This is a genomic window from Peribacillus butanolivorans (genome assembly GCF_001273755.1).
Classification (GTDB): domain Bacteria; phylum Bacillota; class Bacilli; order Bacillales; family DSM-1321; genus Peribacillus; species Peribacillus butanolivorans.
On sequence record NZ_LGYA01000001.1, the window covers coordinates 3,506,255 to 3,548,497 of the forward strand.

At 40.6% G+C, this 42,243-nt stretch carries 47 protein-coding genes, 1 pseudogene and 1 other annotated feature (1 of these 49 running past the window's edge); of the genes and pseudogenes, 6 read left to right on the forward strand and 42 right to left on the reverse strand.

Going from position 1 to position 42,243, the window contains the following annotated elements:
- The 3 genes from AKG34_RS16155 to AKG34_RS16165 form a co-directional block, all read right to left on the reverse strand.
- Positions 1–788: the 5' portion of a DNA internalization-related competence protein ComEC/Rec2 gene (locus tag AKG34_RS16155; RefSeq protein WP_053347021.1), read on the reverse strand. It extends 1,519 nt beyond the left edge of the window; the window shows 788 of its 2,307 coding nt (coding positions 1–788); it begins with the start codon at positions 786–788; its stop codon lies beyond the left edge, outside the window.
- A 17-nt stretch (positions 789–805) separates the two neighbouring features.
- Positions 806–1,366: a ComE operon protein 2 gene (locus AKG34_RS16160; RefSeq protein ID WP_053347022.1), complete on the reverse strand. Its 561-nt coding sequence runs from the start codon at positions 1,364–1,366 to the stop codon at positions 806–808.
- Between the two features lie 83 nt (positions 1,367–1,449).
- On the reverse strand, positions 1,450–2,091 hold the full coding sequence (locus AKG34_RS16165; protein WP_053347023.1) for a helix-hairpin-helix domain-containing protein: 642 nt from the start codon (positions 2,089–2,091) through the stop codon (positions 1,450–1,452).
- 105 nt (positions 2,092–2,196) lie between these two features.
- Here AKG34_RS16165 and comER point away from each other — a divergent pair, with 105 nt between their 5' ends.
- Positions 2,197–3,027, forward strand: a complete 831-nt coding sequence (gene comER, locus AKG34_RS16170) for a late competence protein ComER (protein ID WP_269083740.1) — start codon at positions 2,197–2,199, stop codon at positions 3,025–3,027.
- 102 nt (positions 3,028–3,129) lie between these two features.
- On the opposite strand, the pseudogene AKG34_RS16175 reads toward comER, so the two are convergent.
- From AKG34_RS16175 to AKG34_RS16210, 8 genes and pseudogenes are all read right to left on the reverse strand, one after another.
- Positions 3,130–3,873 (reverse strand): annotated as a pseudogene (locus AKG34_RS16175) (class I SAM-dependent DNA methyltransferase).
- The gene (gene rsfS / locus AKG34_RS16180) at positions 3,870–4,226 is read right to left on the reverse strand and encodes a ribosome silencing factor (RefSeq protein WP_053347024.1); all 357 of its coding nucleotides are present in this window, start codon (positions 4,224–4,226) and stop codon (positions 3,870–3,872) included. The pseudogene AKG34_RS16175 and the gene rsfS overlap by 4 nt, the downstream one beginning before the upstream one ends.
- Positions 4,226–4,798 carry a bis(5'-nucleosyl)-tetraphosphatase (symmetrical) YqeK gene (gene yqeK, locus AKG34_RS16185; RefSeq protein ID WP_053347025.1) on the reverse strand — a complete coding sequence of 191 codons (573 nt, stop codon included), beginning with the start codon at positions 4,796–4,798 and terminating at the stop codon, positions 4,226–4,228. The genes rsfS and yqeK overlap by 1 nt, the downstream gene beginning before the upstream one ends.
- Entirely contained in the window at positions 4,788–5,357 is a 570-nt protein-coding gene (locus AKG34_RS16190) for a nicotinate-nucleotide adenylyltransferase (RefSeq protein WP_053347026.1), read from the reverse strand. Before AKG34_RS16190 ends, yqeK begins: the two co-directional genes overlap by 11 nt.
- An 11-nt stretch (positions 5,358–5,368) precedes the next feature.
- On the reverse strand, positions 5,369–5,659 hold the full coding sequence (gene yhbY, locus AKG34_RS16195; protein WP_053347027.1) for a ribosome assembly RNA-binding protein YhbY: 291 nt from the start codon (positions 5,657–5,659) through the stop codon (positions 5,369–5,371).
- Positions 5,653–6,495: a shikimate dehydrogenase gene (gene aroE / locus AKG34_RS16200; RefSeq protein ID WP_053347028.1), complete on the reverse strand. Its 843-nt coding sequence runs from the start codon at positions 6,493–6,495 to the stop codon at positions 5,653–5,655. Before aroE ends, yhbY begins: the two co-directional genes overlap by 7 nt.
- Positions 6,496–6,514: 19 nt before the next feature.
- Positions 6,515–7,624, reverse strand: coding sequence for a ribosome biogenesis GTPase YqeH (yqeH, locus tag AKG34_RS16205; protein ID WP_376183085.1), 1,110 nt, complete (start codon positions 7,622–7,624; stop codon positions 6,515–6,517).
- The gene (locus AKG34_RS16210; protein ID WP_053347030.1) at positions 7,621–8,142 is read right to left on the reverse strand and encodes a YqeG family HAD IIIA-type phosphatase; all 522 of its coding nucleotides are present in this window, start codon (positions 8,140–8,142) and stop codon (positions 7,621–7,623) included. The genes yqeH and AKG34_RS16210 overlap by 4 nt, the downstream gene beginning before the upstream one ends.
- 464 nt (positions 8,143–8,606) lie before the next feature.
- Here AKG34_RS16210 and AKG34_RS27115 point away from each other — a divergent pair, with 464 nt between their 5' ends.
- Positions 8,607–8,747: a sporulation histidine kinase inhibitor Sda gene (locus AKG34_RS27115; RefSeq protein ID WP_082527682.1), complete on the forward strand. Its 141-nt coding sequence runs from the start codon at positions 8,607–8,609 to the stop codon at positions 8,745–8,747.
- A gap of 57 nt (positions 8,748–8,804) precedes the next feature.
- Here AKG34_RS27115 and AKG34_RS16215 read toward each other — a convergent pair whose 3' ends face one another.
- Complete coding sequence (locus AKG34_RS16215) at positions 8,805–9,590, reverse strand: phosphatidylserine decarboxylase (protein WP_053347031.1); 786 nt, start codon at positions 9,588–9,590, stop codon at positions 8,805–8,807.
- 135 nt (positions 9,591–9,725) lie between these two features.
- Here AKG34_RS16215 and pssA point away from each other — a divergent pair, with 135 nt between their 5' ends.
- Positions 9,726–10,265 (forward strand): CDP-diacylglycerol--serine O-phosphatidyltransferase, encoded by a 540-nt coding sequence (gene pssA, locus AKG34_RS16220; protein WP_053347032.1) that lies wholly within the window; start codon positions 9,726–9,728, stop codon positions 10,263–10,265.
- 64 nt (positions 10,266–10,329) lie between these two features.
- Here the strand turns inward: pssA and AKG34_RS16225 are convergent, their stop codons facing one another.
- Together AKG34_RS16225 and sigK are read right to left on the reverse strand one after the other, a co-directional pair.
- Positions 10,330–12,120 carry a M3 family oligoendopeptidase gene (locus AKG34_RS16225; protein ID WP_053347033.1) on the reverse strand — a complete coding sequence of 597 codons (1,791 nt, stop codon included), beginning with the start codon at positions 12,118–12,120 and terminating at the stop codon, positions 10,330–10,332.
- 661 nt (positions 12,121–12,781) lie between these two features.
- Positions 12,782–13,504, reverse strand: coding sequence for an RNA polymerase sporulation sigma factor SigK (sigK, locus tag AKG34_RS16235; RefSeq protein WP_053347035.1), 723 nt, complete (start codon positions 13,502–13,504; stop codon positions 12,782–12,784).
- Between the two features lie 192 nt (positions 13,505–13,696).
- Here sigK and AKG34_RS16240 point away from each other — a divergent pair, with 192 nt between their 5' ends.
- Positions 13,697–13,888: a hypothetical protein gene (locus AKG34_RS16240; protein ID WP_053347036.1), complete on the forward strand. Its 192-nt coding sequence runs from the start codon at positions 13,697–13,699 to the stop codon at positions 13,886–13,888.
- Positions 13,889–14,293: 405 nt separating this feature from the next.
- Here AKG34_RS16240 and AKG34_RS27120 read toward each other — a convergent pair whose 3' ends face one another.
- The 6 genes from AKG34_RS27120 to AKG34_RS16265 form a co-directional block, all read right to left on the reverse strand.
- Positions 14,294–14,434, reverse strand: coding sequence for a YrzI family small protein (locus AKG34_RS27120; protein ID WP_116820737.1), 141 nt, complete (start codon positions 14,432–14,434; stop codon positions 14,294–14,296).
- Positions 14,435–14,948: 514 nt separating this feature from the next.
- A complete protein-coding gene (locus AKG34_RS16245; RefSeq protein WP_053347037.1) occupies positions 14,949–15,215 on the reverse strand; it encodes a YrhC family protein in 267 nt (88 codons plus the stop codon).
- A gap of 114 nt (positions 15,216–15,329) precedes the next feature.
- A complete protein-coding gene (locus AKG34_RS16250) occupies positions 15,330–16,466 on the reverse strand; it encodes a bifunctional cystathionine gamma-lyase/homocysteine desulfhydrase (RefSeq protein WP_053347038.1) in 1,137 nt (378 codons plus the stop codon).
- 1 nt (position 16,467) lies between these two features.
- Positions 16,468–17,391, reverse strand: coding sequence for a PLP-dependent cysteine synthase family protein (locus AKG34_RS16255; RefSeq protein WP_053347039.1), 924 nt, complete (start codon positions 17,389–17,391; stop codon positions 16,468–16,470).
- 93 nt (positions 17,392–17,484) lie between these two features.
- Entirely contained in the window at positions 17,485–18,180 is a 696-nt protein-coding gene (mtnN, locus tag AKG34_RS16260) for a 5'-methylthioadenosine/S-adenosylhomocysteine nucleosidase (RefSeq protein WP_053347040.1), read from the reverse strand.
- A gap of 16 nt (positions 18,181–18,196) precedes the next feature.
- The gene (locus AKG34_RS16265; protein WP_053347041.1) at positions 18,197–18,835 is read right to left on the reverse strand and encodes a class I SAM-dependent methyltransferase; all 639 of its coding nucleotides are present in this window, start codon (positions 18,833–18,835) and stop codon (positions 18,197–18,199) included.
- Positions 18,836–18,994: 159 nt separating this feature from the next.
- On the opposite strand from AKG34_RS16265, the gene AKG34_RS16270 reads away from it, so the two are divergent.
- Complete coding sequence (locus AKG34_RS16270; RefSeq protein WP_053347042.1) at positions 18,995–19,207, forward strand: DUF2536 family protein; 213 nt, start codon at positions 18,995–18,997, stop codon at positions 19,205–19,207.
- 88 nt (positions 19,208–19,295) lie between these two features.
- Here AKG34_RS16270 and AKG34_RS16275 read toward each other — a convergent pair whose 3' ends face one another.
- From AKG34_RS16275 to mltG, 8 genes are all read right to left on the reverse strand, one after another.
- Positions 19,296–20,039, reverse strand: coding sequence for a YrrS family protein (locus AKG34_RS16275; RefSeq protein WP_053347043.1), 744 nt, complete (start codon positions 20,037–20,039; stop codon positions 19,296–19,298).
- Positions 20,040–20,138: 99 nt separating this feature from the next.
- Positions 20,139–21,878: a peptidoglycan D,D-transpeptidase FtsI family protein gene (locus tag AKG34_RS16280; protein ID WP_053347044.1), complete on the reverse strand. Its 1,740-nt coding sequence runs from the start codon at positions 21,876–21,878 to the stop codon at positions 20,139–20,141.
- A gap of 162 nt (positions 21,879–22,040) precedes the next feature.
- Positions 22,041–22,517, reverse strand: coding sequence for a transcription elongation factor GreA (gene greA / locus AKG34_RS16285; protein ID WP_053347045.1), 477 nt, complete (start codon positions 22,515–22,517; stop codon positions 22,041–22,043).
- 308 nt (positions 22,518–22,825) lie between these two features.
- Entirely contained in the window at positions 22,826–23,464 is a 639-nt protein-coding gene (udk, locus tag AKG34_RS16290; protein WP_053347046.1) for a uridine kinase, read from the reverse strand.
- Position 23,465: 1 nt separating this feature from the next.
- Complete coding sequence (locus tag AKG34_RS16295; protein ID WP_053347047.1) at positions 23,466–24,737, reverse strand: peptidase U32 family protein; 1,272 nt, start codon at positions 24,735–24,737, stop codon at positions 23,466–23,468.
- Positions 24,738–24,769: 32 nt separating this feature from the next.
- Positions 24,770–25,699 carry a peptidase U32 family protein gene (locus AKG34_RS16300; RefSeq protein WP_053347048.1) on the reverse strand — a complete coding sequence of 310 codons (930 nt, stop codon included), beginning with the start codon at positions 25,697–25,699 and terminating at the stop codon, positions 24,770–24,772.
- Positions 25,686–26,351, reverse strand: a complete 666-nt coding sequence (locus AKG34_RS16305; RefSeq protein WP_083450817.1) for an O-methyltransferase — start codon at positions 26,349–26,351, stop codon at positions 25,686–25,688. Before AKG34_RS16305 ends, AKG34_RS16300 begins: the two co-directional genes overlap by 14 nt.
- A gap of 290 nt (positions 26,352–26,641) precedes the next feature.
- Positions 26,642–27,784, reverse strand: coding sequence for an endolytic transglycosylase MltG (mltG, locus tag AKG34_RS16310; RefSeq protein WP_053347050.1), 1,143 nt, complete (start codon positions 27,782–27,784; stop codon positions 26,642–26,644).
- 339 nt (positions 27,785–28,123) lie between these two features.
- Here mltG and AKG34_RS28345 point away from each other — a divergent pair, with 339 nt between their 5' ends.
- A complete protein-coding gene (locus AKG34_RS28345; protein WP_169787520.1) occupies positions 28,124–28,279 on the forward strand; it encodes a hypothetical protein in 156 nt (51 codons plus the stop codon).
- Between the two features lie 60 nt (positions 28,280–28,339).
- Here the strand turns inward: AKG34_RS28345 and AKG34_RS16315 are convergent, their stop codons facing one another.
- From AKG34_RS16315 to cymR, 14 genes are all read right to left on the reverse strand, one after another.
- Positions 28,340–28,630, reverse strand: a complete 291-nt coding sequence (locus tag AKG34_RS16315; protein ID WP_053347051.1) for a DUF1292 domain-containing protein — start codon at positions 28,628–28,630, stop codon at positions 28,340–28,342.
- Positions 28,631–28,641: 11 nt separating this feature from the next.
- Entirely contained in the window at positions 28,642–29,067 is a 426-nt protein-coding gene (gene ruvX / locus AKG34_RS16320; protein WP_053347052.1) for a Holliday junction resolvase RuvX, read from the reverse strand.
- Complete coding sequence (locus AKG34_RS16325) at positions 29,067–29,336, reverse strand: IreB family regulatory phosphoprotein (RefSeq protein ID WP_034311358.1); 270 nt, start codon at positions 29,334–29,336, stop codon at positions 29,067–29,069. Before AKG34_RS16325 ends, ruvX begins: the two co-directional genes overlap by 1 nt.
- Before the next feature lie 66 nt (positions 29,337–29,402).
- On the reverse strand, positions 29,403–32,039 hold the full coding sequence (gene alaS, locus AKG34_RS16330) for an alanine--tRNA ligase (protein WP_053347053.1): 2,637 nt from the start codon (positions 32,037–32,039) through the stop codon (positions 29,403–29,405).
- A 59-nt stretch (positions 32,040–32,098) separates the two neighbouring features.
- Positions 32,099–32,317: a binding site (T-box leader), on the reverse strand.
- 29 nt (positions 32,318–32,346) lie between these two features.
- The gene (locus AKG34_RS16335; RefSeq protein WP_053347054.1) at positions 32,347–33,423 is read right to left on the reverse strand and encodes an AI-2E family transporter; all 1,077 of its coding nucleotides are present in this window, start codon (positions 33,421–33,423) and stop codon (positions 32,347–32,349) included.
- Positions 33,424–33,639: 216 nt separating this feature from the next.
- Positions 33,640–33,855 (reverse strand): YrzR-like zinc ribbon domain, encoded by a 216-nt coding sequence (locus tag AKG34_RS16340; protein ID WP_053348138.1) that lies wholly within the window; start codon positions 33,853–33,855, stop codon positions 33,640–33,642.
- A complete protein-coding gene (locus AKG34_RS16345) occupies positions 33,845–34,303 on the reverse strand; it encodes a PRC-barrel domain-containing protein (protein WP_053347055.1) in 459 nt (152 codons plus the stop codon). Before AKG34_RS16345 ends, AKG34_RS16340 begins: the two co-directional genes overlap by 11 nt.
- A gap of 143 nt (positions 34,304–34,446) precedes the next feature.
- Positions 34,447–35,214 carry a TPM domain-containing protein gene (locus AKG34_RS16350; protein ID WP_053347056.1) on the reverse strand — a complete coding sequence of 256 codons (768 nt, stop codon included), beginning with the start codon at positions 35,212–35,214 and terminating at the stop codon, positions 34,447–34,449.
- The gene (locus AKG34_RS16355) at positions 35,214–35,780 is read right to left on the reverse strand and encodes a LemA family protein (protein WP_053347057.1); all 567 of its coding nucleotides are present in this window, start codon (positions 35,778–35,780) and stop codon (positions 35,214–35,216) included. Before AKG34_RS16355 ends, AKG34_RS16350 begins: the two co-directional genes overlap by 1 nt.
- A 118-nt stretch (positions 35,781–35,898) precedes the next feature.
- Positions 35,899–38,307, reverse strand: coding sequence for an SF1B family DNA helicase RecD2 (gene recD2, locus AKG34_RS16360; RefSeq protein WP_053348139.1), 2,409 nt, complete (start codon positions 38,305–38,307; stop codon positions 35,899–35,901).
- 36 nt (positions 38,308–38,343) lie between these two features.
- Positions 38,344–39,009: a tetratricopeptide repeat protein gene (locus AKG34_RS16365; protein WP_053347058.1), complete on the reverse strand. Its 666-nt coding sequence runs from the start codon at positions 39,007–39,009 to the stop codon at positions 38,344–38,346.
- A gap of 123 nt (positions 39,010–39,132) precedes the next feature.
- Positions 39,133–40,248 carry a tRNA 2-thiouridine(34) synthase MnmA gene (gene mnmA / locus AKG34_RS16370; protein WP_053347059.1) on the reverse strand — a complete coding sequence of 372 codons (1,116 nt, stop codon included), beginning with the start codon at positions 40,246–40,248 and terminating at the stop codon, positions 39,133–39,135.
- A gap of 29 nt (positions 40,249–40,277) precedes the next feature.
- Positions 40,278–41,423, reverse strand: a complete 1,146-nt coding sequence (locus AKG34_RS16375; RefSeq protein ID WP_053347060.1) for a cysteine desulfurase family protein — start codon at positions 41,421–41,423, stop codon at positions 40,278–40,280.
- Between the two features lie 60 nt (positions 41,424–41,483).
- Positions 41,484–41,903 carry a cysteine metabolism transcriptional regulator CymR gene (gene cymR, locus AKG34_RS16380; RefSeq protein WP_053347061.1) on the reverse strand — a complete coding sequence of 140 codons (420 nt, stop codon included), beginning with the start codon at positions 41,901–41,903 and terminating at the stop codon, positions 41,484–41,486.
- Between the last annotated feature and the right edge of the window lie 340 nt (positions 41,904–42,243).

Here is a 42,243-nt window from a genome sequence, read left to right on the forward strand (position 1 = left end):
TCGCGAGTAACTCCTAAGCGGATACCAAGATAAAACAACATCCCTGTTAAAAAACTGACATGAAGTCCCGAAATCGCCAGTAAATGAACAAGACCTAGACGCTGATAGTTAGTAAGATCCCCTTCATCGATATCCGTCTGATCACCGAAAATAAGGGCTGTGACAAATCCGCTCGATTCTTCTGGAAAGTGTTTTTTTATATACGAAATTCCTTTCATCCGCAAATTTCGAATTGAAACGACAATCGAGTTTCCAACCTTTTTGCATTTCGAAAAAGAAATAGAACTCGCTTTAAATATCCAATGAGTGTTTTGCTGGAGGAGATAACGATGATAATCGAAGCTGTTTTCATTACGGTGTTTGTCAGGAACCTGCAGATCTCCCTCGGCCGGACAAGATAAACCGATGCGAAGATACTGATTCAGCTTTTCCTTTTCTTGTTCGGAGGCTACTTTATATCGAAGCATCAGCCGTTCACCTTGTTCACTGATGATGAAACCTTTTAATAGATTTCCATCTATTTTCGGTTGGTCTGTAAATGTAATAACAAAACGACTTTCTGTTCCCTTATAAGAAGAGATGTTTCGATGTTCGGAGGCAGTAGCGGACCCTAAAAAAATCCCCATAATCACCATATGAAGTATAAGGGTCTTCCCTTCACCCGCACTCGAATAATAAATAAAACAGAGGAAAATAAGGAAAACGATTAAAAGTCTTACACTAAAAAATGAATGGGCCGAAACGCCAAACGTGGCCGAAACGGCTAAAAAGAGAAGTTGTCTTGCCATGCCAACCCCCTGTCTAATTATTTGTTAAATAACAGTTTTGCCTCCTTTTCTAGCTCCAGCACAGCTTCTTTCTCTAAACCGGATTGTTCAAGTTGACCTAGCAACGAACGTACAAAGTCCTGTTTTTCTTTTCCGTATACATCGATGGCTCCTCTTGCTTCAACCTTTTCCGTTTTGACCCCAGCCTGCTCAAACAATTCAATTGCATATGGATGGTTTTTATAATCCTCTGCATAATAAACAGCTTTGATTCCAGCTTGAATGAGTGATTTACAGCATTGCAAGCATGGAAAATGTGTCACATATATTTCCGCCTCTGCAGTCGGCACACCGAATTTGGCACATTGTAAAAGTGCATTCATTTCAGCATGTATCGTTCTAATACAATGATTATCTATTACATAACAACCATCATCAATACAGTGCGTTCCCCCGGCAATCGAACCATTGTAGCCTCCCGCAATAATCCGGTTATCCCTAACGATTGTTGCGCCTACAGTTAGTCGTGTACATGTGCTTCTTAAAGCTAGTAAATGGCTTTGAGCCATGAAATATTGATCCCAGCTAATCCTGTTCATGTTGTGGTCCCCTTTTACTTAATAAAATTGATTTTCTTCAATTTTACCTTCTTCCTGTCCATTTGTGTAGAGAATTCAATCAATCATTTGACGGAAATAGAATCCTTTAATTTTTCAAACGTTTTATCACCGATCCCTGATACATTCTTCAATTCATCTATCTGCTTGAATTTCCCTATCGTATCTCTGTATTCAAGGATGGCCGTTGCTTTTGATGTGCCAATCCCAGACAGGGTTTCTAAATCCTCCTTTGTAGCTGTGTTCAAGTTAACCTGGCCCCTTGAACTCTCAGATGCCCCTCCAGTAGCCGCAGTTCCGCTCGAGGCGGCTGATGCATTCTCGGGAAGTTCTATGCCCTCTTCACCTATTTGGGGTACGTAAATGACCATTTGGTCCTCAACAATTTGGGCAAAATTCACTTTATCCTTATCGGCCTTGTCTGTGAAACTTCCCGCTTTCGAAATCAAATCAATCACCCTGTCACCTGCCTCCGCAGTAAATATACCAGGTGCCTGTACTGCTCCCTTAACATCGACTTTAATGATAAGAGGTTCTCCCTCCGTTTCAGTTGTCATTTCATCGATGCCATCGTTTGCTGATACTGTAAAGATATCTTCTGTTTCAACCAGTTCCTTCCCAGGTTGAAAGAAAAAGTAAACTCCTACCGCCCCAGTAGCTACTGCAGCGGCAATCATCGCCATTTTCTTTTTTAATATTTTATCCATTTCTTAGCCTCCTTCTTTGATTTCGAACATTACATTGTCATAGGACAGATTAAAAATACATAGTGTTTTTAGGAGATTCGCTTTTAGTGAGAGGAGTTGAAAGTATTGAAGAAAATCGGTGTAATTGGAACAGGCAATATGGGAACGATTTTAATCGAAGCGTGGCTGGAGGCTAAAATACTAAATCCGGCTGATCTACTCATTACAAATAGAACGCTCTCCAAAGCATTGGTGCTGAAAGAAAAGCATCCCGGTATCGAGGTAGCGAAAAGCGCCGCCGAGATCGTCCAACAGGCAGACTTTATTTTTCTCTGCGTAAAACCATTACAAATTCACAGCCTTTTACAGGGCATCAAACACCATATAAAAAGAGAACAACTACTTATCTCCATTACAAGCCCGCTTTCAGTGGCACAGCTTGAATCAGAAGTGAATGCTCCATGCGCCCGTTTTATCCCAAGCATAACGAACCGTGTGGGATCAGGGGTATCGTTACTGAGCTTCAGCAAAGGGTGCAGCAAAGAGACACAGCAATCCTTATTAAATCTGGCATCTGCCATATCGGCACCGGTCATCATTGAAAATGATATCACCCGGGTAGCTTCCGACATTGTAAGCTGCGGACCTGCCTTCTTTAGCTTTTTAGCACAAGCTTTTATTGAAGCAGCATGTCAAACAACGAAGATAGATAAAGAAACCGCAACGACTTTGACCGAGAACATGCTGATTGGGTTAGGTGAATTGCTTGGTAAGGGAGTTTACACATTACCGACCTTACAGGAAAAGGTTTGCGTAAAAGGTGGGATCACAGGGGAAGGAATTAAGGTTTTAGAAGCTGAAACCGGAGAAATGTTTCATCATCTGTTTCAAGCGACACACGAAAAATTCGCAGAAGATCTTCACGAGGTTGAAAAACAATTTGGCCATCCTTATTAATATTCGCATCCAAAATCTATTCTCCTTCTAAAAATATAAAAAAATAAAGGGTCAGGCCTCCTTTCGCACAGTGTTGTACGATAGGAGGTCTGACCCCTTGATTTATTTTCTGGCTACAAATAAGATTCTTTCGGTTTCTTTACCGACCGGTGCTTCTTCAAGGTCCGCCAGAAGTTCAGAAACTTCAAAACCTGCTTGTTGCAACCATTTTTTATATTGCTCTACCGGATAGGTACGCTGATAATGCAACTCATCAAAACGGTCGTACAAGCCACTATCATTGTCCCTCACGAAAAAACTTAAATCATGTTCAACACTGTATGCTTCTTCACCCGGGAAGCAATCCCAAATATAGGAGACCTCTTCATCATTGACGGCAAACGTATTATTGTGAAAGATTTCTTCCATCTTATAAATAGTATGAACATCAAACAAAAATAATCCGCCATCCTTCAGATGTTCATGCACCCTGGAGAACGTTTTTGCAATATCCGCTTCCTCACGTAGATAGTTCAACGAATCACAAAAAATCGTGACACAGTCATATAGACCAAGCCCTTCGAGTTCTGCCATATTCTGCTAAAAAAAGGGAATCGATAACCCTAGCTTCGCCGCTTTCTCATTGGCAACCATCAACATTTCATCAGACAAATCTACACCAGATACATCAAATCCATGCTGCGCCAGTTCTACTGTTATTTCCCCTGTGCCGCATGCTAAGTCCAGGACTTTCCTTCCACCAATTCCGTACTGTTCCAGCTTCGCCGTCAGGATCATCAGCCATTTTTCATAGGGAGCGTCCTTCATCAATTCATCGTATACATAGGCAAAGCGTTCGTAAGTCATGGAGTCAATTCACTCTCTAGATCTTCAAAAGGTGCATCTCCCCATAAACGTTCAAGGTTATAATAATTTCTTTCATCCTTATGGAAAATGTGGGCTACAACATCTCCAAGGTCTACAAGTACCCATTTCGCTTCCTCAAAACCTTCAAGGCGTTTTACATTGATCCCTGATTCGTCTGCTTTGCTCTTCATTTCTCGAGCTATAGCTTGTACTTGTTTTTCAGAATTACCATGACAGATTAAAAAGTAATCCGCCACCAAAGAAATACCTTGCATATTTAGAGCAACGATATCCTCCGCTCTTTTATCGTCCGCCGCTTTTGCTGCAATTACAAGAAGTTCACGTTCAGTCATTACATCTTCTCCTTCAAATTCATGATTAAATCATTATATGTCTTAAATGTATCAGGGTAAATTGCCTGATTTCTTTTCATTAAAAATACAACTGTATTCCTTAAAGCTTGAATGACAGCACGATCCAAGTTTTCCTTTGCTGTCTGCCTTACTTCGTCGACTCCAGGAAAAGAACGCCCAGGCTCAATATAGTCAGCAAGATATACGACCTTATCCAAAAGGCTCATACCGACCCTGCCTGATGTGTGATAGGCAATCGCATCCAATATTTCACGGTCAGTGATACCGGCTTCTTTTTCTACCAGATAAGCCCCTACAGGAGCATGCCACAGTTCCATATTGAATTCAAGTAAATCTGGCGCCATTTTTTCAGAGATTATTATTTGCTCCATTTCCTCTTTTGGACGAAATTTTGCATAATCGTGGAAAATAGCTGCCAGTTCCGCTTTTTTGACATCTGCACCATACTGTTCGGCAAGTTCTATTGCTGACTCGACCACGCCCAACGTATGAATATACCTGCGCTCGGTTATTTGTTCTTTGACGAGCGCTAATGCTTTCTCACGATTCATATAAACCATTCCCTTTAATATACTTCACCACTGGATCTGCTATTAAATATTTCACGGTTTTTCCTGTTCGCAATTTCCTTCGTATCATAGAGGAAGAAATGAACATTTGTGGAACCTTCACCATCGTGATTGGATATTCTGTCTTTTCATTATAGCCGGGACGTTTCACTCCGACAAAATTGACTAGGTGCATAAGCTCGTCGATCCGGTGCCAATTAGGTAAATACTCAATCATATCTGCACCTATTATAAAATAAAATTCATTGCTTGGTTCGCGTTCTTTCAGCAATTTAATCGTATCATACGTATAGGATGTGCCTTTTCTTTCTATTTCAATATCCTCAATATAAAAAGATGGGTGTCCAGCTATGGCATTTTCCAACATAGCCAACCTGTCCATATCGGTTACTTCCTCCGTTTTTTCCTTGTGAGGAGGAACATGATTTGGCATGAATCTAATTTCATCTAACTCTAGAGCATCCAGCACTTCATTAGCTATAATTAAATGACCGATATGAGGAGGATTGAATGTACCGCCAAGAATTCCAATTTTTTTCATAGATAGGTTCCTTAAGGTAGTTTAAGTTGTTTGTTTTCTTTTGATTCTTTATATAACACAATTGTGTTACCGATAATTTGAACCAATTCTGCTCTTGCCCCTTTTGATAATGCAAGACCCACATCATTACGGTCTTCTTCACAGTTTTGCAATATGCTAACCTTGATTAGTTCGCGTACTTCTAGCGCCTCACCAATTTGTTTAATGAGATTATCATTAACCCCGCCTTTTCCAACTTGAAAAATTGGATTTAGGTGATGGGCCTTTGATCGTAAAAATCTTTTCTGTTTACCTGTTAACATGTGTTACCTCCTAGTTTGTTCGAGACAATATCTGTCATTCTTGCTGTATTAGGCATGATGCCCGTCCATATCTCAAAAGCGAGCGCACCCTGGTAGACAAACATACCAACACCATTTTGCGTTTCCGCCCCTTTTTCCCTCGCTTCACGAAGCAATTTCGTTTGCAAAGGGTTATAGATGATGTCACTGACAAATGCATCAGCCTTCAATTGGTCCAACTTCAACGGAGAATGTTCAATGTGCGGACTCATTCCAGAAGAAGTTGTTTGGATGATTAAATCATATTGTGATAAGCTTTCTTCCGCTTCGGCAATCGTGAGCGCCTTTGATTCTTTATCATATGGGCAATCAGAAACAAGGTGGGCTGCTGTTTCCTTTGTCCGGTTTGCAATATCAACGTGCTTTACACCTTCTTTTACAAGTGTAAAATAAATCGCACGTGCAGCACCGCCCGCTCCGATCACTAACGTTTTTTTAGCCTTAATGTCACCTGATATTTCATCGCATAAAGATTTATAAAATCCTATTCCGTCTGTATTATACCCTATAAATCGTCCATTTTCGTTAATAACTGTATTAACCGCTCCAATTGCAAGGGCCAGCTCATCTACTTCATCAAGAAGTGGGATGACCGTAGTTTTATGAGGAATCGTGATGTTAAACCCTGCTACACCAAGGGCTTTCATACCCTGTACCGCTTCAATCAAGCTCTCTGGTTTTACATGAAAATGGTGATAAACCGCTTCTATATTTTCTTTTTCAAATGCATCATTATGAATGTCCGGAGACATCGAATGCGCAATTGGATCTCCTATTACCCCATATATCTTATTCATAGACAGACGACCCCTATATTTAGATTAATGATTTACGAACTATGACGTTCACACCTTTTGGAACGTGCGCAACGATCTTCGCACCTGGTTCATTGACAGTTACCCAGCCAAGGCCTGAAAACACAATATCCATTTTACCATCTTTTAAGGAGAATTCATGAGGAACAAGCTTCGGAAATTCTTCCATCTGTTCAGGACGCGGAGGCGTCAGTAATTCTCCTGCATGATTTTTATATAATTCATCCGCTTTTTCCAGTTTTGTCCGGTGGATATTTAATTCATTCGAAAGATAGCAAGTCAGCGAGCGTCTGCCACCCGAAACATAGTCCAACCGAGCCAAACCGCCGAAAAATAGCGTTTGCTCTTCATTCAGCTGATACACTCTCGGCTTGATTTCCTTCTTCGGCATAATCACCTTGAAATCACGTTTATCTACATAATGAGCCATTTGATGATGATTAATGATTCCTGGTGTATCGATCAAGGCATGTCCATCATCTAGAGGAATTTCAATCATATCCAAAGTTGTGCCTGGAAAATGAGAAGTCGTGATGATATCCCCTTCACCACTCACTTCTTTAATAAGACGGTTGATGAAAGTCGATTTACCAACATTCGTACAGCCAACAACATAGACATCTTTATCCTGACGATACCGTTCAATCGCATCAGCAGCTTCAAGAATATGCTTTCCTTTTTCGGCACTGACAAGGAGAACATCAACCGGATTCAATCCCAGTTCCTTCGAAGATTGTTTCATCCAATTAATCAATTTGTTCGGCTTTACTGATTTGGGCAGTAAGTCCACCTTATTCCCAATTAAAAGAACATCATTTCTGCCTACAAAGCGATGAAGGCCCGGCAGCCAGCTTCCATTGAAATCAAAAATATCGACGATTTTGACGATTAATGAATCGGTTTCGCCTACTTTATTCAAGATTTTCAAGAAGTCATCGTCTGTTAAGGAAACATCCTGAACTTCGTTATAATGTTTCAGTTTAAAGCAACGCTGACAAACAATGCTCTCTTTTTCAAGTGCTGATTTAGGCGCAAAGCCTAATTCCTTCGGATCTTCCGTCTGGACCTTAACGCCGCAGCCGATGCACACTAATTCTTGATGATTGTTCAATTGTGCTCCTCCCATTCTATCATTCCTTTTCGTTTAAAAAACGCCATAATCTTTCTTTCAAAATAACGATTGATTTTCGTTCTGAATTCGTCAGTCTGTGCGACAGGGACCACTAGGATGGTATGAAACCCACCTCTATTTCCGCCCAATACATCCGTCAATAACTGATCGCCGATTACCACTGTTTCCTCTACCTTCAATCCCATCGCCTTACGGGCTTTATGGAAAGCTTTCGCCATCGGCTTTCTAGCCTGAAAAATAAATGGAATATGAAGCGGATCGGAAAAAGCACGTACCCGTTTTTCATTATTATTGGACACAATCGTCACTAAAATCCCATGGTCCCGCATATTGTCAAACCATTTGATTAAATCAGGGGTAGCGGTCGGCCTGTCCCATTCAACGAGTGTATTGTCTAAATCAGTAATTACTCCCTTAATCCCTCTTTTTTTCAAATCTTGAGGATCTATATTAAAAATGCTTTTAACATGTTCACTCGGCAAAAATAATTTAAGCATATTGACACCTCTATAATTTTCATAAAATTTACCGTCTCCATCATATCGAATTTTTGGCTTACTTTCAAAAAAAATTAGGAACGAAGGGCTATCGGTAAAAAATCATCATAATGTAAGTTTTCTAATATGGAAAGGCATTTTTCAAAAAGACTAGAAAATCCAACTGTCTGAACAGACGAAAGAACTAATTATTACTAAAAGAATTCGACAAAAATTTCATTAACCTGACCTGTGGATAACTTTACTAACATTTTCCATACTGTTGTGTATCTATTCGTTCACCTTGTAAACAACTTAACCACAGGTTATCCACTTTCAACTGTGGATAACAGAACGATTGTTCTCTACGTTTATTTCTGATACAGTAGGGGTACATCATGGATGACCTACTAATATATGCAAGTAATTACAAAAATATTCCTCGCAATCCCTACTGGAGGTGAGCAGCCGTAAATGGCGTTCTGATGCAAAAACTATCTGATGATCTGTTGCTGGAATCCTATTTTAAAGCGCAATATTTAAAGTTAAGTACCGATTTCATCCGCCTCATAGAAACGGAAATTCATCGAAGATCTTTGACACATAAAATCCGATCAATATTATAAAATGAAATACATAGGCTGACAAAACATGTCAGCCTTCTTATTTTTATTTGATGATTATTAAACGACTCTCATGTACCCAATCTTTTCACCGACACGGACATCAGCGGGAATCGATAAGTTTTCATCGAGTTGATAACTGTTTTTCTCAAAAAGCATCACGACTGTTGACCCAAAACTGAAATAAGAAAATTCCTGTCCTTTTTCTAAGTGATTCGATTCATCAGTAATAACGATGGAATTAATATACATGGCACCGACTTTCACCATTGCTAAACATCCCGCCTCATTTTGAAGCTCTGTTATTGTACGATAATTTTTCGATAATGGCTCTTTTCCATATTTCATTCCCCATTTATTAACAGGGTAAGATTTCTTTCCAAGCGTCCAGCGTTTTACCACAGAACCCGAAATAGGCGCATGAATCCTATGATAATGACTCGGGCTTAAGTATAACACGAGATATTTACCACCTAGGTACTTTTCTAATAAAAGCGCATCCCCTAGCATTTCCTCTATCGAATATACTTTCCCTTTTACTACAATTTTTTTATCCGCTCGAATTTCCCCTGCATCCTCGAGCACACCATCTACAGGACATGCTACTGCAGAAGATTCCACCGTAATTGGCCTTGCCTCCCGCTTTAGGTGTCTTGTAAATAACTCATGCAGATTGTTGTAAGTTTTTAAGTCCTTACCAAATTCTTGTTGATTAAGGTTAAACGTTTTTACATAAAATAAAATCAACGGCTTACTCCAACGAGATTGGCTAAAATGCTTTAATATACCTGACGAATACCTTCCATTCGTCAGTTCAATAAGAATACGATAAAAAGATTGATACAAATAAAACCACTCCAAATTGTAAAATAATTCTAAAACCCCTTGCATAAATTGTGTTAAATAAAATATTATTATATAATAAATACTTATGTTTACTATATTTTGTTTTTATTTGTTTTATTTGAAAGGAGTGAAAAGATGTTTTTATTACACGCCCTAGATCAAACCATTAAAAAAGTGAAAGCCCAAACAGCAAATATACTTACTTTAATGAATTTATCCCTTGGTGGATTTGCAATAATTGCCGTAATGCACGGCGAATTGAATTTAAGCTTGCTTTTAATTTTCCTAGCTGCCCTTGCAGATCGCTTTGACGGTATGGTTGCCAGGAAGTTTAACATTGAATCGGAATTAGGTAAGCAACTTGATTCCATGTGCGATATTATTTCTTTTGGCGTTGCACCAGCTCTATTATTATACCAAGGAATTTTAATAGAATTCGGAGCTCCAGGCACACTATTTACGGTTTTTTACATCGGCTGTGGCGCATTTCGTCTAGCCCGTTTTAACATCAGTGAAAGCAATGGATATTTTACCGGCGTTCCGATTACCGTTGCAGGCTGTTTAGCCACCGTTAGTTATTTAGCCATTCCTTATCTTCACCCGGTCTTTTTCTTATCCCTCATGATTATATTATCATTACTTATGGTCAGTCCATTTAAACTGAAAAAAGTGTAAATGGGAAAGCGGATGTCCTAAACCGGACATCCGCTTTTTTGTTCTTATTTTAACTAGACCAAGTTTATGCTTTTTGAACGAGAGGATCGGTCAAACGCATGAACTCTTCGACATCCTCCAGACAGGCAGTAACCGCTTCTTCCCAAAAATCACGGGTAGTTAAATCCACGCCTAAATGTTTCTCTGCCAAGTCCTCGACCTTCATGGAACCGGTGTCCTTTAGTAAAGCAATATATTTTTCTTCAAACCCAGAAGGTTCTTTAAGCGCATTCGCGTAAATGCCTAATGAGAACAAGAATCCGAATGTGTATGGGAAATTATAAAACGGTACACCTGTAATATAGAAATGAAGCTTTGAAGCCCAAAACGTTGGATTATACTCACTTAGCGCATCACCATAGGCTTCTTTTTGCGCTTCAACCATTAGTTCATTTAAGCGTTCGGCACTGACATATCCCTGTTTTCTCTCATCGTAAAATCTTGTCTCAAATAAGAAACGAGCATGGATATTCATCAACAATGACACAGAGCGTTGAATTTTATCTTCTAAAAGAATCAGCTTTTCTTCCTCATTTGTCGCTTCTTTCACTGCTGCATCCGAAACGACCATCTCTGCAAACGTTGAGGCTGTTTCAGCCACGTTCATTGCATATGATCGATTCAATGGATGGATATCCCTCATCGCATATGAATGGAAAGCATGCCCCAATTCATGAGCCAATGTCGACACATTCGAAGGGGTGCCCGAATACGTCATAAAAATCCGGGATTGCTTATCCAAAGGGAAACTTGTGCAAAAACCGCCTGGCTTCTTTCCTGGTCTGTCTTCTGCTTCAATCCAGCTGTCTTCAAATGCTTTTTGAGTGAAGTTCGCTAACTGAGTTCCAAATTTAGAAAATTGCTGCACGATAAAATCTGCACCTTCTTGATAATCCATTACCTTTGACTCTGCTGTAACAGCGAGAGGAGCATCCAAATCAGCCCAACTTAATTTCTCCAAATCAAGTAATTCTGCCTTCCTATGTAAAAACTTCACTAGGGGCTCCTTATGTTCAGCAATTACGGTCCACATGCTCTCGAGGGTTTCTTTCTTCATCCTGCAGATTTCTAGCGGCTCCTTCAAAATATCATCCCAGCCTCTTTTTTCATTCACACTGAGACGAAAGCCTGCTAAATGATTCAAAGTCCGGGCAAAAAGATCACTTTTTTCATCCCAAGCCTGTTCCCAAGCAGTAAACAATTCATTCCGGACGTTTTTATCCGGATCAGAAAATTTATTAGCCGCCTGACCAACAGAAAGTGCTTCACCCTTAAAAGGGATGGTCATCGAGCCCACAATTGTATCATACATTTGGCTCCAGCCTTCAAACCCATCCATGGATAGCTGGGTGATTAGTGACTCTTCCTTAACAGAAAGCCTTTCCTTCGCTCTTTCTCTACGTTCATTCAATACATATTTCAGTTCATTCAACGGCTCTTTATTAAGGATACTCTGAAAAAACACCTCATCAAGCTCCAGTAGCATTTCATCCATTTTACTTACCACCGTTTTTAGTGACGCCACACTCTTCATTTGTTTTATTCGCAGTTGACCTGCCTTTTTATCCTGTGCATTTTGAGCTTCCAGGCATCCTATAAAGGCGCTAGCCTGTCTCGATTTCATATTTAAATTTTTATAAAGATCAAATGCCTGGATCAAACTGATTTCATCATTTTCTTCTGAATTTATCTTGCTTACAAGACGGTCAAATTCTTGAACCTCTTGATTGATTTCATCTAAAAAAAGCAGGAATTCCTTAGAAGAGCTTCCTCCTTTAAAAAAGATATCCAAATCCCATGTTAGAGAATATTCCATTTTCTGTTTGCCCCCTTTTATCAATATACCTATTATAGAGGTTTCACCTATATTTTTCTAACTAAAAAGAATTTTCAGTAATTTTTTAAAACATTTTTCTATATCCATAATTAAAAGCATGTTATTATGGTTATATCCTTAGGAAAGGGGAAGGTTTACATGAAACTATTTATCCAGCTGTCAGCCATTACCCTGCTTCTTTGGACAATGCATATACCTCTTCAACATCACACACAGCCATTAAACCTTGAAGAACACACTGATGTTCATCACTGGGATAAGGCCGAGAAAAAGCTCCCGTTCATACCTTTCTTAGGTTCCTGGCAGGACGTTATCCTTTTTCTTACTTTCGAATTTTGTATTTTTAATTTTCTTTATTTTCACTCAAATCTTCGACGGAGATTTCTCAGCCCAGTCTTTTTCCAGGCGAATTACGTATCCACAAACTCTAAGATTTTATAAAAAAATAAAATCGAGGAGTGATGAACATGTGGTTCCGCCTAATAATGATTGGTGTCTTTTCTTTAACTGCTTCACGTCTGTTCCTTTCCCAAGGTATTGAGATTTATCATGCCTTTGCAGAACTATTCAGAAATAAATATTAAAACAAAAAGAGTGCGGGAAGTTTGACCCGCACTCTTTTTGTTTTAAAAAATGATTTTTATCCTTTTGCTTTCTTTTCTTTCTCTTTTTCCGCTCGATAAAATTCATGGAACATCTTCATCAAGGCACGTTTTTCAATACGCGATACATAGCTACGGGAAATCCCAAGTTCTTTAGCAATTTCCCGCTGGGTTTTTTCCTTTTTTAAATCTAGTCCGAACCGGCCAACAATGACTTCCTTTTCCCGTTCATCCAAAATATCAATATACTTTTTCACCTTTTCAATTTCCATATTGAGCTGAATCGTATCAATGACATCTTCTGATTCTGATTTCAACACATCAATTAAACTGATTTCGTTTCCTTCTTTATCCTGACCAATCGGGTCATGTAATGAAATATCCTTTTTCGTTTTTTTTGTTGCTCGTAAATGCATCAGGATCTCGTTCTCGATACAACGTGCTGCATATGTGGCCAGCTTCGTACCCTTTCCATCGGAATAACTTTCAATGGCTTTTATCAAGCCTATTGTCCCAATCGAAATCAGATCCTCTGTATCTTCGCCTGTATTCTCGAATTTCTTGACGATATGGGCAACAAGCCTGAGGTTATGCTCGATAAGAATGTTACGGGCATCACCATCACCCTCACCCATGAGCTTCAGGTATTTCTTTTCGTCCTGGGATGACAAGGGCTGGGGAAAAGCGTTGTTTTTTACATAGGAAACTAATAAGTAAAATTCTTTGATAATATAGCCTACAGCTGTAAGTATTCCGGGCATTGGTCTCATCCTCCCGTTTCTTTGGTTTCCCTATTCATACCTATGCAACAGTGGGCTTGTTCGTGTCTGTACCACTAAAAGAAATCATGAAAGTAAAAAAATGTCTAAAACAAGAATGGTTGAAATCCCAATCGGACAAATACAAACATTCATATAATGATAGTGAATTTTTAGGGAGAGGGGGTTTTTACTATGGGATATAACTATGGACCATACGGGTATAACTATGGTTACCCGCTGGGTCCAGCACCTTGTTATGGAGGAGGGTGTTACGGGTTTGGGTATGGCCTATTTATTGTCCTCTTGATTTTATTGCTCATATTCGGCTTTTGGTGGCTGCCGGGATGTGGGTTTGGAGACGGCGGATTCGGTCCTTGCTGCTGATAAAAGCATATAAAAAACTCGGCTGAAATGCCGAGTTTTCTACTTTACATTATTAATTCAAACTGTGAAGCGGCTGATCGGCATCGACGGAAACATTTACAGCGATTACAGTTCCGATGACAGTAGTAAAAATAAGGATCATTACCATTGAGAACATCAAGAATCACTCCCCATATCTAACTTATCTTCAATTTATCATGTTTCCGCTGCTCTTAACCGTTGCTTATTTGAACAATATACATACAAACCATGGCAATACTGTGAAAGGTAAACAAATCCATTAGCCGGTATCCTTCTCATTCCAATAACAATACTTATCTCCTTTTAAATAAACCCATTTAATCATATTTACCTCCACCTTTCCTAAAATTTATAAATCCTAACGGATAACCATACATATCAGTCTTAGAAAAAAGGACGATGCTTCATTGCATTGTTTAAGTGCTCTTCACGAAGCTTGTGAATTCTCTCCTGTTGCAAACATTCTTCAGCAGTCATTTTTTTCATTTTAATTGTGATTGTAAAAAATAGCATATTCAGTGTCATAATATCACCTCCTTTAAGGGAGCGGCTTACCAAAAAAGGCATAAAAAGGCCGCAGAAAGTTACTTCCTCCTGCGGGATTTTTAAGAGAATATAAAAAGGCCGCAGGTAAAAGACTTCTCCCTGCGGCCGCTATGTTTGAATGATTAATAAAGCCAAAATTGCTTTAGAAATATTCCGCTTGGCACAGGTCGAATAGTATGTGATTGTTCTTTGAAACAGACAAGCCAATCTGATTAGTGATGGATCCTTGTAGATACAATTTCATTTTCCTCGACCTCCTTTGGAATATTTTTTATTACCTGGTAAGTATATCCACAAATGGCATTTTTGTAAACGGCTTTTGCCTATTTTTTCGAAAGTTCTTTCTTTTTTCCTATTTTCATTAGAAATTCACAGCTTAGGGAGGAAAATAGTATGAAAAAGCAGCCCTATCCTGTTATTGATTTTCTCTAGATGTTTGAAAAACAAAAAAGCCTGATTCTCCGTCAACATCTACGAAGAATCAGGCTTGCTTTTATTGTTTTAAAGAGTCATGGTCATCCATTTCTGCCAAAATCTTTTTATATTTATTAGATAATCTGAAAAATAGAATAGACATACCGAGGAACAAAATTGTGGCTCCCATATAGACATTCGTGGAAACCATCGTTTTTTCAACAGAAGGGAGTATGGTTCCTAAATAAAAGAACGAGCCCACACATAGCAAGGTAATCGCAAATTGTTTAAAATCCGTCTTTTTTGATCGTAGGACTGCAGCCGTTTGTTTTTTACGATTTTTCATGCCATTTCCACCTTCTTTCAAGCTAGTAAGTAATCGATATCTCATTCTACCATATTTATTCCAAATGATATGGTGTAAATAATGGCAGTAAGCCGAGAAGATGATACTGTCCGTTTAACCTCTTAGCGCCTGTTCCAAGTCTTCCACTAAGTCTTCCGCGTCTTCAAGACCTACGGAAATACGAATTAATCCATCGGTGATTCCAAGTTCAGCACGGCGATCTGCCGGAATAGAGGCATGCGTCATCAAAGCTGGAACCGAGATTAAGCTCTCCACTGCACCAAGGCTTTCAGCAAGGGTAAAGTATTTTACTTTCTCCAGCACACGTTCGGCCTTTTCTGCACTACCAACATCGAATGAAACCATACCGCCAAAGCCACGTGATTGTTTTTTGGCAATGTCATGGTTTGGATGGTTTTCAAGACCTGGATAATAGATTTTTGAAACGCCTTTATGCTCGCTTAAGAAACGAACGATTTGAGAAGTGTTTTTTTCATGCTCTTCCATCCGGATGCCAAGCGTTTTCATACCACGCATCAGCAGCCATGAATCTTGAGGCCCTAGCACGCCCCCTGTAGAGTTTTGGATGAAATGAAGGTCATTACCAAGTTTTTCATCATTCACCACGACAAGACCCGCTACAACATCGCTGTGCCCCCCAAGGTACTTCGTCGCGCTATGAAGTACGATATCTGCTCCAAGGTTAAGTGGATTTTGCCAGTATGGCGTACTGAACGTATTATCCACAATAGTAAGCAAGCCGTTTGCATTAGCTATTTTAGATACCGATTCAAGATCAGTAATTTTCAATAATGGATTCGTCGGTGATTCAATGAACAATGCTTTTGTATTAGACTTGATTTCTTTTTCGATAGTGTGAATATCACTCGTATTGACGAAGGTCGCTTCTATGCCGAACCGGTTCAGCACTTTTGTCATGATTCGAAAAGAACCTCCATATACGTCATCGGTCAGTAATACATGATCACCTTGATTGAGCAACATCATCACCGCCGTCATAGCTGCCATTCCTGAACCGAAGGCGAATCCTCTTTTCCCTTCTTCAAGCTCCTTGATTAATTCCTCCAGGGCATGGCGGGTTGGGTTACCGGTACGGGAATACTCATAGCCTCGATGATCTCCTGGACCATCCTGCTTGTAGGTGCTTACCTGATAGATCGGCACCGAAACCGCACCTGTTTTTTCATCACCAAAAATGCCACCATGAATTAATTGTGTTTTTTTTCTCATTTCACAAGCCTCCCTGATAAATTTTTTTGCTTAAGTAACGTTCACTAGAATCCGGAAAAATCACAACAATATTTGTCCTTTGAGCAGCCTCTTCCGCTTCTATCATTGCCGCGGCAAACGCCGAACCGGAAGAACTCCCAACAAGCAGGCCTTCTTTGATTGCCAATTCCTTCACCATCTGAAACGCATCACTATCGCTTATCGTATGAATCTGGTCAAAATACGTTTCATCCATATAGGGAGGTAAAAATTCCATGCCGATCCCTTCTGTTTTATGAGGCCCAGCTTTGCCTCCGCTTAAAATTGATCCCTCTGGTTCAACAATAACGGTTTTGACCGCTGGATTTTTTTCTTTTAAATAACGTGATGTCCCCATGAAGGTCCCTCCCGTCCCGGCACCGGCAACAAACACATCCACATTGCCATCCAGCTGCTCCCAAATTTCCGGTCCTAGCGTTTTATAATACGCATCCGGATTAGACGGGTTGGCAAACTGCTGAGGACAATAGGCATCCGGAATTTCGGCCAGCAATGCCTTTGCCTTAGCAATCGCTCCTGTCATTCCTTCCTCTGTCGGGGTCTGAATCACTTTTGCACCAAGGGCTCGCATCAATTCCTGTTTCTCGGTACTAAATTTCTCCGGTACACAAAATATTACATCCACGCCACGGTTGATCGCCGCCAGAGCCAATCCAATCCCAGTATTTCCAGCTGTCGGCTCGATGATGGTTCCGCCCTCCTTTACTCTTCCTGACAGAAACGCTTGCGTTAAAAGTTCCTGACCAAGCCGATCCTTCACACTGCCCCCAGGGTTAAAGAATTCCAGCTTCGCAAAAATCCGGACTTCATTTGGAAGGGGGAAATGGGTGATTTCCATAAGGGGCGTCTCGCCAATCAAATCATGAATGTTTTGAAAGACCTTCATATTTGGACATCCTTTCAGAGTTTACCTACCTATTTAGTATGTTATACATATAAAGAAATGATCAACGGAATGGCTTCCGCTGATCGCTAACATTTATTTCATTTTTTCAACCATTTTTAAAATCAGAGCGGATGAATGAAGCGCCGCCGTTTCTAAGAACTTATCAAAGGAAATATTCGACTCCTTGCCAGCGATATCTGAAAGGGAACGAATGATAACAAACGGTGTTTGGAATTGGTGTGCTACCTGAGCAATAGCTGCCGCTTCCATTTCCACCGCGTATAAATCTGTAAATTTCCCTCTGACGAATTCAACCCGAACAGGATCATTCATGAAAGAATCTCCCGTCACGATCAAACCTTTCGCCACTTGAATATCTTCAATTTCTTTCGCCGCTTCTTCTGCGATAGCAAAAAGCTTCTCGTCCGGGATAAATGCTGCTGGCAATTGCGGTACTTGACCGTATTCATAGCCAAAGATTGTCACGTCAACATCATGGTGGCGCACTTCTGTTGAAATGACCACATCCCCTACATTAAGCGCTGGATGATAACCTCCTGCAGATCCTGTATTAATAACCGCATCCGGTTTGAATTTTTCTAAAAGAATCGTTGTGGACATCGCAGCATTCACTTTACCGATTCCCGATTTAAGTAAAATGACCTCAATGCCGTTCAGTGTCCCTGTGTTGAATTCGGATCCGGCAATCGTAACCTGCTCCAAACCTTCCAATTTATCACGTAAAATCGTAACTTCTTCTTCCATTGCTCCGATTATGGCTACCTTCATTAGTAAAAACCTCTTCCTATAATTTTTCAGCCTCCATAATCCAGACAAATTGATTGCAGCGCTCAAAGGTCACTTTAAATCCATGTGTTTCAAGTGCTTTTTCTAAAAAAGGAATGGTCGTATAATATTCCGTTTGCAAATCGTTTGCCAAATTATGAAAGCCTGCATGCTTTGCATCTTGAATCGCTTGTTCATGCGCGTCTCTCGATTGATACATTGTATCCGCAAACACTATTTTACCACCTGTATTCAGTAACTTTCCATAGTTCGCTATAGCTTTTTCTTTTTCTTCATCGGTTAAATGATGAAAAGCATACGTACTCACAATCGAATCTACTTGTTTAGGCTCCGGAAAATCCATAAAATCACCATCGATAATTTCTGTTTTTCCCCTTAACTTGCTAACCGCAATTTCCCTCATTGCTGGTGACGGCTCAATTCCAGACACCATAAGACCTTTCTTCAGCAGCCTTGCTGTTAAATTCCCGGTCCCTACCCCAAACTCCAGCACATGACCGTGAGCCCGACTCGTGACGCTGTCTAATATGTTGTCATAATGTTTAAAAACCTCTTGATATTCAATATCGTGTCCACCGACGGTATCATCATACGATTTCGACCATTCCTCAAATAACTCTACAAATTCTCTGCCCATTTTAATCACCTTTTTATGATAAGATAATAAAACCTATAAGCATAATATGAAATGAATCTAAGAACAGTTCTTATTTTTTAGGCAAATCTATCATTCAAGTTCAGATTCAATTCATTTGGTGTTAAACTAACACTATTAAAACGTTGGAGGAATACAGAAATGAATTTTCAACTCGACTTAAACTTATTCGAAGATAAAATTGAATTTTTTGAAGCAGAAAGCATCAAGAACCTAGAAGAAAAAATCCAGTCACAAATCGAAATCAATAAAGCGATCATGCTTCAAGTCCACTCCGTATCGCACCAAATGTATGTCAGTGAAGAGGGAAGAAGATTTTACAGTGCAGTCGTTCACTTTAAAGCCAAAAAGTAATCTTTATTATCAATGAAAAACCCCCGAAAAGAGGCATTCTTTTCGGGGGTTTTTCATTTTGAAGATATATTCATATAAACTCTGACTTTTATTTCTTATCGTTCGTCTTCAATTCTTCAACCTTTACGGGCTTCCAACCTGATCCGTCTACCCATTCAATATAAACGCGGAAGGTTTTAGGGTTGTCCCCTTCTGATACGGTACCGATTGCAGTGTTAGGTGATCCGCCGTTTTGAAGCCACCACAGTCTCATGTTACCTTGGTCAATACCTGCTCCATGAGCAATCGCTTTACTCATTTCATTCCAATCAACAGAGTTCTTTTGAAAGCTTGTTGTGTGTTTACCGGATTGCTCTGTGCCAACTGGTTTCCAGCTCTCGCTCGTGTATGTAGTCGCGACATTGCCATCTCCGCTTCCTTCCACTTCGACAAGCTCAGCGTCCCCTGTTTTTTCTGTGTCTGTATCTGGATTTGTGTCTTTGTTTGTGTCTTTGTTTGTATCTTTGTTTGTGTCTGTGTTTGCGTCTGTATCTGTGCCATCTTCAGTATTTTCTTCTGTACCTTCTTCAGTTGCTTTGCTATCCTCGTCTTCATCTTCCTTAGTCAAATCAGTATCTTCTTCTTTGCCAGCAGGTTTATCCACTTTCTTCTTCTCATCTTTTTCAACGGTCTGCTTTGGTTCAGTTGTAGCTTTTTCTGTATCAGAGCCATCATCACTTAAGAAAATAGAGACGGCGACAATGACAATAAGAATCGAGACAACGGTGATTGCGATATTATATATTTTATTTACTTTTCTTTTTTGATCTCTCTGATTGAATCTTGAGCCCAAGGTCCATTCCTCCCTTACCATTTCGTACTGCCTCATTTTAACATGATTTGGCTAGAGATAGAAGGGAAGGCTTTCCTAGACTTTTCGTCAATTCTTGCACTAGTCCTGGTCCTTGGAGTACATAAGTTTTACAATATCTGAAAAAAGAGGCGTCATGCTGGTACTATTTTCATTCGTTTCAAAACTGACCGTAACCAATGCATATTTAGGATTTTTATAAGGGAAATAGCCTGCAAACCATTTATTGAGCTCCCCTTTTTCAGTTTCCATCTGTGCTGTTCCAGACTTGCCTGCGACCTCTACAGGCAAATCCTTCAAGGAAGCACCAGTCCCTTTCTCTTCGGTTACGACTTTCCGTAAGAGATGCTGCAGCTTCATTGTTGTATAGGGAGAAAGGGAATTTCCATCCATACTTTGATTTGGAAAGCTTACAACGGTCGTACTATTGTTAAATTCAACCTTTGACACGGCTTTAACCTGTTCTTTCTTACCGCCGCGGGCAATCGTCGCCATCATGTTGGCTATTGCAAGCGGTGTCGTTTGGACATCCTGCTGACCAATTGCTGTTTGGGCAATCATTTCAGGGTCCTTTTTTAAATCGTCATCATGCCAAACCTTTCCTTTTTGTTCATGATACAGTTGAGTAACTGCTGTATGATACACATCACCCTGCCATCCCGATTCGCCGATTAAGCCTAACATTTTTGCATATTTATCTAGATAGTCAGGGTCTTTCACAGCGATTTCCTGTGACAACTCGGCAAACGTCCTGTTACAACTTTGAGCAAAGCTGTTTTCAAAATTAAGCATGCCCAGCTCCCTCTGTTTATCTGTTTTTCCTTTAATCGTCAAATTACAATTGAATGTTCTTGTAGGACTAGCTGCTTCATAATCAATTGCTGCTGCAGCTGTGACCGTTTTGAAAACGGAGCCCGGCGATGTTTGAGTTAGCATCATATTGATGGCTCCTTCGCCATTCGGATCCTTTATATCAAGGGCTGGACGTGATACCATGGCTACGATCTCACTTTTTTCTATATCAATCAGTACGAGCCCCCCTTTTTTTATCCCGCGTTCATCGACAAGCTTCTCCGCTTTTTCTTGGATTTCTTTATCAATCGTTGTTATAACTTTCACTGGATAGAGCGGGTTTGCAGGTTCTACGTATTTTACATCCACACCGAACATTGGACCGCCAGTAGCATCTACATGAAAAACGAGCTTTGATTCTCCTGCTGAAAGCAAGAATTCGTCAAAGGTTCTTTGCAGTCCAGTATTGCCGATCTTCGTTTCGGCAGCTAGTTCCATATCCGGGTAACGCTTTTTCTTTTCGGCATCTGATATATTCGTCGTGCCAATCAATTGCGCTGCCGGAGTTTGATCGTGATATAGCTTTTCTTTCACAGCAAAAACCCCAGGGATCTTCATTTCATTGATAGCCTTCGATTGGCTGGCCGTTAACTCAATCGGTTTATCTCCGCCAAAAACAAATGGTTCATCCGATTCCGCAATTGCCCTTTTCAACTCCGATTCCGGTCTGCCGATAATCGAGGCAATTTCATCTATAGGCCATGTCATTTTGTTCAAAAATGGAAACAGCACAAGGGTTGGAATCTCTTCATGGGCAAGCGGCTCTCCATTTCTGTCATAAAACTTCCCCCGCCCATCATCAATCTTTAAAATCTGCGACCGCTGGTTTACACTTGCTTCTATTAAATTCACATCATGTTTAGAGAAAGATTCTGTCGATACAAGTTGGATGTAGGCAAGCCTGCCTATGAGCATTAGCATCAAAGTAGCCAATACAATAGCCAGCATCCTCATTCGTTTCTTTTTCATAAAAATACACCTCGTAACCATTGTTGACGAGGTGTGAATTTTTAAACAATTATGAACAAATTTAAAGTTGCTTGATTTTCTACTTTTCTTCAACTTATAAAGAGACTAACATTATTCCGACAAAAAGAGGATGCCCTCAAGGGGCACCCTCTTTAAATGTCATTAGCTAATTGACACAATTTTAACGCTCATTTCGCCGCCAGGTGTCATAATCGAAACCTTGTCGCCAACTCTTTTTCCAATTAAGCTTTTGGCAATTGGAGAATCATTTGAAATTTTCCCTTCGAATGGATCCGCTTCAACGCTACCAACGATCGAATAGGTTTCTTCGTCACCGTTTGGAAGTTCTACAAACGTTACAGACTTTCCAAGTGATACTGTATCTGTATTCGAATCATTGCCTTCAATGATTTTTGCATTACGAATCATGTTTTCGATTGTAGTAATACGCCCTTCAACAAATGCCTGCTCTTCTTTTGCGGAATCGTACTCTGAGTTCTCAGAAAGATCTCCAAAACTGCGGGCGATTTTAATTCTCTCTACAACTTCTTTTCGTTTAACTGTTTTTAATTGTTCCAGTTCCTGTTCAAGCTTTGCTTTACCTTCATTAGTCATTGGATATTCTTTTTCAATTGCCAAAACCCTTCACTCCTTCAAATTCTTTACAGCAAGCATTCGCTGTGACAAGTTTATGTACTATATAAGTTCTTAACCCTAAATACTTGAGTCAGATTTATATATGCGCGCCTTTAATAATGAGCACGCTTTGATACTAAGAAACAAACCGTTCCTTAGTATATAAACCGACTGCATTGAGCAGCCGGTTCGTTCTGTATCAAGAATAGAGTATTGCGTTTTCCAACATTTGTCCAGTCTTTCCCAATAAATAAATGGGATTTTTAAAAAAACGAAGGAAAATGGCACCTATCATTATTTATGCTATGTTATTACAAAAAAGACTTTTGTTCAAGGATTGTTTGTATTTTTGTTACCATAAGGTCAATCGCCACATGGTTTTGACCACCTTCAGGAATGATGATGTCGGCGTAACGTTTCGTCGGTTCGATGAACTGATTGTGCATCGGTCGAACGACGCTGATGTATTGATCGATGACAGAATCTAAGGAACGGCCACGTTCTTTAATATCGCGCGTCATTCGGCGAAGTATCCGCAAGTCTGCATCAGTATCTACATAGAGCTTCATATCCATCAAATTTCGAAGGCGCTCATCTTCCAGCACCAGAATCCCCTCAAGAATGATAACATCCTGTGGTTCAACGGTGATGACTTCATCTGAACGTGTATGAATCGAATAATCATAAACAGGCTTTTCTATCGTTTCATAGCTTAGCAACGCATTAAGATGCTCGATTAACAAATCATTATCAAATGCGAGCGGATGATCATAATTTGTTTTCAATCGTTCTTCAAATGGCAGATGGCTCTGATCTTTATAATAATAATCTTGTTCGATCATCAAGATTGAATGCCCTTGAAAGAATTCAAAAATTGAACGGGTAACACTTGTTTTACCTGACCCTGACCCGCCGGTAACTCCGATGACTACTGGTTTTTTCCCTGTCATGTTAATTCTCCTTCCGCATCATATTGTTCACATATACTTGCTTGTCTACTTGAATGCGGACAATTTGAAGCGGATGGCGTGCTGCGTCCAACTCATTACCTGACTCATCCCAGATAGTGCCTATTTTTTGAGTGAAGTTTTCGATTTCCGGTCCGAAAAATTCCACTTCATCACCAGGCTTGAAGAAGTTACGCTGCTGAAGGGTTACGATTTGAGTTTCCTCATTGTAATCAAGCACCAGTCCAGCGAAGTCGAAGCGAGTCTTTACGGTATGATTCCCGAACATTTGCTGTTTATACCCAGGAATTTCTCCCTCCATGAACGCCGATGCTGTCTCGCGGTTCGCACATTTGTCCAACTCTTCCAACCATTCTTGCTTAATCTTGAAATTATCCGGATCGGCACAATACGCATCAATCACTTTACGGTAGACACTGACTACTGTAGCGATATAATGAATGGACTTCATCCGGCCTTCGACTTTTAAGCTATCAATGCCGATTTCAATCATGCCAGGCAAAGATTCAATCAATTTCAAGTCTTTCGGACTCATTGCGAATGGAGCATCTTCTTTATCAAATAAAGCTTTTTCCCCGTCTTGATTTAATTCATATAAATCATAATCCCAACGGCAAGACTGGCAACAGCCGCCTCGGTTCGAATCACGTGCAGTCATATGGTTTGAAAGGGTACAGCGACCAGAATAGGCAATACACATTGCACCGTGAACGAACGCTTCGATTTCAATATCGACTTTCTCCTTCATTTCACGGATTTCCTCAGCACTTGTCTCACGTGCTAAAACAACACGCTCCAGACCTTCCTCTTTCCAGTACTGAACAGCCTTCCAATTCGACAACGACTGCTGTGTGCTTAAATGGATTTCAACGTTAGGAGCAACCCGCTTACAAGTTTCAATAATTAATGGATCAGCAACGATAATTCCATGAACACCGGCCTCCTGAAGGCCTTCCAGATATTCTTCAAGTCCATCAATATTTTCATTATGAGCGAAGATATTCGTAGTCACATATACTTTAGCACCATATTTTTTAGCGAATTCGACGCCTTCCTTCATTTCCTCAAAAGTGAAGTTACCGGCATTTGAACGAAGTCCGTATTCCTGTCCGCCAATAAACACAGCATCTGCGCCATAATGGACAGCTATTTTTAATTTTTCCAGGTTGCCAGCAGGAGCCAGCAATTCTGGTTTTTTAACAATGACTCTCTTTCCATCAACTATTTTGGAAATTTTATTAGCAATAGCATTCAAGGCTATTCCTCCTCTTTCTCTTACCCTTTTCTTTAATAAACCGATTCTTTAAAGAAGAATCCTGTATCCAACTCACGGTTTTCCGGCTGAATCGCTTTGACTTTTTCATATAGTTCTGTTTTCATATCATCATAACGGTCCGTATCTTCTACACATACATCAATCGCTTCACGATATAATTTTGTTATTTCTACGATATACTCAGGCGTTTGTAGCACCCCTTCAATTTTCAAAGAATCAATATCCGCTTCAATTAATTCCTGAAGTTCATCAATCATGCACATATCGTTCGGACTCATGATATGCGTTCCATTTTCGTCTTCATAAATCGGATATTTATTTTCACGTTCCTTGTCATGCAGGAACATACTTTTTTGTTCCTTCCGATTTTCCACTTCTAACGCTTTGCCTTGGTATTCGAAATAGTTACCTAGCAGCGAGCGCTTCGATTGGAACATGCACGTCATACCATGGACCTGCACTTCAATCTCGACTTCGGCATTTTCCTTCATTTCAACAATTTCGTCCAAACTTATTTCACGAGCAGCCAAGGCACGGACAGCACCGCGTTTTCCCCAATAATTACACGTGTACCAGTTCGTTACCGTCATCTCTGTATTCCAGTGCAACGGCATATCCGGCGCTACAGCTCGAACGGCCATTAGGACAGCAGGATCTCCGAAGATAATCCGGTCGGCCCCTGCTTCCTTAAGGAAAACGACATATTCTTCAAGCTCGTCCACTTTTTCATTATGAAAAATAGCATTCATAGACACGTATACTTTTTTACCTGCTGCATGTGCAAGTTCAATTGCTTTCTTGACGTCCTCACGTTTGAACTCCCCTGCTAGACGAAGCGCATAACGTTGTTCCCCGATAACGAATGCATCAGCACCCGCATCGATAAGCGCTGTAATATGAGTGACACTTGTCGGAGTCACGAGTAATTCAGGCTTTTTCATTTTTGTCACCTCTATGTTTACTTATGGCCACACCATCACCAATCGGCAGAATTACTGTATCGTAATGTGGATGATTGTGTAACCAATTGTTAAAGTCTCTAATTTTTTTTATAAGAGCACGTTTTCGTCTCGTCATTTCCATTTCTTCTATGTTTTCAGCAACCAAGCCTTTAAATAATACATTATCAGTAATAATAATGCCAGCATCCTTCAGGAATGGCTCAAACAGCTCAAAGAAGCGCTTGTACTGCCCTTTAGCTGCATCAACAAAGATGATATCAAACGGACCATGTTCTTTTACTAGCGGCCCTGCTTCAAGGGCATCCCCTTCAATAAGGGTAATCCGTTCCAAAAGGTCAGCCTTAGCAAAATTAGCTCTCGCTTGTTGAATTCGAGCTTCATTCCGTTCAAGTGTGACGATACGTGCTTCTGGCAAGGTTTCAGCCATTCTTATAGCCGAATAGCCAATCGCTGAGCCAACTTCCAATATCGCCTGCGGTTGATGAAGCCTCAAAATCTGGAGTAGCACCTCTATACCTTCCGGCTCCATGATCGGCACATTATTTTCCAGTGCAAAATCCTCTAACTCCTTAATTAAACCCGTACGTTTTGGGATTAAGGAATGAAGATATTTTTCTATTTTTCCGTTCAAGACATTTCCTCCAATAATAAGAAAAACGAAAGCGCTTTGGTTGGTTCAAGCAGAAGATGAGGTGGACCGAAAGATAATCAGTACCTTTCAAGTGCCATCATCTTTACACAACATGCTGAAACCAGTATGCTTGACGATCTATATTTCCTTATCTTTCAAAATAAAACCCGGCAATCGCCGAGTTACAGTCATCGATAAAAATCGGATCTGAAATTTCACTTTTACTATTCTATCATAAAAACAAGGGGAAAGTAATATCCCTCCCCCCTAGTCGCTTTAGCTATCAGCTATTATTTATTGGTAATATGTTCTGCCTTTTTATTATTGTGATCTTCCAACGTTTTCGAATAAAGAACTTCTCCTTCAGGTGTTGCCAAGAAGTATAAGAAATCTGTCTTCTCAGGCTTTAACACCGCATCAATCGATGTCGTTCCGGCATTGGCAATCGGACCCGGCGGCAACCCCTTGTTCTTATACGTATTATACGGAGACTTCACTTCAAGGTCTTTGTATAGCACCTTACTTTTATGTGAACCTTTTGCATACAAAACGGTCGGATCCGTTTGTAGCGGCATATCTTTCTTGATACGATTATAGAAGACGGAAGCAATTTTCCCACGGTCTACCTGGGCAGTTGCCTCTTCTTCAACAAGCGAAGCAAATGTCAACATCTGATGAACAGAATAATCTTTTTTGTTCATCTGCGTTTCATATGCCTGCAAGGTCTCTTCCGTTTTCTTCAGCATCTCAATTACTACTGCTTCTAAAGACGGTTTTTCCTCATAAAAGTCATAGGTCGCTGGGAATAGATACCCTTCAAGCGGATACAAAACATTTTTATTCTCAATCTCCGACGTTAACAGCTCCGGAAATCTCTCTTGCATGGAATTAACGAATTTCTCACTATTCAATGTCTTAAAAATTTCTTTCGGATCTTGATCCGTCTTCACGGCAATGATATCAGCAATCTGAATTAGCTGCTTTCCTTCTGGAATCGTTATTTTCATGGTCGCTTCTTTCATAAGTTTCCCGGTTTTGATGCTAGTCACAATATCTTGAATTGGCATGGATGGTGATAATTTATACTCCCCTGCCTGAAAACCGGATTCATTACGGAATTTAATATAATATTTGAATACACGGGCGTCCTTGATTATCCCCTGCTCTTCAAGCAATGTTGAAATTCCATTCACGGAAGAACCGATTGGAATCTTCACTTTCTTAATCGTGTCATCGTCAGGATCAACTGGCTTCATGGCTGAGTTGATATATAAAAAGCCCACAAGACCAACTATCCCGATTAATAAAATTAGCGAAGCTATCGTAATCATGATAATTTTACGAACAAGCCTTGCTTCTCCTTGCTGTTCTAACAATTTCATTCGAATATGTTCCTTTTTTGATAAATTATGATCTTTTTCATCCATTTTCATTCCCCCTGCAAACTCACACCAACTACATAATGGTTCCTAGAAGATGCTTTCTCTAATTAGACTTTGCTTCGAATATTATACTAAAACCAACAAATAAATACATGTTTTTTGCAAAACTACATTCGTTATTACTCTATTTATGGCAAAATCGCACTAGTTTTGTCAATATACAGGTGTTATTTAATAGGGAATTAGTGATATTTTTTAGTAATCAGCTGTAATAGACTTTCATGAGATTTTCTTCGATTACGAGTGGTGTTTCAGACATTTGATAAAATAAAAAGAATATTTATGTGGTTATGCTACTATTAATTTTAGATAAAGAAAGGTGTGAAGGAGTTGGATAATTCTTATTTTGTTGGTTGGGGGACACTAGCACTCATTAATGCCGGGCTTGCTCAAGGTAAAAATAGAACGGCTTTGAAATGGTTCATATTATCATTATTTTTAGGTCCACTCGCCACTTTTATTCTTTTGTTTGTGGAGAAAAGATAAGGATTTTTTGGTACATAATGAAAAAAACTGACCTTGGTTTAAGGTCAGTTTTTATATATATTATTCTTCTTCAGCTTCTTCTTGGTCAAGGAATGTGTTTAACATTTCTTCGACTAGATCCCATTCTTCTTCTGTTTCGATTGGTGCAAGTTCACCATCTTTATTATCTTCGCTTGGTGTGAATGATGAAGCGTGGATTTCAATTTCTTCCTCGTCATCTTCAGCAGACATCGGATAGTAAAGTACATAAGATTTGTTAAATTTATCAGAATCGAATGTGAACAGGATTTCGCAAAGCTGCTCGTTTCCGTTTTCATCTACTACTGTAATGTTGTTTTCGCCGTGTTCCATTTGTATTCACCTCATATTGAATTTGTTTGTCTGTCCAAGAAACCTTGTAGAATCATGACAGCTGCCATTTTATCAATGACTTTCTTACGTTTGCTTCGGCTCACGTCCGCCTCAAGAAGAACACGTTCAGCCGCCATCGTTGTCAACCGTTCATCCCAGAGAAACACCGGCAGCTTGAATTTGTTTTCTAAACGTTTGGCGAAATCTTGGCTGATCTCACCGCGCGGTCCAACGGTTCCGTTCATATTTTTGGGTAAACCGAGGACAATTTTAGAAACTTCATGTTCTTTTATTATTTCATTGAGACGTTTAAAGCCGAAGTCATTTCCAGCTTCGTTAATTTTGATTGTTTCCAATCCTTGTGCAGTCCACCCCATCGCGTCACTCACGGCAACGCCGATGGTTTTTGAACCTAAATCAAGTCCCATTGTGCGCATTAGTATTCCTCTCGATGGTTCTTAAGATACGATTTAACCAATTCTTCAATGATCTCATCGCGTTCAAGCTTACGAATAATGTTTCGAGCATCCATATGGCGCGGGATGTAGGCCGGGTCACCAGATAATAGATAACCGACAATCTGGTTAATCGGGTTATAACCTTTTTCCTGAAGTGCAACATAAACTTGAGACAATACTTCCTGTACATCTCTTTCGAATGGTTCTTCGGGAAAATTAAATTTCATCGTTTTATCAAAGGAACTCATTATCATGCACCTCTCCTCAGCGTCCAGAATCCATTATTATCTTCATTGTACAACACTTTTCATTGATTATGAAATCGTTAAGACCCATTCTTCAACAAAATTAAGTGCTGCATCTAATTTTTCTGGGTCTTTTCCACCGGCTTGTGCCATATCTGGACGGCCGCCGCCGCCTCCACCGCACCGAGATGCGACTTCTTTAATTAATTTACCGGCATGGAAACCGCGTTCGATATAATCCTTCGTAACTCCGGCAATCAAATTGACTTTATCGCCTTGAGCCGATCCTAATACGATAATGACAGAATCAAGCTTTTGTTTCAAATCATCTGCCATAGCACGTAGATTATTCATGTCAGTAGCTTGAACTTTTGCCACTAATACTTGTACACCATTAATTTCTTTTACGTTAGAAACAAGGCTTCCTGCTTCAATATTACTTAATTTTGCAGTCAAGCTTTCATTTTCACGATGAAGATCTTTCACTTCCGCTAAAACTGTTTCAATTCTTGAAGGTACATCTTTCAAGTTTGTTTTCAATTTAGCAGCTGCGTCTTTTAATACACCGATTTGGTCAGTCATCAATTTGTATGCTCCTGCTCCTGTTACTGCTTCGATCCTGCGTGTACCCGCACCGATGCCGCTTTCAGAAACAATTTTGAACAAGCCGATTACCGCTGTATTCGGGACGTGAACACCGCCGCAAAGCTCAAGACTATAATCGCCAATTTGAACGACACGGACTATCTTGCCGTATTTTTCGCCGAACAAGGCCATCGCGCCCATTGCTTTTGCTTCTTCAATGTTTTTATAATCCGTATTCACTTGTAAGCTTTGCCAAATTTTTTCATTTACAATCGTTTCAATCTGTTCAATCTCTTCTGCTGTAATCTGACCGAAGTGAGAGAAGTCAAAACGAAGACGCTCAGCTTGGACCAGTGAACCAGCTTGGTTAACATGTGTTCCTAGTACATCTTTCAAGGCTTGATGTAAAAGATGTGTCGCCGTATGATTTTTCGTAATATGGATGCGGTTTTCTTGATCTACCGCAGCTACAATTTCAGTGTCTGTAGTCAAAGTGCCGGCTACAACAGTTACACGGTGCAGGTTTTGGCCATTTGGTGCTTTTTGAACATCATGTACATTCACTTTAACGGATTCACTAGCCATCGTTCCCTTATCAGCTATTTGTCCGCCGCTTTCTGCATAGAAAGGAGTTTGGTTCAGAATCACCTGAACTTCTTCGCCTTCTTGCGCTTCTGTTACAAGCTCGCCATTTTTCACGATTGCCGCAACTTTTGCATCAACTGCCACCTGATCATATCCGACAAATTCACTTTCAACTTTAATGTCGCCTAATACTCCACCTTGAATCTGCATGGAATCCACATCTTGACGCGCAGAGCGAGCACGTTCACGCTGTGCTTCCATTTCTTTTTCGAAGCCAGATTGATCAATCGTCATGCCTTCTTCTTCCGCATATTCTTCCGTTAATTCGATTGGGAAGCCGTATGTGTCATACAAACGGAATGCATCGCTACCTGGAATGACTGTGCCGCCTTTTTCTTTTTCTTTTTTGATGACTTCAGAAAGAATAGCTAGTCCATCATGAAGCGTTTCATGGAACCGTTCTTCTTCATTCTTGATTACTTTTGCAATGAATTCTTTATTAACGAGAACTTCTGGGTAGAAATCTTTCATGATTTCACCAACCACTGTCACAAGCTCGAACATGAATGGACGGTTAATGTTGATTTGCTTCGCATAACGAACCGCTCTACGAAGTAAACGACGTAGCACATAGCCGCGACCTTCATTGGATGGAAGTGCTCCATCTCCAACAGCAAATGCTACTGTACGTATATGGTCGGCAATGACTTTAAATGCCACATCTTTTTCTACATCGACACCATATTTCACATCAGAAATTTCTTCAACAGCGCTAATAATTGGGATGAACAGGTCTGTATCATAGTTTGTAGCCACATTTTGCACGACTGAAGCCATACGTTCTAGACCCATGCCTGTATCAATATTTTTCTTCGGAAGCGGTGTGTAAGAACCGTCAGGATTATGGTTAAATTGAGAGAACACAAGGTTCCAAACCTCTAAATGCCGTTCATTTTCGCCACCTGGATATAATTCTGGATCATTCGGGTCATCACCATATTCTGGGCCACGGTCATAGAAAATTTCCGTATTCGGGCCACTTGGACCTTCACCGATATCCCAAAAATTTTCTTCCAAACGGATGATTCTTTCAGCAGGAACACCGATTTTTTTATTCCAAAGCTCAAATGCTTCGTCATCTTCCGGGTGGATTGTCACCGCTAATTTCTCTTTGTCAAAACCAATCCATTTTTCGTCAGTCAAAAATTCCCATGCCCATGTGATTGCTTCTTCTTTGAAGTATTCACCAATGGAGAAGTTACCAAGCATTTCAAAAAACGTATGATGACGCGCAGTTTTCCCCACGTTTTCAATATCGTTTGTACGAATTGCTTTTTGTGCATTTGTAATTCTTGGATTTTCAGGAATCACCCGTCCGTCAAAATATTTCTTTAACGTTGCTACACCAGAGTTGATCCATAGCAATGATGGATCTTCATGAGGAACCAATGACGCACTTGGTTCAATGTTATGGCCTTTTTCACTAAAAAAATCTAAATACATTTGGCGGATTTGAGCACCAGTTAAATACTTCATCTATATATCCTCCTTTAAAATTATGTAATTTTGAGCACACAAAAAACTCCCATCCCAAAAACAGGGACGAGAGTTAACTCGCGGTACCACCCTGATTATGGACGTAGAAAAAGCCTCCGTCCATCACCTTCATAAAAGCCTTAACGCGGCATGACGGCAGGTATTAGCTGCTCTCCGGACTAGCTTTCTGCTGCTCTTCACCTTGCAGTCCCTTTCAGCCAGGGGGACCCCTCTCTTTTAGATGGACTTCAGCATACTTCATCCTTCAACGAATTATCTTATGTAATGGATTATATTCACAAGACTTTTATTTGTCAATAAGGGGCGGCTTCTTTCTGAAGTGAACACGGGCATGAAGCACAAAAACTTTCAGTACAGCCAAGATAGGGATTGAAAGTACCATTCCCGTAATCCCGCCTATTTCACCTCCAGCTACCAATGCAAGCATGATGAAAAGTGGGTGCATATGGAGGCTTTTCCCGACAATAAGAGGTGACAGAATATTCCCCTCAAGAAATTGAAGCACAAGCACGATGACTATGATAATCATCACCATTTTCACAGATATTGTGGCGGCAATTATTACCGCAGGAATGGCCCCGATAATCGGACCAAAATACGGTATGACATTGGTTATTCCGATAATCGCTCCTAACAACAACGGATATTGCATTCCGACTATCCAAAAAAGAAAGGATGAGATCACTCCAATCGCAACACAGACGATAATTTGCCCGCGGATATACCCACCTAGGGAAGCATCAACATCCCGTACGAATGCACGTCCCTGCTTGCGCCATTTTTTCGGGGTCATATACCAGGCCATTTTTTTTAACGCAGCAAAGTCTTTCAGGATGTAAAAAGCAATGAATGGAATAAGCGCAATCAGAACAACGAAATCAAACAGCTTCATCGCATACTCCATCGCTTTTTCCGGCATACCTTTCAGCCAGCCTTCGAAAAGAACGACCCCTTCTTCAAACCTTTCATGTATCCCGAACGGCCAGGCCGCCGTTTGATGATTGAGCCTGTCTACCCTGCCTTGATACTGCTCGACCAGCTCAGGAACACTTTCTGACAGCTCACGCACCTGACTAACCATCACCGGAATGCCTTTATAAACCGCAAATCCTATGCCTCCAAAAAACAGCAAGTAAATGATTGTAATGGAAAGCCAGCGATGCATACCTTTCTTATTTAAAAATTCCACAACAGGATGCAATAAATAACTGATGAATGCACCAATTAGAAAAGGCAGCAGTACTGTTACACTTATAGTTACAGCCGGTCCCCACATAGGCTTCAGTTTCATAAAAATATATATAACAAAAAATAAGAGCAATAAAAAACCAAGCCTATAAAACCACTTGAGACGAATACTCACAAAATCTACACCTCCCGCTCGTTTATTCTTCGAAAGGTGAGAGGTTTTCATACATAAAAAAGAGTGCCCTTATCATCAGGACACCCATTCCCTTTAAAGTAATGATTTTATTCTTTTGCGTATTTTTTTGATACTTCGGTTAATCATTTTTGTGTTCATCATGTTCATAAGACCATTACGTGAACGTCTAGCCATTGCAAGCACCTCTTCCGTTAATTACATGCTGAAGCGGCGGTCATTTTCCTCAAACAAGTCGTCTAATGAGCTTAAACTTCCATCTTCTTCGACCTGGTGCGTATTAATGATTCCCTCAGAAATGGTCATTTCAATAAAACAATTCCAACAATAATATTGATTTACACCAATCTTCCCAACATCTTTACTGCGGCAATTCGGACAATTTATTTCCAAAATGGACACCTCACTGTTCATAAACTGAAACAATGATGGTATCCTTCCCTAATGTAGGCGGCTGTTTAGATTCAATCACTGTCGTCTCCGAGAAAAAACCATCCGTTGTTTCATACGCTATAATCGTGCCCATTTTTTCCCTGAAATATACATCCTGCAGTAAACCGAGCTCCTCGCCCATTTCTGAAAGAAGCATTCGTCCCAATACTTCATCCTTTGTTAGCCAGATGGAATCATCAGGCACCTTCTTTGGGGTTGACTCCTGTTGTATGATGATAATCCCATCCGGACCATATGAAGAAATATCGTCAAGAGTCAAATGAAAAGATCTCTTAAACAATGCTTGTTGATGAATGACCAATCCTGTTACCTGACCCGCTTCAGAAATAGATAAATCATGGACCGTGCCGATTCTTTCTCCTTTGATAGTAAAAACCGGCATTCCTTTCAATACAGAAAACGTCCGCAAGGTCATCCCGCCTTTCCGAACATTTTTATTATTTCTTTCATCTCGTAAATAGATGTGCTGAAAGGTTTTCCATTGTTGAATCATCTTAGAAAACGTAAAGTTTCAGGCATAAAAAAAAGACCGGTTTCCCGGTCAAATCTACCTTACCATCCACGGCTAGAACCTCCGCCACCGGAGCTTCCTCCACCACCGCCTCGTGAGCCACCGCCACCACTGCCGCCTCCGCCTCCGCGACTAATGAACATCAAAAGGATATTGATGATAATTTGAAGGAAAAATCCTTTAAACAATTTGGCATCGAGGATGAACAAAATGATGACCCCAACGATGATGAGAAAAATCTGTAAACCTGATGGCTGAAAAGTTCCTGTATCTGTCTGAACGGAAAGATCTTGATAAAACTCGTCACCTAAATTATATTCCTCCGTGACCTCGTTATAAACAGCCTTATAGGTTTCAGTCAGAGCAAGATTGTAATGACCTTCTTTCAGCTGAGGGATTGCCACATTGTCCAAAATCTGTCCTGATTTTATATCAGTAATGGCACCTTCTAACCCGTACCCCACTTCAATCCGGATTTTCTTTTCCTCTTCGGCCAGAACAATGAGGACTCCGTTATTTAGCTCTGCATCCCCGAGCTTGAATTTCCTAAATGCTTCGACCGAGTATTCCTCTATTTCAGAGCCTTCCATTGAGTCAACGGTCAAAACAGAGATTTGTGCTTTTGTAGCATCATCTAATCGTTTTCCCAGTTCTATAAGCTCTGATTTTTCCTGATCATCGAGGACTCCAGCAAAATCCTGGACATAAATATCTCCAATAGGTTTTGGAATGTTAGGTTCTGCTGCGACTACGTTTGCTAAATTGAAAGTGAAAATAAAAAATAGCGCAAACACAGCGAGTTTTTTCATTATTTATCGCTCCCGAAATCAACTTTCGGCGTTTCTTTTTCTTGATCAGTCACTTCAAAATATGGTTTTACATCGAAACCAAATGCGCTAGCCATCATATTCTTTGGAAAGCGTTTAATGGTCTTGTTATACGTGGTTACTTCGTCATTATAGTCTTTTCTTGCGACGGTCAATCTATTTTCTGTTCCTTCTAAACTATCCATAAGGCCCTTAAAGTTCTCATTTGCTTTCAAATCCGGATAGTTCTCGACGACCACCAAAAGACGGCTTAACGCCCCACTCAGTTCTTGATCTGCATCAATGGCATCTTTCGTTGAATTAGCACCTGCCAACTTCGAACGTGCATCACTGACCGCTTTAATGGCTTCAGTTTCGTGCGATGCATAACCTTTTACCGTTTCCACAAGATTCGGAATCAAATCTGCTCTTCGTTTTAATTGGTTATCTACCTGTGACCACTTATTGTCGACGTCTTCATTGGCACTTACAAGACCATTGTAAGAAGAAACCCCATATATGACAATTAACACGACAACAACTAATCCTATAATCCATCCCTTTTTCATCCAAATCCTCCTTACTCTTTCTGCACATATAAACTATATTTTATATTAGTTCCACTAAAACTATGAATTTTAAACAAAATTTATCCAAACCAGGTAAAGAACCAGATATTATCTCCACCTACATAAAATCATAAGGTGTGACATTGCCCATCCCAATCATCGGATCTTCATGCATCAGTATGTCAAAATAACTTTCCTCTTGTATTGGCAACTCTGCAGATTCAGCTGGCATTTCTTCATCATTCAAAGTTTCACGAAGTTTTTCAAGTAATGTAGTTTTCCGGCGCATCTCATCATTGCGCTCGATACCTAAACGGAAAGCATCTTCTTCACCACAAAGTATCAAGAAATTCTTGCTTCGGGTAATCGCTGTATACAATAGATTACGCCGGAGCATCCGATAATAACTTTTTACAACAGGCAAAATCACAATGGGAAACTCGCTTCCCTGCGATTTATGGATTGAACAGCAATACGCGTGGGTAATCTGGTTCAAATCCTGCTTCGTGTAAGTTACTTCAATGCCTTCAAACGATATAATGATCTTATCGACATGATCAGTATTTTCCTTCGCAAACAAAATTGACACAATTTCACCCATATCACCGTTAAAGACGCCTTCTTCCGGCTGGTTCACCAGTTGAAGCACTTTGTCTCCCGTTCGGTAGATCACGTCTCCAAACTTGATTTCCCGCCTCTTTTCATTCACATTGCTATTAAACACTTCTTGCAGCATTTTATTCAATGCATCAATCCCGGCAGGTCCTCTATACATTGGGGCCAGCACTTGAATATCTTTGGCAGTGAAACCCTTCGTCCTGGCATTCGCAACAACTTTCTCAATAACCTGAGCGATTTGGTCAGTCTTACAGCGAATGAACGATCGATCTTCCTGCTGCTTCGTAACATCATTTGGAAGCCGGCCTTTTTTTATATCATGGGCCAGTTCAATGATTGATGAACCATCCGCTTGACGATAAATATGCTCAAGACTGACAGTCGGCACACAATTCGAAGCAAGCAAATCCTTTAGCACCTGTCCCGGTCCGACTGAAGGCAGCTGATCTTCATCACCAACTAAAATCACTTGGCAATTTTCCGGCAAGGCTTTAAACAATTGATGAGCTAACCACGTATCCACCATAGAAACCTCATCAATAATGACAATGCGGCCTTCTAACTGATTATCTTCATCATGGGAAAAGCCTTCACTTCCGTTCCAGCCGAGCAAGCGGTGAATCGTAACAGCGGGAAGCCCCGTCGATTCAGCCATGCGTTTCGCTGCACGTCCAGTAGGTGCCGCAAGCACAAATGGGAACGGATCGCTGCCCTCTTTTTTATAATCGTTAATGTCCATAGACACACCATGAAGTTCGGCATATAACTCGACAATCCCTTTGATAACCGTTGTCTTCCCCGTACCAGGTCCACCCGTCAAAATCAACATAGGCGACTGCAGGGCTGTTTGTATCGCCTCTTTTTGAGCTGAGGCATAGGAAACATTTAGACGCTCTTCCAGCTTACCAAGTGCCAGTAAAAATTCCGATTCTGGGAACTGGTCTTCATACTCGGTTTGTGCTAGCATCCGCTTGATGTTCATAACAATTCCCTTTTCAGAATAGTAAAGGGATGGCAGGTAAATTCGTTGATCTTCGACAACGATTTTACCCGTCTCCGTTAATTCGATTATTTCCGAGGAAATGTTTGTGAACTCAATTCGATCGCGCTTATTTTCCTCAAGCAGCCGCTTGACAGCTTCCAACAGCTGCTCAGCTTCTATGTAGATATTTCCATCCTGCAGACATTGTGATTCTAGTGTATATAGGCACGCAGCCTTGATACGATCAGGATGGTTACCGGAAATGCCTAGCTGATGCCCAAGCTCATCCGCTCGCCCAAAACCAATTCCTTCGATATCCTCCACAAGCTTATATGGATTTCCCTGAACCATGGTGATTGTATCATGCTTATACATTTGATAAATCTTCATAGACAGCTGTGGGCCAAAGCCATATTGATTAAGAGCAATCATTACCTGTTCCAGACCTTGATGCTCGACTAAAGTATCATAGAGACTCTTCGCCTTTTCCCCGGATAGCTTCGGAATATCATCAAGTATGGAAGGCTGAGCCAGAATTTTAGAAATTGCCTTCTCCCCGAGTGTTTTGACAATGCTTTCGGCTGTTTTTTTCCCAATACCTTTGAACAGTTCACCAGATAAATAACTGACGATTCCTTCCTTAGATTGGGGCAAATCCTTTCGAAAATGCTCAACATGAAATTGAAGACCAAAACGTTGGTGCTCTTTCATTGCTCCATAAAAAATATACGTCTCATCCTCATGCATCCTCGGAAAATAACCCGTGACGACCGCTTCCTTCTCGTCATAGTTCAAATTCGTTTCATTCACACGGATTCTTACAACCGAGTACATATTTTCTTCATTATGAAAGATCGTCACTAAATGACTTCCTTTCATAAACATTTTCTCTTCTGCAAACAAATCCATCGAATCTTGCTGGCTCAACGCTTCTCCCCACCCTTCCATACATATGTCGTCTATTTATTCAGCATTCATTTCTTCCATCAATTTCTTACCGTGTGCCGCCAACATATGGTCTGGCTGTGCTTCCAATGCTTTTTCAAAATATGTTATCGCAGCTTGCGGATCTTCACGGTACCCTGCAAACGCAACCCCTAAATTATAATAAGCATCCGCATGGCCTGGATCCTGTTCAACCACTAAATTCAATTGATTGATCAATTCATCATACAGTTCCGCATTTGCTAGGCAAAGCGCATATTGAAACCTTGCATCCACATCCTCAGGACTCAATTCCACCGTTCTCTGTAAATAAGGCATAGCCAATTTCGGTTGATCTAACGCCATCAACGTCAATCCAAGCATAAAGTAAGCATCGCTGTTCTCAAGACCCAAACGGATTGCTTTTTCAAACATATCTTTCGCTTCGACTAATTTAGCATCTGATTCGTAGTATAAGTTCCCTAGCGAATAATAAGCAGCTGCTGCATCTTCATCAAGCTCAATCGCCTTTTTATAAAACTTGATGGCTTTTTCCGTTTCACCGACAGCTGTAAGTACATTTCCAAAGTTTATGTATGCAACCGGCTCCTTCGGGTTTTCTTCTATAGCCTCATTAAAAACTTTAGCCGCTTCTTCGTATTTTCCTTGTTGCATAAACTCAATGCCTTGTTGATTTTTATCCATGATCATTCACGCTCCATTTTTATATTAAAAAGTATAGCACAAGCTAGCAGTGTAATTCAGACGATGCTGTTCACAATCCAAAAGAAGTCCCCAACCGCAAACACAGCTGGGGACATGATTATTTTACCCTACGTAAGTCAGTTTTTCACCTTTTTTAAATACCTCATCAATCGTACCGCCACCTAGGCATACGTCGCCATCATAGAAAACGACTGCTTGTCCAGGTGTAATCGCGCGGATTGGCTCGTCAAATATGACCTCGACATCGCCACTTTCCAATACTTTCACCGTAACGCCGCTATCCTCTTGACGGTACCGGAATTTTGCCGTACACGTAAATTCCGCTGCAGGTTTATGTTCCGCTACCCAACTGACATTCACAGCATTCAGGGAATTGGAATAAAGCACATCGTTATCAAAGCCTTGACACACATATAAAACATTGCGCTTCAAGTCTTTTCCCGCAACGAACCAAGGCTCGCCGCTGCCGCCAATACCAAGACCGTGACGTTGCCCGATTGTGTAATACATCAAACCGTCATGCTTACCCATTACCTTGCCTTCCATCGTAACCATATCACCTGGTTGTGCTGGAAGATAATTGCTTAAAAATTCTTTGAAATTGCGTTCCCCGATAAAACAAATACCGGTTGAATCTTTTTTCGTTGCCGTTGCAAGACCCGCTTCTTTCGCAATTTCACGAACTTCCTTCTTATCAATGTGACCAAGTGGGAACATGACTTTTTCCAATTGTTCTTGAGTAAGCTGGTTCAAGAAGTACGTTTGATCTTTATTATTATCGACACCGCGAAGCATTTTATATTCGCCATCTCTGTATTCAACCTGTGCGTAATGACCTGTCGCTACATAGTCAGCACCAAGGCTTACCGCATGCTCAAGGAATGCCTTGAACTTAATTTCCTTGTTACACATTACGTCCGGATTCGGCGTACGGCCTGCTTTGTACTCATCCAAGAAATACGTAAAAACTTTATCCCAATATTGCTTTTCAAAGTTGACTGCATAATAAGGGATACCGATTTGATTACAAACGGCAATCACATCATTGTAATCTTCCGTTGCTGTACAGACTCCGTTTTCATCTGTATCGTCCCAGTTTTTCATGAAAATCCCAACTACGTCGTAGCCTTGATTTTTCAATAGCAGGGCTGACACAGAAGAATCGACGCCTCCTGACATCCCAACGACGACGCGGGTGTCTTGTGGTGCTTTATTCATTCTGTCACCTCATTTATTTAAAGAAAAAATTATTGTTGTACCAATCTTTTAACGATCTTCACGGTTGTTTCAGCAGCCTGCCTAACTTCCTGTTCGGTGTTGTTCAGACCGAAGCTGAAACGAATCGAATTCTTCGTCCGCTCCGAACCTTTTCCAAACATCGCTACGAGCACATGCGACGGTTCAATTGACCCAGCTGTACAAGCAGATCCACTTGATACCGCAACACCGGCCAAGTCCAGATTAACGAGCATCGATTCAACATTCGTACCTGGAAAACTAACATTCAGCACATGTGGCAGCGACTGCTCCATAGATCCGTTAATTTCATATTGTACATCCGCCTCGTCAAAGACGGCAAGCAATACGTCTTTAAATTGCAAGTATTGCTCCGTTTTCTTATCCATCATACTTTGAGCAATCAAAACCGCTTCGGCAAAGCCAGCAATTGCCGGCACACTTTCCGTACCAGCCCGGCGTTTACGCTCCTGTTCTCCGCCATATAAATGGGGATTCAGCTTTAACCCTTCGCGCATATATAAAAAGCCGACTCCTTTTGGTCCGTTGATTTTATGCGCTGATACACTCAGCAAATCCACACCCAACTCGCGGACATCAATATGAATCAGTCCATATGCCTGTACCGCATCAGTATGGAAAAAGGCTTGATGATCTTTAAGCAGTTGCCCGATTTCAGCAATCGGCTGGATTGTCCCAACTTCGTTATTGCCGAACATAACCGAAACCAAAATTGTATCATCCCGCAATGCCGCTTTTAAATCGGCAATCGAAATAAGCCCCGCTTCATTCACAGGTAAATATGTGACCTCAAAGCCAGACTTCTCAAGGAATTGGCATGTATGCAATACTGCATGGTGCTCAATCTCTGTCGTAATGATATGCTTTCCCTTTTCTTTATACGCATTCGCAACCCCAATAATCGCCGTATTATCTGCTTCTGTTCCACCGCTCGTAAAAATGATTTCATTCCGCCCGGCCCTGATACTTGTGGCAATACTTAAACGCGCTTCATCTAAAACATGGCGCGCTTCCCGCCCGAACGCATGAATACTAGACGGATTACCAAAGTCATGGCTCATGACTGTCATCATCTTATCAATCACATTCGGATGCATCGGTGAAGTCGCAGCATGATCTAAATATATTCTGTTCACTTTTTTGTCGCCTCCATTAAAAAACGCAAGCGCCTATATAATAGGCGCGTTGCTAATTACTTAAATATAATACATATAAGAATTGATTTCACCAGTATCCTTGTAGTTCGCCAAATCCATCAACGTAGTATTATCCAATACATCCTTCACAGCATCACGAATCCGAATCCAAAGCTGACGTTTTACCGGCTCTTCATCCTCAATTCCCTCAACCGGAGTAATCGGTCCTTCCAATACGCGAATGACATCACCAGAAGTAATCTCCTGAGGATCTTTTGATAGGACATACCCACCATATGCACCACGAACACTCTTCACCAATCCTGCATTACGAAGTGGCGCAATCAGCTGCTCCAAATAATGCTCTGACAAACTATGCGTCTGAGCAATCGATTTCAAACTTTTCGGACCTTCTCCATAATGTTTAGCAAGCTCAATCATGATCGTTAAACCATAGCGGCCTTTAGTAGATATCTTCATTAATATACACCTCATATTATTTATCCGTTTATAAATTCTGTTGAAATTATAGCATATTCCCACTAGAAATGCATTCACCCGCCCTCCATTTGTCAAATTATCCTAATTGGAGAGGTAGGAAAAGAGCTTAAATATATTGCTCAAGGACGAATTATTCCGCTTGACGGACGATTTATCTTCTCTCAAGGACGAATTATTCCGCTGACGGACGATTTATCTTCTCTCAAGGACGAATTGTTCCGCTGACGGACGAATTATCTTCTCTCATGGACGAATTATCCCACATGTAGGACGATTTATCTTCTTTCATGGACGATTGTGCCGCTGACGATTATCTTCT

Excerpts from the sequence above, each read along its gene's own strand:
- AKG34_RS16160 (WP_053347022.1), bottom strand. The coding sequence starts at position 1,366 with ATGAACAGGATTAGCTGGGATCAATATTTCATGGCTCAAAGCCATTTA.
- cymR (WP_053347061.1), bottom strand. The coding sequence starts at position 41,903 with ATGAAGATATCTACTAAAGGCCGCTATGGTTTAACGATCATGATTGAG.
- udk (WP_053347046.1), bottom strand. The coding sequence starts at position 23,464 with ATGACAGGGAAAAAACCAGTAGTCATCGGAGTTACCGGCGGGTCAGGG.
- AKG34_RS16340 (WP_053348138.1), bottom strand. The coding sequence starts at position 33,855 with ATGAACAGTGAGGTGTCCATTTTGGAAATAAATTGTCCGAATTGCCGC.
- AKG34_RS16350 (WP_053347056.1), bottom strand. The coding sequence starts at position 35,214 with ATGAAAAAACTCGCTGTGTTTGCGCTATTTTTTATTTTCACTTTCAAT.
- aroE (WP_053347028.1), bottom strand. The coding sequence starts at position 6,495 with ATGAATAAGATATATGGGGTAATAGGAGATCCAATTGCGCATTCGATG.
- AKG34_RS27115 (WP_082527682.1), top strand. The coding sequence starts at position 8,607 with ATGCAAAAACTATCTGATGATCTGTTGCTGGAATCCTATTTTAAAGCG.
- pssA (WP_053347032.1), top strand. The coding sequence starts at position 9,726 with ATGTTTTTATTACACGCCCTAGATCAAACCATTAAAAAAGTGAAAGCC.
- AKG34_RS16280 (WP_053347044.1), bottom strand. The coding sequence starts at position 21,878 with ATGAAAAAGAAACGAATGAGGATGCTGGCTATTGTATTGGCTACTTTG.
- AKG34_RS16165 (WP_053347023.1), bottom strand. The coding sequence starts at position 2,091 with ATGGATAAAATATTAAAAAAGAAAATGGCGATGATTGCCGCTGCAGTA.
- AKG34_RS16315 (WP_053347051.1), bottom strand. The coding sequence starts at position 28,630 with ATGGAACACGGCGAAAACAACATTACAGTAGTAGATGAAAACGGAAAC.
- mtnN (WP_053347040.1), bottom strand. The coding sequence starts at position 18,180 with ATGAAGGTAGCCATAATCGGAGCAATGGAAGAAGAAGTTACGATTTTA.
- AKG34_RS16225 (WP_053347033.1), bottom strand. The coding sequence starts at position 12,120 with ATGGAATATTCTCTAACATGGGATTTGGATATCTTTTTTAAAGGAGGA.
- AKG34_RS16190 (WP_053347026.1), bottom strand. The coding sequence starts at position 5,357 with ATGAAAAAAATTGGAATTCTTGGCGGTACATTCAATCCTCCTCATATC.
- AKG34_RS16355 (WP_053347057.1), bottom strand. The coding sequence starts at position 35,780 with ATGAAAAAGGGATGGATTATAGGATTAGTTGTTGTCGTGTTAATTGTC.
- mltG (WP_053347050.1), bottom strand. The coding sequence starts at position 27,784 with ATGAAAATGGATGAAAAAGATCATAATTTATCAAAAAAGGAACATATT.
- AKG34_RS16240 (WP_053347036.1), top strand. The coding sequence starts at position 13,697 with ATGGGATATAACTATGGACCATACGGGTATAACTATGGTTACCCGCTG.
- alaS (WP_053347053.1), bottom strand. The coding sequence starts at position 32,039 with ATGAAGTATTTAACTGGTGCTCAAATCCGCCAAATGTATTTAGATTTT.
- AKG34_RS16210 (WP_053347030.1), bottom strand. The coding sequence starts at position 8,142 with ATGCTTAAATTATTTTTGCCGAGTGAACATGTTAAAAGCATTTTTAAT.
- AKG34_RS16250 (WP_053347038.1), bottom strand. The coding sequence starts at position 16,466 with ATGAGAAAAAAAACACAATTAATTCATGGTGGCATTTTTGGTGATGAA.
- AKG34_RS16300 (WP_053347048.1), bottom strand. The coding sequence starts at position 25,699 with ATGAAAAAGCCTGAATTACTCGTGACTCCGACAAGTGTCACTCATATT.
- yhbY (WP_053347027.1), bottom strand. The coding sequence starts at position 5,659 with ATGTTAACAGGTAAACAGAAAAGATTTTTACGATCAAAGGCCCATCAC.
- AKG34_RS16270 (WP_053347042.1), top strand. The coding sequence starts at position 18,995 with ATGAATTTTCAACTCGACTTAAACTTATTCGAAGATAAAATTGAATTT.
- AKG34_RS27120 (WP_116820737.1), bottom strand. The coding sequence starts at position 14,434 with ATGACACTGAATATGCTATTTTTTACAATCACAATTAAAATGAAAAAA.
- AKG34_RS16255 (WP_053347039.1), bottom strand. The coding sequence starts at position 17,391 with ATGAAGGTCTTTCAAAACATTCATGATTTGATTGGCGAGACGCCCCTT.
- sigK (WP_053347035.1), bottom strand. The coding sequence starts at position 13,504 with ATGCCCGGAATACTTACAGCTGTAGGCTATATTATCAAAGAATTTTAC.
- AKG34_RS16365 (WP_053347058.1), bottom strand. The coding sequence starts at position 39,009 with ATGGATAAAAATCAACAAGGCATTGAGTTTATGCAACAAGGAAAATAC.
- AKG34_RS16245 (WP_053347037.1), bottom strand. The coding sequence starts at position 15,215 with ATGAAAAATCGTAAAAAACAAACGGCTGCAGTCCTACGATCAAAAAAG.
- AKG34_RS16325 (WP_034311358.1), bottom strand. The coding sequence starts at position 29,336 with ATGAGTTCCTTTGATAAAACGATGAAATTTAATTTTCCCGAAGAACCA.
- ruvX (WP_053347052.1), bottom strand. The coding sequence starts at position 29,067 with ATGCGCACAATGGGACTTGATTTAGGTTCAAAAACCATCGGCGTTGCC.
- AKG34_RS16265 (WP_053347041.1), bottom strand. The coding sequence starts at position 18,835 with ATGGGCAGAGAATTTGTAGAGTTATTTGAGGAATGGTCGAAATCGTAT.
- rsfS (WP_053347024.1), bottom strand. The coding sequence starts at position 4,226 with ATGACTGAACGTGAACTTCTTGTAATTGCAGCAAAAGCGGCGGACGAT.
- mnmA (WP_053347059.1), bottom strand. The coding sequence starts at position 40,248 with ATGAATAAAGCACCACAAGACACCCGCGTCGTCGTTGGGATGTCAGGA.
- yqeK (WP_053347025.1), bottom strand. The coding sequence starts at position 4,798 with ATGAATCGTGAGAAAGCATTAGCGCTCGTCAAAGAACAAATAACCGAG.